Source organism: Sphingobium sp. (assembly GCF_032153725.1).
Lineage (GTDB): Bacteria > Pseudomonadota > Alphaproteobacteria > Sphingomonadales > Sphingomonadaceae > Sphingobium.
In genome coordinates, this window is sequence record NZ_JALDYQ010000002.1 from 57672 (window position 1) to 115342 (window position 57671).

At 63.9% G+C, this 57671-nt stretch carries 52 protein-coding genes (2 of these 52 cut by a window edge); 19 read left to right on the forward strand and 33 right to left on the reverse strand.

Annotation, left to right across the window (positions count from 1 at the left end; genetic code table 11):
* Positions 1-1011, reverse strand: the 5' portion of a protein-coding gene (locus RUH75_RS01220; protein ID WP_313801354.1) for a S8 family serine peptidase. The gene continues 285 nt to the left of window position 1, outside the view; the window shows 1011 of its 1296 coding nt (coding positions 1-1011); the start codon lies at positions 1009-1011; the stop codon falls past the left edge of the window.
* A gap of 92 nt (positions 1012-1103) precedes the next feature.
* Here RUH75_RS01220 and RUH75_RS01225 point away from each other — a divergent pair, with 92 nt between their 5' ends.
* Positions 1104-1592 carry an RNA polymerase sigma factor gene (locus tag RUH75_RS01225; protein WP_313801356.1) on the forward strand — a complete coding sequence of 163 codons (489 nt, stop codon included), beginning with the start codon at positions 1104-1106 and terminating at the stop codon, positions 1590-1592.
* Positions 1589-2284 (forward strand): anti-sigma factor, encoded by a 696-nt coding sequence (locus tag RUH75_RS01230; RefSeq protein WP_313801358.1) that lies wholly within the window; start codon positions 1589-1591, stop codon positions 2282-2284. The genes RUH75_RS01225 and RUH75_RS01230 overlap by 4 nt, the downstream gene beginning before the upstream one ends.
* A 42-nt stretch (positions 2285-2326) precedes the next feature.
* Here RUH75_RS01230 and RUH75_RS01235 read toward each other — a convergent pair whose 3' ends face one another.
* From RUH75_RS01235 to RUH75_RS01275, 9 genes are all read right to left on the reverse strand, one after another.
* Positions 2327-3562, reverse strand: coding sequence for an SGNH/GDSL hydrolase family protein (locus RUH75_RS01235; RefSeq protein WP_313801360.1), 1236 nt, complete (start codon positions 3560-3562; stop codon positions 2327-2329).
* 72 nt (positions 3563-3634) lie between these two features.
* Positions 3635-6541, reverse strand: coding sequence for a TonB-dependent receptor (locus tag RUH75_RS01240; protein WP_313801362.1), 2907 nt, complete (start codon positions 6539-6541; stop codon positions 3635-3637).
* A gap of 114 nt (positions 6542-6655) precedes the next feature.
* Positions 6656-8290, reverse strand: coding sequence for a DUF5597 domain-containing protein (locus RUH75_RS01245; protein WP_313801364.1), 1635 nt, complete (start codon positions 8288-8290; stop codon positions 6656-6658).
* Positions 8290-9777, reverse strand: a complete 1488-nt coding sequence (locus tag RUH75_RS01250) for a mannitol dehydrogenase family protein (protein ID WP_313801365.1) — start codon at positions 9775-9777, stop codon at positions 8290-8292. Before RUH75_RS01250 ends, RUH75_RS01245 begins: the two co-directional genes overlap by 1 nt.
* Positions 9774-11189, reverse strand: a complete 1416-nt coding sequence (gene uxaC / locus RUH75_RS01255) for a glucuronate isomerase (protein WP_313801367.1) — start codon at positions 11187-11189, stop codon at positions 9774-9776. Before uxaC ends, RUH75_RS01250 begins: the two co-directional genes overlap by 4 nt.
* Positions 11186-12484 (reverse strand): MFS transporter, encoded by a 1299-nt coding sequence (locus tag RUH75_RS01260; protein WP_313801369.1) that lies wholly within the window; start codon positions 12482-12484, stop codon positions 11186-11188. Before RUH75_RS01260 ends, uxaC begins: the two co-directional genes overlap by 4 nt.
* A gap of 146 nt (positions 12485-12630) precedes the next feature.
* On the reverse strand, positions 12631-13842 hold the full coding sequence (gene manD / locus RUH75_RS01265) for a D-mannonate dehydratase ManD (protein WP_313801371.1): 1212 nt from the start codon (positions 13840-13842) through the stop codon (positions 12631-12633).
* 14 nt (positions 13843-13856) lie between these two features.
* On the reverse strand, positions 13857-16229 hold the full coding sequence (locus RUH75_RS01270; protein WP_313801373.1) for a glycoside hydrolase family 3 N-terminal domain-containing protein: 2373 nt from the start codon (positions 16227-16229) through the stop codon (positions 13857-13859).
* The gene (locus tag RUH75_RS01275; protein ID WP_313801375.1) at positions 16226-18601 is read right to left on the reverse strand and encodes a glycoside hydrolase family 3 N-terminal domain-containing protein; all 2376 of its coding nucleotides are present in this window, start codon (positions 18599-18601) and stop codon (positions 16226-16228) included. Before RUH75_RS01275 ends, RUH75_RS01270 begins: the two co-directional genes overlap by 4 nt.
* Before the next feature lie 142 nt (positions 18602-18743).
* On the opposite strand from RUH75_RS01275, the gene RUH75_RS01280 reads away from it, so the two are divergent.
* Positions 18744-20879, forward strand: a complete 2136-nt coding sequence (locus RUH75_RS01280; protein WP_313801377.1) for an alpha-glucuronidase family glycosyl hydrolase — start codon at positions 18744-18746, stop codon at positions 20877-20879.
* A gap of 40 nt (positions 20880-20919) precedes the next feature.
* On the forward strand, positions 20920-21963 hold the full coding sequence (locus RUH75_RS01285) for a LacI family DNA-binding transcriptional regulator (protein WP_313801379.1): 1044 nt from the start codon (positions 20920-20922) through the stop codon (positions 21961-21963).
* 140 nt (positions 21964-22103) lie between these two features.
* Here RUH75_RS01285 and RUH75_RS01290 read toward each other — a convergent pair whose 3' ends face one another.
* On the reverse strand, positions 22104-22517 hold the full coding sequence (locus tag RUH75_RS01290) for a MarR family transcriptional regulator (RefSeq protein WP_313801381.1): 414 nt from the start codon (positions 22515-22517) through the stop codon (positions 22104-22106).
* 72 nt (positions 22518-22589) lie between these two features.
* Here RUH75_RS01290 and RUH75_RS01295 point away from each other — a divergent pair, with 72 nt between their 5' ends.
* A complete protein-coding gene (locus RUH75_RS01295) occupies positions 22590-24377 on the forward strand; it encodes a chloride channel protein (RefSeq protein WP_313801383.1) in 1788 nt (595 codons plus the stop codon).
* A 24-nt stretch (positions 24378-24401) separates the two neighbouring features.
* On the opposite strand, the gene RUH75_RS01300 is transcribed toward RUH75_RS01295, so the two are convergent.
* The 6 genes from RUH75_RS01300 to RUH75_RS01325 are packed head-to-tail and all read right to left on the reverse strand — an operon-like array spanning position 24402 to position 29682.
* Positions 24402-25526: a ThuA domain-containing protein gene (locus RUH75_RS01300; protein WP_313801385.1), complete on the reverse strand. Its 1125-nt coding sequence runs from the start codon at positions 25524-25526 to the stop codon at positions 24402-24404.
* A complete protein-coding gene (locus RUH75_RS01305) occupies positions 25523-26572 on the reverse strand; it encodes a methyltransferase domain-containing protein (protein WP_313801387.1) in 1050 nt (349 codons plus the stop codon). Before RUH75_RS01305 ends, RUH75_RS01300 begins: the two co-directional genes overlap by 4 nt.
* Positions 26573-26574: 2 nt before the next feature.
* A complete protein-coding gene (locus RUH75_RS01310; RefSeq protein ID WP_313801389.1) occupies positions 26575-26787 on the reverse strand; it encodes a DUF5989 family protein in 213 nt (70 codons plus the stop codon).
* Entirely contained in the window at positions 26784-28550 is a 1767-nt protein-coding gene (locus RUH75_RS01315) for a carbamoyltransferase (RefSeq protein ID WP_313801566.1), read from the reverse strand. The genes RUH75_RS01310 and RUH75_RS01315 overlap by 4 nt, the downstream gene beginning before the upstream one ends.
* Positions 28550-29278: a ferritin-like domain-containing protein gene (locus RUH75_RS01320; RefSeq protein WP_313801391.1), complete on the reverse strand. Its 729-nt coding sequence runs from the start codon at positions 29276-29278 to the stop codon at positions 28550-28552. The genes RUH75_RS01315 and RUH75_RS01320 overlap by 1 nt, the downstream gene beginning before the upstream one ends.
* A complete protein-coding gene (locus RUH75_RS01325) occupies positions 29275-29682 on the reverse strand; it encodes a cupredoxin domain-containing protein (protein ID WP_313801393.1) in 408 nt (135 codons plus the stop codon). Before RUH75_RS01325 ends, RUH75_RS01320 begins: the two co-directional genes overlap by 4 nt.
* A 133-nt stretch (positions 29683-29815) precedes the next feature.
* Here RUH75_RS01325 and RUH75_RS01330 point away from each other — a divergent pair, with 133 nt between their 5' ends.
* The 5 genes from RUH75_RS01330 (at position 29816) to RUH75_RS01350 (ending at position 34274) form a co-directional block, all read left to right on the forward strand.
* Positions 29816-30412 carry an RNA polymerase sigma factor gene (locus RUH75_RS01330; RefSeq protein WP_313801395.1) on the forward strand — a complete coding sequence of 199 codons (597 nt, stop codon included), beginning with the start codon at positions 29816-29818 and terminating at the stop codon, positions 30410-30412.
* Positions 30413-30419: 7 nt separating this feature from the next.
* On the forward strand, positions 30420-31028 hold the full coding sequence (locus RUH75_RS01335) for an anti-sigma factor family protein (RefSeq protein WP_313801397.1): 609 nt from the start codon (positions 30420-30422) through the stop codon (positions 31026-31028).
* Positions 31025-32260, forward strand: coding sequence for a S8 family peptidase (locus tag RUH75_RS01340; protein ID WP_313801399.1), 1236 nt, complete (start codon positions 31025-31027; stop codon positions 32258-32260). Before RUH75_RS01335 ends, RUH75_RS01340 begins: the two co-directional genes overlap by 4 nt.
* A 76-nt stretch (positions 32261-32336) precedes the next feature.
* A complete protein-coding gene (locus RUH75_RS01345; RefSeq protein ID WP_313801401.1) occupies positions 32337-33059 on the forward strand; it encodes a TorF family putative porin in 723 nt (240 codons plus the stop codon).
* Positions 33060-33116: 57 nt separating this feature from the next.
* Positions 33117-34274, forward strand: coding sequence for a hypothetical protein (locus RUH75_RS01350; protein ID WP_313801403.1), 1158 nt, complete (start codon positions 33117-33119; stop codon positions 34272-34274).
* Positions 34275-34281: 7 nt separating this feature from the next.
* Here the strand turns inward: RUH75_RS01350 and RUH75_RS01355 are convergent, their stop codons facing one another.
* From RUH75_RS01355 to RUH75_RS01380, 6 genes are all read right to left on the reverse strand, one after another.
* Positions 34282-35781, reverse strand: coding sequence for an NAD(P)/FAD-dependent oxidoreductase (locus tag RUH75_RS01355; protein WP_313801405.1), 1500 nt, complete (start codon positions 35779-35781; stop codon positions 34282-34284).
* A 127-nt stretch (positions 35782-35908) separates the two neighbouring features.
* Positions 35909-37372, reverse strand: a complete 1464-nt coding sequence (locus RUH75_RS01360) for an FAD-dependent oxidoreductase (protein ID WP_313801407.1) — start codon at positions 37370-37372, stop codon at positions 35909-35911.
* A gap of 211 nt (positions 37373-37583) precedes the next feature.
* Positions 37584-38381 carry an SDR family oxidoreductase gene (locus RUH75_RS01365; protein ID WP_313801409.1) on the reverse strand — a complete coding sequence of 266 codons (798 nt, stop codon included), beginning with the start codon at positions 38379-38381 and terminating at the stop codon, positions 37584-37586.
* Between the two features lie 5 nt (positions 38382-38386).
* Complete coding sequence (locus tag RUH75_RS01370) at positions 38387-39178, reverse strand: SDR family oxidoreductase (RefSeq protein ID WP_313801411.1); 792 nt, start codon at positions 39176-39178, stop codon at positions 38387-38389.
* A gap of 32 nt (positions 39179-39210) precedes the next feature.
* Positions 39211-40284, reverse strand: coding sequence for an alkene reductase (locus tag RUH75_RS01375; RefSeq protein WP_313801413.1), 1074 nt, complete (start codon positions 40282-40284; stop codon positions 39211-39213).
* Positions 40285-40291: 7 nt separating this feature from the next.
* The gene (locus RUH75_RS01380; protein ID WP_313801415.1) at positions 40292-40924 is read right to left on the reverse strand and encodes a nuclear transport factor 2 family protein; all 633 of its coding nucleotides are present in this window, start codon (positions 40922-40924) and stop codon (positions 40292-40294) included.
* Positions 40925-41002: 78 nt separating this feature from the next.
* Between RUH75_RS01380 and RUH75_RS01385 the strand changes: the two genes are divergently transcribed.
* Entirely contained in the window at positions 41003-42079 is a 1077-nt protein-coding gene (locus RUH75_RS01385) for an AraC family transcriptional regulator ligand-binding domain-containing protein (RefSeq protein ID WP_313801417.1), read from the forward strand.
* 184 nt (positions 42080-42263) lie between these two features.
* Positions 42264-43034, forward strand: coding sequence for an SDR family NAD(P)-dependent oxidoreductase (locus RUH75_RS01390; RefSeq protein WP_313801419.1), 771 nt, complete (start codon positions 42264-42266; stop codon positions 43032-43034).
* A 108-nt stretch (positions 43035-43142) separates the two neighbouring features.
* Here RUH75_RS01390 and RUH75_RS01395 read toward each other — a convergent pair whose 3' ends face one another.
* Complete coding sequence (locus tag RUH75_RS01395) at positions 43143-43631, reverse strand: Lrp/AsnC family transcriptional regulator (RefSeq protein WP_313801421.1); 489 nt, start codon at positions 43629-43631, stop codon at positions 43143-43145.
* Positions 43628-44110 (reverse strand): Lrp/AsnC family transcriptional regulator, encoded by a 483-nt coding sequence (locus tag RUH75_RS01400; RefSeq protein ID WP_313801423.1) that lies wholly within the window; start codon positions 44108-44110, stop codon positions 43628-43630. The genes RUH75_RS01395 and RUH75_RS01400 overlap by 4 nt, the downstream gene beginning before the upstream one ends.
* A 255-nt stretch (positions 44111-44365) precedes the next feature.
* Between RUH75_RS01400 and RUH75_RS01405 the strand changes: the two genes are divergently transcribed.
* Positions 44366-45334 (forward strand): aldo/keto reductase, encoded by a 969-nt coding sequence (locus RUH75_RS01405; RefSeq protein ID WP_313801425.1) that lies wholly within the window; start codon positions 44366-44368, stop codon positions 45332-45334.
* Between the two features lie 43 nt (positions 45335-45377).
* On the opposite strand, the gene RUH75_RS01410 is transcribed toward RUH75_RS01405, so the two are convergent.
* From RUH75_RS01410 to RUH75_RS01445, 8 genes are all read right to left on the reverse strand, one after another.
* A complete protein-coding gene (locus tag RUH75_RS01410) occupies positions 45378-46331 on the reverse strand; it encodes an alpha/beta hydrolase (RefSeq protein WP_313801426.1) in 954 nt (317 codons plus the stop codon).
* Between the two features lie 32 nt (positions 46332-46363).
* On the reverse strand, positions 46364-47194 hold the full coding sequence (locus RUH75_RS01415; RefSeq protein ID WP_313801427.1) for a sugar phosphate isomerase/epimerase: 831 nt from the start codon (positions 47192-47194) through the stop codon (positions 46364-46366).
* A gap of 10 nt (positions 47195-47204) precedes the next feature.
* Positions 47205-48254 (reverse strand): 4-hydroxy-2-oxovalerate aldolase, encoded by a 1050-nt coding sequence (gene dmpG, locus RUH75_RS01420; RefSeq protein WP_313801430.1) that lies wholly within the window; start codon positions 48252-48254, stop codon positions 47205-47207.
* Complete coding sequence (locus RUH75_RS01425) at positions 48251-49198, reverse strand: acetaldehyde dehydrogenase (acetylating) (protein WP_313801432.1); 948 nt, start codon at positions 49196-49198, stop codon at positions 48251-48253. The genes dmpG and RUH75_RS01425 overlap by 4 nt, the downstream gene beginning before the upstream one ends.
* A gap of 43 nt (positions 49199-49241) precedes the next feature.
* Positions 49242-49946, reverse strand: coding sequence for a fumarylacetoacetate hydrolase family protein (locus tag RUH75_RS01430; RefSeq protein WP_409592306.1), 705 nt, complete (start codon positions 49944-49946; stop codon positions 49242-49244).
* A 65-nt stretch (positions 49947-50011) separates the two neighbouring features.
* Positions 50012-50512 (reverse strand): flavin reductase family protein, encoded by a 501-nt coding sequence (locus RUH75_RS01435; protein WP_313801436.1) that lies wholly within the window; start codon positions 50510-50512, stop codon positions 50012-50014.
* Positions 50505-51320: an alpha/beta fold hydrolase gene (locus RUH75_RS01440; protein WP_313801438.1), complete on the reverse strand. Its 816-nt coding sequence runs from the start codon at positions 51318-51320 to the stop codon at positions 50505-50507. Before RUH75_RS01440 ends, RUH75_RS01435 begins: the two co-directional genes overlap by 8 nt.
* Positions 51321-51331: 11 nt before the next feature.
* A complete protein-coding gene (locus RUH75_RS01445; RefSeq protein ID WP_313801440.1) occupies positions 51332-52549 on the reverse strand; it encodes an acyl-CoA dehydrogenase family protein in 1218 nt (405 codons plus the stop codon).
* A 288-nt stretch (positions 52550-52837) separates the two neighbouring features.
* On the opposite strand from RUH75_RS01445, the gene RUH75_RS01450 reads away from it, so the two are divergent.
* The 6 genes in view from RUH75_RS01450 to RUH75_RS01475 are tightly spaced (at most 28 nt apart) and all read left to right on the forward strand, a layout consistent with a single transcriptional unit that may run on beyond the window.
* Complete coding sequence (locus RUH75_RS01450; RefSeq protein WP_313801442.1) at positions 52838-53752, forward strand: VOC family protein; 915 nt, start codon at positions 52838-52840, stop codon at positions 53750-53752.
* A gap of 28 nt (positions 53753-53780) precedes the next feature.
* Positions 53781-54644 carry a CoA transferase subunit A gene (locus RUH75_RS01455; RefSeq protein WP_313801444.1) on the forward strand — a complete coding sequence of 288 codons (864 nt, stop codon included), beginning with the start codon at positions 53781-53783 and terminating at the stop codon, positions 54642-54644.
* Complete coding sequence (locus tag RUH75_RS01460) at positions 54644-55432, forward strand: ketoacid CoA transferase (protein ID WP_313801446.1); 789 nt, start codon at positions 54644-54646, stop codon at positions 55430-55432. Before RUH75_RS01455 ends, RUH75_RS01460 begins: the two co-directional genes overlap by 1 nt.
* Positions 55432-56337 (forward strand): enoyl-CoA hydratase, encoded by a 906-nt coding sequence (locus RUH75_RS01465; RefSeq protein WP_313801448.1) that lies wholly within the window; start codon positions 55432-55434, stop codon positions 56335-56337. The genes RUH75_RS01460 and RUH75_RS01465 overlap by 1 nt, the downstream gene beginning before the upstream one ends.
* A complete protein-coding gene (locus RUH75_RS01470) occupies positions 56337-57425 on the forward strand; it encodes a nitronate monooxygenase (RefSeq protein ID WP_313801450.1) in 1089 nt (362 codons plus the stop codon). The genes RUH75_RS01465 and RUH75_RS01470 overlap by 1 nt, the downstream gene beginning before the upstream one ends.
* A 13-nt stretch (positions 57426-57438) precedes the next feature.
* Positions 57439-57671: the beginning of an enoyl-CoA hydratase family protein gene (locus tag RUH75_RS01475; RefSeq protein WP_313801452.1), read on the forward strand. The gene runs 517 nt beyond the window's last position; the window shows 233 of its 750 coding nt (coding positions 1-233); the start codon lies at positions 57439-57441; its stop codon lies off the right edge, out of view.

A 57671-nucleotide genomic window follows, 5' to 3' on the forward strand; every position in this document is an offset into this window, starting at 1 on the left:
ATAGGCGGGAGGGGCCGCCGGACCATCATTGCCAACCGCTGCTACCAGCGTCACGCCCTTTTCCCGCGCCAGCCGGATCGCGCCCGCCAGCAGGGGATTGTCCGGCCCCACCAGGCTGACCGTCACCACGCTCGCCCCCCGCGCCGCCATCCAGCCCAGGGCGCGCGCGATCGCAAAGGCGCCGCCACCTGCCGGATCGTCGCCATAGACATCGGCGGCCAGCAATGGCGCGCCCGGCGCTGCTCCCCGAACGCTACCCGATCCGCTGATAAGCGATGCCACCGCCGTCCCGTGCGCGCTGGCCAGCGGCGCCCCTCGCGCAAAGCCCTGTTGCTCCACCGGACCACTAAACGCCGGGTGCCGGGCAACGCCGCCATCGATCAGCCCCACGGCCTTGCCCCGCACCGGGCCGGTTTCCGCGAGCGCGGTTGCCATCGTCCCAATCGAAGGGCCGCTGGGGAAATAGAGATTGTCGGCGCTTGCCTGCGCTTCGGGCGCGATCGACCGCACCTGCTTCAGCGCGCGTGACAGGCTGCGCCCCTGCGGCACGGTCAGCCGGGTGATGCTGAGGTCCAGCCCCTCGACCGCCGCATTTTCCACGGCGTAACCGGCTGAACGCAGCGCCTCGATGCTCTTGCCCCTGGCGCCCGTCAACAGGATGATCCCGCGCCGCGCCGGTTCCCGCCGATCGTCCAGCTCGACCGAGTCCCCGTGACGCCGCAGCATATCCCCGATCCGGGCCGCCCGCGCCGCGACCAGCCGATCGGCCAGTCGCACGGGGGACAGTTGCTCCAGCCCCGCCTGATCCAGCGTTCCTTCCACCCGGTCCAGCACATTGGGCACGACGCCGCCCACCTGCCCCAACCCACTGCCGGGAGAGGAAAGCAGTTGCGCCTGCGCGCCCGGTGCGGTCAGCAACAGGCCGGCGACGATCCATGGGCGTGCGAATTTCATCTCGACCTCTTTGCTGACGGCGTGCCTTCCGGTCCTTTCGCCCTCAAAATGATTCATTGCGAAAAAATTTCCAATATAGGTTCGTGTTCAGGGATGAAACGTGTGGCAGTGGTCGTTTCATCCCTGGCAAGAGCTGAACTGGAGACGGGATGTCGTTCGAAAGCGATCTGTTGGCGATCCTGCCCCGGCTGCGGCGCTTTGCCGCCAGCCTGTCGCGGGACCGTGCCGACGGGGACGATCTTTGTCAGGCGACGCTGGAAAAGGCGCTGCGGGCCCGCGATCAATGGCAACCGGGGACAAGACTGGATAGCTGGATGTACAGGATCATGCGCAATCTCTGGATCGACGAGGGCCGCTCGCGGCAGCGCGCCGCCCGGACCTTTGCGCCGGAAGAAGCGGGCGAGCATGTCGGCCACGCCGGCGACCGCGATGTGGAGGCGCATGTCATGCTGTCCGACGTAGACCGCGCGATGCACAGCCTGCCCGATGAACAGCGCGAGGCCATTGCGCTCGTGCTGGTGGAGGGGTTGTCCTACAAGGAAGCGGCACAGGTGCTGGGCGTTCCCATGGGGACGCTGACTTCGCGGCTGGTGCGCGGGCGCGGGGCGCTGATCCAATTGCTGGGGGAAGCGGCATGACCGATATCGACGAAGCCATGTTGATCGCCTGGGTCGACGGCGAACTGGACGAAGTGACGCGGCGGCGCGTGGATCGCGCCGTGGCGGAGGACCCGGCGCTGGCCGAGCGACTGGAGATGCACCGCCGCGTGCGCGAACGTCTGTCGGGCCATTATGCCCCGATCGAGGCGGAGCCGGTACCTGCCGGGATGCGCGCCTTGCTGGAAGAAAGCGGGAAGATTGTGCCGCTGGCCCGGCCTTCGGCGTCGCATTGGCGGGGCTGGGGCATTGGTGGCGCAATCGCCGCAAGCCTGTTGCTGGGGTTGGGCATCGGACATCTTTCTGGCGGTCCCGCAGGGCCCATTGCGGTGGGAAATGGCACAATGGTGGCGCAGGGAGAACTCGCCTCGACCCTCGATACGCAGCTGGCCTCCGCGCAGGAAGGGGCATCCATTCGCATCGGCCTTAGCTTCCAGCGCAAGGGCGGCGGTTGGTGCCGCAGTTTCGAGGGGCAGGCGATGTCAGGGATTGCCTGTCGCGAAGGGAAAGACTGGCAGGTGCAGCAACTGGTGCCGGGCATGGGCAAGGCGACGGATTATCGTCAGGCTTCTTCCGGAGATGCGCGCATCATGGCCACGGTGGACGCTCTGATGGAGGGCCAGCCTGCCGATGCGGTTCAGGAGAAGGCGGCAGCTGAGACGGCTTGGCGCTGAAAGCGTCGCTTGATATGACCGATCATCAGAGGATATTCGGAATCACCGAAACAGATCGAGGGGAACAGCCTCCGCCATGGCGCGATAGCCCGCAGGCGAGGGATGCAGGGCGTCCCCGACATCATAGCGCGGCAGAAGATGATCGGGGCGAGCAGGATCTCGCATGATCCGGTCGAAGTCGATCACGCCGTCGAAATTCCCCGGCTCGCTTATCCATCGGTTCACGGCCTGACGATCCGCCTCATTCCGGGCATCGGGATGATAATAGCTATTGCCCTGGAAGGGCAGGATCGTTGCACCGATCACCTTGATCCCTTTGGCCCGGGCGCGCGCGATGATCTGGCGATAGGCGCCAATGATGCGTGACACCAGCCGGGCGTGTTCCGCATCGCTCGCCGTCGCGTCGCGCGTCAGGGTGCCGATGTCGTTGATGCCTTCCAGCAGGATCAGATAACGCACGCCCGGTTGCGCGAGCACGTCGCGGTCGAGCCGGGACAGCGCATTGGGTCCCAACCCGTCGTCCAGCAGGCGGTTGCCGCCTATGCCCTGATTGACCACGGCCAGATGACGCCTTTTCGGATCGGCCTGAAGGCGCCGGGCAAGATTGTCCGTCCAGCGGTCGTTTCCGTTCGTGGTGGCCCCTCGCCCGTCCGTGATGGAATCGCCCAGGGCAACGATGACGCCAGTTGGACCGCATGTTTCCGTCTCCAGCGCGGCAAGCGAAAACCAATGTTCGATCGCGTCGGCGCCGGCCATGCCGGGGTCGGCGAGATGATCGCCCTTTAACAGCCAGGAAGTGGCCCGTGATCCGGGATGGGAGGTTTGTTCCGCGGGGGCCTGGGCGAAGTGAATGCTCACCGCCAGATCATCAAACGGCGTGACAGGCAACGCCACGGGGTCCGAAAGATAATCCGCTCCGGCAGGAATCACGACATCCGCGCGCCCATCGAAGCGGAGCGGAATGAAGCTCTTCGGATCGACTGTCGCCGCATCGGGGCGCAGGGCGCGGGCGATGCTGGCGCCATTGATCCACAGCGGCTTCGTGCCCGCCAGGTTCGACAGGCGCACGCGAAGCCGGTTCCCGGCGATCGACGGGCGGATGATCTGCCGCAGGCTGCTGTCGGCCAGCTTGATCGGGTCCAGCATATTATCCCCGGTCGGCGCCATTTGCGCCGATGTCCATGCCGCCACCCACTGGCCTGCGCAGGATGCGGCCTGCGCAGGCCAAGCCACGCAAGTGGCAAGGAGAAGGAGGAAATGGGCCAGTCCCGTACGCATGAACGACGATCCCTTGTCTGAAAGAAAAAAGGGCCGGCCTTGCGACCGGCCCTCAGGTTCCTGGGGGGAGGATCAGAAATTCGCCCGAATGCCCGCCATGACCGTGCGGCCCGGATAATAGACCGAATAGGCGGCATTATCATATTCGAAGGTGGTGCGGATCGGCTCGTTGGTGATGTTCAGCACATCAAGCGTCAGGCGCATCGCCTTGTTGAGGAAAGGCAGTTGATAGCCCGCCGACATGTCGAGCTGGCCGCGGGCGTCGGAACGCAGATTGGCGCCGTTAATGCCGTTCTGCGGACCGTTGAGGGCTATCGACTTGTCGTTCCAGACATAATTCAGGCTGACCGACAGGCCGTTATTTTCATAGAAGCCCTGAAGATTGTACGACCATTTGGAAACACCGGTCGCCACCAGCCCCGAAGAAGAGGACTGTTTCAGATAGGTGCCATTGGCCGAAAAGCCCAGCCCCTTGACCAGGAAGTCCAGCGGCTGGACCCAGGTGGCCTCGATCCCCTTGATCTTCAGGTCCTTCAGGTTGATCGGGCGATTGACCGTGATCGGCAGATCATTGACGGCAACCCCGGTCTGAAGCGAACGGTCGTTGAGGGCGTTCTGCTGGGTCGAAATCAGGCTGTCGAACGGAATATTGAGCGATCCGAAGCTCACCTGCTGCGACTGGGTGACGGTGAAGCCCTGAATATTCTTCATGAACAGGGCCAGACCGATATAGCCGATACCCCCAGTGTAGATTTCGCCGCCCAGATCATAATTGTCAGAGGTATAGGGCTTGAGGTCCGGATTGCCTGCGGTCGCGGTCAGCGCCGAAGGATCGGAAAAGGTAATGCCGGGCAGGATCTGCCCCGCATCAGGGCGGGTCATCGTCCGCGATGCCGAAGCACGCAGCTTGACATTGTTGGCGACATCATAGGTCAGGTTGATCGACGGCAGGAAATTTTCATATTTCGAGCTGGAGGTGATGTCGACGATCGCCGTGCCGACCTGGCTCGGTCCAATCACCAACTGGTCGGTATGGGCATAGCGCATGCCGGCATTGATGTGCAGGTCACGCCCGGCAATGGTGGTGACGCCGTTCAGTTCGAAATAGGCGCCCAGAACCTTTTCATCCATGTCGCCGGTCGCGCCGCCCGTGACGGCCCCGCGCGTTTCCGGTGCGCTGTCGCGATAGCTGGCATAGTTGGTCGCCTGCATCAACCCGGCGAAATCCGGAACGACAAAGGCATTATAGCCAATGTTGCCACTTGCCAGATGGCCGAAATTGCTGACCGGGAAGGCTTTCAGATATTGCGCGATCGCACTGGTCGGCACCGATCCGGTAGCCCCGGTGCAGCCGGTGCCGCAGACCGACAGCTGATAGGCCGGGCTGTTGTCATAGGCGCGGATCGTCCGCTGCGCCCGGTCATAGGCGGCGCCAACCTTCACATTGAACATCTCGTCGCCATAGGTGACGTCGAGATGCGCGCCGCGGGTTTCCGTTGTCCGGCGCACCAGCGCGATATTCTGGCGATACCATTGCCAGGTGCCGCTATTGGGATCGTTCAGGTCGATATTGGTCGTGATGGACGGATAATCGCCCCCCGTATTGTCATAATAGACGTCGACACCCGATTGCGGCGTGGTCTGGAAAGCGAAAGTCGGCTGTTCGCGGAAGAAGCGGCTCTTGGACCAGTTGGCGCTCAGGTCGATCTTCAGGTCTTCCGACGGCTGCCAGCTGACGCTGGGGTTGATGTTCCAGAATTTGGTCGTCTGCTTGAACAGGCTGGCTTCGAGGAAGAAGGAGGAGTTGGCGAAGGTACCGCTGGTCACGACACCATTATCGTCGACCGTCAGTCCGATCGGGATCATGCCGCCGGTCGATTGCGCACTGGTGCCCGGCCCCGAATTGCGGACCTGCCAGTTCATGTTGACCTTGGTATAGTCGCGCTTCGACTTGGCCCAGATGCCGTCGAGTGCGAAATGCAGTTCATCGCTGGGCCGCCATTCGAGCGAGGCCAGCGCCGAAATGCGCGAGCGGTCGCCCTGCGTCAGGCTGTTGCGGCCAAGGCGCGGGATCAGCGCCGTGCTGAGCTGACTGCGGGTCAGGCCCGAAGTGGCGACCACGTCGACCGGCTGTCCGGCGATCAGACCATGGCCGGTATTCGCCGGAACCGCCGAAGCCCAGGAGAAATTGTTGCCGCCCGGATCGCCCGCGCCCAGATTGCCGTCAGTCCAACCGACCGATTCAAACCCGTCCACGCGGGTCTTGGTCTTGACGCCCGCAACGCCGACCAGAATGCCGAAGGTGTCGGTGGTGTGGCTGGCAACGATCGCGCCGCGCGGGGAAATCTTGTCATTGCTGTCTGTATATTGGCCCTGCGCGACGACGGTGACATGGGTGCCCGGCTTGTCGAACGGGCGGGCGTTGCGCAGGTTGACCGTACCGGCAATACCGCCTTCCAGCGTGGAGGGCGACGGGCTCTTGGCCAGGTCAAGGCGGGTGAACAGTTCCGACGGGAAGAAGTCGAGGTCGACTTCGCGGTTGGCGCTGCCGCCATTGGTGCCGCCGTCCGATGCGACCTGCAATTGCGATCCATTGAGCAGGACACGGGTGAAGCTGGGACCAAGGCCACGGATCGCGACCTGCGTGCCCTCACCATTGACGTCGCGGTTGAGGCGCACGCCGGGCATGCGGTTCAGCGTTTCGGCAAGATTGGTGGCGGGCAGCTTGCCGATATCTTCCGCGAAGATCGAGTCGCCGAAGGCAACAGCACCCTTCTTGGCATTGGTGGCGCTCTGCAAGCTGCCGCGGATACCGGTTACAACGATGTCGGCAACTTCGTCCTGCTGTGCAACGGGCTGGGCGGCGGCGGGCTGGGCCGCGCTGTCCTGGGCGGAAGCTGCCTGCGCCAGCGTCAGCGCACCGAAGGCGGACGCTGCACAAAGCGCGATGCGAAAAGACTGGATACGAGAATCGGCCATCTTCAAAATCCCCTCCTGAGCGCGGCTTCCGACTATCCGGTAAGCATGATTGGTAGCGCTATCAGTTTGACGTTGATAAACCCTGAGTAATTTTTGTCAAGTCCGGTGACAGCTTTATTGGTAACGGTACAAACGGACTTTCTGGATCTGGAAATCCCCGGCAGGCAGGCGGATATGGCGCCCCTGATGGGTCTGATCGCCATTCAGCAGCCGACCGGGCACCCAATTGCCCCGCGCATCGAAATGCCCCTCCCAGGCGCTGTCGATTCCCGCGAGACTCGGCCCGACTCCGACGGGTGCGAAGGTCACGGTGATGCCCTGCCCGGCGATCAGATAATCCTCTGGACCGGTCTGGATGATGATGCCACCGGCGTTACCGGTATCAGGGGTGGAAACAGGTTTCTGGATATCGGCAAAGGCGACGGTGAAGCGGTAATTGCCGATCTTTTCCGTCACCGGCTCGTAGACCAGCGTTTCGTCATAGAGCGCCTTGGGCCGGAAGGCCGACATGCGCCCCAGCCCCTGCGCGGCGAGAATATGCGGGCTGAGTTGCTCCAGCAGGCCATAAGCCTCGCCCAGCGCGCCCGGTTTCTCATCGATCGACTCGATGGAGAAGGGGCCAAAACCGACCGCATCCAGCTTTCCGATCGCGTAAAAGGCATTTCCCGGAACCTGCGGATGATCGGCATTATTGGCTTCGGGAATGAACAACGGATTGTCCACCCGCTTATAGATGTTCACAATATCCACGAAGTTCGGGAAATAGATGTCAGGCGCCAGGAAATCGATCGCGGGCGCTCCGGCCTTCCACACGTCGATCAGATGGGGCAACGGCCCGCCGCTCGGATATTCGCCGGGCAGCCGGCCGGGGCGGTTCAATGCCACATTGACATACATGGGCATGGCATAGGCCGCCTTGCCCGCGCGGGTCAGCGCATCGGCAAAACGCGCATAGGTCCAGGCGGTGAAGATCTCCTCGGCCTGATGACCGGGACCGAACACCTCCGCCCACGTGCCGCTGGTCCTGGCTCCCTGCTCCTCCCAGAGCTGCTTCATCTGCGGCACCAGACTGTCCCGGTGCTGCTGGAGATAGGCCAATAGTTCGGCGGGCACCGGCCCCTTGAACGCGGCGTCGGCCAGCGGGCCATAATCGCGCGCCACCGGCAGCATCCCGATCTCATTTTCCACCTGCGTCATCAGCACGGTGTTCTGCCTGTCGTCCACTGCCTTGATATGCGCCATCAGCGCGGCAAAGGCCTTCTGGTCCGCCTCCAGCGTCGCGGGCGCCATGGAGGAGAGGATGTCAACGCCCTGCCCATTGGGCAGCTGCGCACGGGGGAACCGGGCCTGATCGCGCTTGACCCAGGCGGGCACATAGGTCGACATGCTGTTCTTCCACGCGCCGAACCAGAGGAAGACCAGCTTCAGACCGTTGGCCCGCGCATCGCGGATCAGCGCATCGACCGGGGAAAAGTCGAACCTGCCCTCGACCGGCTCTATCAGCTCCCAGGACACCGGAACCAGCACGGTGTTGAGGTGCATCGCCTTCAACCGCTTCCAGTGCGGCGCCATATAGGTGGCGCTGGATGCGCTGCTATTGCCCAGCTCGCCTGCGATCAGCAGCATCGGCTTGCCCTGAACGCTAAGCTGGGTGGCGCTGCCCTGCTTCACCAGCCTTGGCGGCTCGGCCTGCGCAGTGGCGGCCAGGGCGAGCGCAGAGACGGCAGCGCCGATCTTCGCGAGATGCATCATTTCTCTCCGTGGAAGGTGGCGAGCGCGACGCGCGCGCCCTGGGTTTCGAGGATGGCGAGCCAGTGGATGAGCGAGGCGCGGAAGTCCCCGTTCGTCGCCAGCGCGGGTGGAACGACGGCATCAAAGCCGAGGATGGCATCGACGCGCTCGCCCACCGTGCTGGCGTCGGCAAGGCAAGCGGCAATGGCGCCGGCCAGCGGATCGTCCACCTTATGACTCTCGCCCAGATCATCCTGCCCCGCCTGCCAGCGGACCCAGGCCGCGACGCCTAGCGACAGCGCCTCGATCCCCTGCCCCGCCGCCAGCCGCGCGGCGATGGTGGCGAGCAGGCGCTGGGGCAGCTTCTGCGACCCATCCATGGCGATCTGGCGCGTGCGATGGCGCAGCGTCGGATTGTCGAAGCGCGCCATCAATTCCTTGCGATAGGCGGCCACATCCAGTTCCGGCGGTGGGGATAGCGTCGTCTGCGCCTCATCCCAGAGCGTTTCGACAAACATCCGTGCCTCCGGCAAAGCCAGCACTTCATGGACATGCTCGATCCCGGCAAGGGCGCCCAGATAGGCGATGCCGCTATGCGATCCGTTGAGCAGGCGCAGCTTGGCTTCCTCCCAGGGGGCGACCGCAGCCGTAACCTGCACGCCCGCAGCAAAATCAGGGCGCGGGCCACAGAACCGGTCCTCGATCACCCACTGGATGAAGGGTTCGGTCTTGACCATTGCCCTATCTTCAATGGGAACGCCCCTCACGCCGAGGCGGGTGGAGAGCGCGGCGATATCCTCTTCCGTGGTCGCGGGGACGATGCGGTCGACCATGGTTTCAGAAAAGGCCCCCTCCTCAGCGATCCAGTCCGCCAGAGCCGGGTCATGGCGGCGCGCCAGCGCCAGCACGGCGTTGCGCAGCCGGGTGCCGTTGTGCGGCAGATTATCGCAGCTGATGGCGGTGAAGGGCAGCCGGCCGGCCGCTTTGCGCATCGCCAGCGCCGCCACCAGATAGCCGGGCGCTGTCTGCGGGCTTTCCAGCGAGACGAGATCGGCGGCGAGCTGGGCATCCTCCTCGATCAGCGCGCCGGTCGCGGGGTCGAGCTTATAGCCCTTCTCCGTGATGGTCAGCGTGACGATATGCGTTTCGGGCGAGGCCAGCGCGGCCAGCAGCGCCCGCGGCTCTTCCGGCGCGACGATGACGCGCTGGACTGCGCCGATGACCCGCGCCTGCTCCGAAGAGCCGTCACGGACCAGCATGGTATAGAGGCCATGCTGCGGCGCCATCTGCTCCCGCACGGCGGGCGAGCGCAGCGAAGCGGCGACGATGCCCCAGCGCAGATCGCCCGCATTCAGGACATCATCGAACAGCACCGCCTGATGCGCGCGGTGGAACGCGCCGATGCCAAGATGGACGACGCCCGCCTTGACCGCCGCGCGATCATAAGTCGGGCGGATCACATCGGCCGGCAGAGCGTCGAGCGTCGCGGACGACAGGCGGATCACAGCTTGTAAGCCTTCTTCACAAGGTCATAGGCAAGGGCGTGGGCCAGTTCGAAGGCTTCGTCCTCCTCCAGCCTGTGCTCGGCGATGAGCTGGGCGAGCCAGCCGCAATCCATCCGGCGGGCGACGTCATGCCGGGCCGGGATCGACAGAAAGGCGCGGGTGTCGTCGTTGAAGCCCACTGTATTGTAGAAGCCCGCCGTCTCCGTCGCGCGCTCGCGGAAACGCCGCATCCCTTCCGGGCTATCGTGGAACCACCAGGGCGGGCCCAGTTTGAGCGCAGGATAATGGCCCGCCAGTGGCGCCAGTTCGCGGGAATAGACATCCTCATCCAGGGTGAAGAGGATCAGCGTCAGGCGCGGATCATTGCCATAGAGGTCGAGCAGGGGTTTCAACGCCCGCACGAATTCACCGGCTGTCGGGATGTCGCCGCCCTTATCCCTGCCGAAGCGGGCCAGCACGGCGGCATTGTGGCTGCGATGGACGCCGGGGTGGAGTTGCATCACCATACCGTCCTCGATCGACATGCGCGCCATTTCCACCAGCATATGGCCGCGGAACAGTTCGGCTTCCCGCGCGCTGACGGGACCGCTCGTCACCTTGGCGTATAGCGCCTCGATCTCGGCGGGGGGGAGATGCGCGGTGAAGGCCGAGGGATGGCCGTGATCGGTCGAAGTGGCGCCCGCTTCGCGGAAATCCGCCCGGCGCTTCTCATGGGCGCGCAGATAACCGGCGAAGCTGCCCGCATCCTCCCCCGCCATGGCGCAGAAACGACGGACATTGTCGATGAAGCGCGGATCGTCGGGGTCCATCACCGGATCGGGGCGATAGGCCGTGACGACCCTGCCGCTCCAACCCGATTCCCGGATCGCGCGATGATGATCGAGCGGGTCGAGCGGACCTTCGGTGGTGGCGATGACCTCGATATTATAGCGTTGGAACAGGGCGCGGGGGCGGAAGGCGTCGGTCTTCAGCGCGGCGTCGATAATGTCGTAGACATGATCGGCCGTCTCCGGCTCCAGCCGCACGTCGATGCCGAAGGCCTCTGCAAAGACCCAGTCCAGCCACATGCGCGAAGGCGTGCCACGGAACAGGTGGTAATGCGCGGCAAAGCGGTGCCAGATGGTACGCGGATCGTTTTCCGTTCGGCTGCCGTCGACGGTGGGGACGCCAAGTTCCTCCAGCTTCACGCCCTGACTCATCAGCATGCGGAACACATAATGGTCCGGCACGATCAGCAGGTCGGAAGGATTGGCGAAGGGCTGGTCATAGGCGAACCAGCGCGGGTCGGTATGCCCGTGCGGGCTGACGATCGGCAGTTCCTTGACGGTAGCATGGAGCGCGCGAGCGATGTCGCGCGTGCGCGGGTCGGACGGGAACAGCCGATCAGGGTGGAGATGAAGGGGTTTGGTCACGAAATTACTCCTGTCGCACCGGTTGTGCCACCGGTGGCAACGCCCTGATAGCGCGGCACGATGCAATGAACAGTGAAAAGTGCGATCAGATAAGCGCAGGAAGCGACGATGAAGATAGGCTGGAAGCTGCCGACGGTTTCCAGGATGACGCCCGCGAACTTGGCCATCAGCATCCCGCCCATCGCTCCTGCGAGGCCACCAAGTCCCACCACGGACCCCGCCATCCAGCGCGGAAAGAGATCGCCCGGCAGCGCATAGACATTGGCGGAAAAGCCCTGATGCCCGGCGCAGGCAAGGCCGATCAGCCCGACCGCGACCCACATGCTGGACGCCTGTGCGGCGAAGGCGATGGGCAGGGCGCACATGGCGGCGCAGAACATGGCGGTCTTGCGCGCGCGATTGATGCTCATGCCCCGGCCGATGAGGCGAGAGGACAGCCAACCGCCCGCGACCGAACCCACATCCGCCATCAGATAGACGGCGATCAGCGGCGGGCCGAAGTCCAGCATCTTCACGCCATATTGTTTGTTGAAGAAGTCGGGCAGCCAGAAGAGAAAGGTCCACCACACCGGATCGATCAGGAAACGGGCGGTCATATAGGCCCATGTCTGGCGATGGCGGAACAGGGTAGCCCATTTGACCGGGCGCCGGGGTTCCTGGGGATCAGCCTCGATCCAGTTCAGTTCTTGCGTGGACAGCCCCTTCTTCTCGCGCGGGAGCCGATAGAAGCCGAGCCACGCAGCCAGCCAGATCACCGTCAGCAGTCCGGTCAGGATGAAGGCCCAGCGCCAGCCCATGGTAACGGCGATGACCGGCACGATCAGCGGCGTCAGGATCGCGCCGACATTCGACCCGGCGTTGAAGATGCCGATGGCAAAGGCGCGCTCCTTCTTGGGGAACCATTCATTGGTCGCGGCGATGGCGGCGGGGAAAGTCCCTGCCTCCCCGATCGCCAGCGGCACCCGGGCCAGCAGCATTCCCGCCGTAGAGGTGAAGAAGATGTGCATGACGTGGCCAACCGTCCACAAGGCGACGGCCAGCGCATAGCCCGTCCGCGCGCCGATCCGGTCGATCAACCGGCCGAAGAAGACATAGGCTATGCCGTAGCCCGCCTGGAACCAGATGGCGAGGTCGGCATAGCCGCTCTCGCTCCAGCCATAGCGGGCCTGGAGGTCGGGCTTGAGCGTCGGCAGGACAAGGCGGTCGATATAGCTCAGCACCACGGCCGCGAAGAGCAATGCGCAGACGATCCAGCGGATCTTGCCGGAGGGTTTGGGGATAGGGGGGCTGGTCATGACCCTCTCCAAAAGAACTTCGTCATTCCCGCGAAGGCGGGAATCCATCTCCGTACGTGAAGACTGGGGATGGCGTGGGAGATGTCGAAGAGAGTCACGCGCCTCTCTTCCGACCCGCCTGCGCAGGAATGACGTGAACACTGCCATCACCAATTGAACATCGTGCCGTCTTCCAACCGGTTCACCGGCAGGAAAGCGCGCTTATATTCGTACTTCGCGGCCAGTTCCTCATCGATGTCGACGCCCAGCCCCGGCGCGTCGCCCGGATGCATCATGCCGTCGGCAAAGGTATAGCCATGAGGGAATACCGCATCGGTTTCCTCCGTGTGGCGCATATATTCCTGAATGCCGAAGTTGGGCACCGAAAGATCGAAATGCAGCGCCGCCGCCATGCACACTGGCGAGAGGTCAGTCGCGCCATGGCAGCCGGTACGGACCTGATAGAGATCGGCCAGCGCTGCAATACGGCGCAGATGAGTGATCCCACCCGCATGCACCACGGTCGCGCGGATATAGTCAATCAGCTGGTTCTGGATCAGGTCCTTCGCGTCCCAGATCGAGTTGAAGATTTCCCCCACGGCCAAGGGCGCGGTCGTATGCTGGCGGATCAGCCGGAAGGCTTCCTGATTTTCCGCCGGCGTCGCATCCTCCAGCCAGAACGGGCGATAAGGTTCCAGATCCTTGCCCAGACGCCCCGCCTCGATCGGGGTCAGCCGGTGGTGGATGTCGTGCAACAGATGCACGTCCCAGCCCATAGCCTCCCGCGCCGCCTGGAACAGTTCCGGCACCACGCGCAGATATTTGCTGGTGTTCCAGACATTCTCCGTCGGCAGGTCCGCATCGGCGGGCTCGTAGAAATATTTGTCCTTCGACACGCCATAGGTCGACGCCATGCCCGGCACGCCGCATTGCAGGCGGATCGCCTTATAGCCCTGCGCCTGATAGTCCAGCGCTACCTTGACCGTATCCTCGATCGTCGTGCCATTGGCATGGCCATAGACCATCACCCCTTCGCGGCTCGCGCCACCCAGCAACTGATAGACCGGCAGCCCGGCAATCTTGCCCTTGATGTCCCACAGCGCCATGTCGACCGCCGCGATGGCTGTCATGGTGACGGGGCCGCGCCGCCAATAGGCGCCCTTGTAGAGATATTGCCAGATATCCTCGATCCGGTGCGCGTCCCGTCCGATCAGGCAGGGGATCACATGGTCGGTGAGGTAGCTGGCGACCGACATTTCCCGGCCGTTGAGCGTCGCATCGCCCAGACCGTAAACACCTTCATCCGTAATGATCTTGAGGGTGACGAAATTGCGGCCGGGGCAGGTGACGATGACCTTGGCGTCGATGATCTTGGGCATAAGCATGGTCCTGTTCAGATGATTTCGAGCGTGGCTTTCTGGAGATTTTTGCTGTCCGGGCCGGTCATGATGTCGAAGAGGCCCGGTTCGACCACTTCTTCCATGTCGAGATTCCACAGCGTGAAGGCGGCGCGCGTCAGCGTCAGGCGGACCGTGCGGCTCTCGCCGGGGGCAAGCGTGATGCGTTCGAAGCCCTTCAATTCCTTGATCGGCCGGGTGACGCTGGCGGTCTGGTCGCGGACATAGAGCTGGACGACTTCGTCCCCCGCCCTTTGCCCGATATTGCGGACGTCGACCTCTACCGTCACATCGCCGCCGACGCCGATGCGCCCGGCGGAAAGTCGCGGCTTGCCAAATTCAAAGCGGGTGTAGCTGAGGCCGAAACCGAAGGGGAAAAGCGGACGGATATCCTCGAACACATAGCCGCGCCGGGCGGAGGGCTTGCGATTGTAGAAGATCGGGATCTGCCCCGCGTCGCGCGCCACGGTGACGGGCAGCTTCGCGCCCGGATTGGCGTCCCCGAACAGGATGTCGGCCATGGCGGCGCCGCCCTCCTGCCCCGGATACCAGCACTCCAGCAGTGCATTGGCGCCATCCACCACCGCCGGATAGCTGGGCGGACGGCCATTGATCGCGCAGACCACCACGGGCTTGCCGGTCGCTCTGATCGCCGCGAACAGTGCATTCTGCTCGCCCACAAGATCCAGGCTGGTGCGGTCGCCCAGATGGTTGACGGCGAAACCCTCCCGGCTGGTCTGCTCGGTATCGCCAAGGGCGAGCAGGATGATATCGGCGGACTTCGCGACCTCTATAGCCTGCGCGATCAGTTCGCGGTTTTTTGCGGGGTCCGCCAACAGTACCTCGTCCGCCGACCGATCTTCGCTCTGGGTGATGAACACACCCTGTGCGTGGACGATCTCCGCCTTGCCTTTGAGTTTCGCCTGCACGCCTTCCAGCAGCGAGACGGTCTGGCGCGGCACGCTGCTATAGCCACCCAGCCGCGCTATGGCGGCATTGGGACCGATCACCGCGACCCGCTTGTGCGCGCCGGGGGTGAGCGGCAGCGTGCCGTCATTCTTGAGCAGCGCGATCGAACGGTGCGCCGCCTTCAGCGCCAGCGCGCGGGCTTCGGCATTGCCGGTCAGCCGGTCATGATCCTTGCGTGGCCAGGGATTTTCGAACAGGCCCGCGCGGAACTTGAGCGTCAGCATCCGGGTGCAGGCCAGATCGACGGCTTCAAGAGGCACTTTTCCAGCGCGGACCTGTTCCACGAGCGTCCGATAGGTCTGGCCATCGGGCAGCTCGCAATCGACGCCTGCCCGAAGCGCAGCGCGGGCGGCGGCTTCAGGATCAGGCTGGACATGGTGGATGGTGTCGAGTTCGTGGACCGCGCCATAGTCGCTGACCACCGCGCCGTCGAAATGCCATTCGCCGCGCAGGATGTCGTTCAACAGCCAGCGATTCTGGTGCGATGGCACGCCGTCAATCTCATTGTAACTGGGCATGACAGCGGCGATGCCGGTGCGCTTCACCACCTCTCGGAAGGGCGGGAAGAAATTCTCGCGCAGTTCCCGCTCCGATATCGGCGCGGGGGCGATATTCTCACCGCTTTGGGGCTGGCCGTGGCCGGTCATGTGCTTGAGCGTCGCCATGACCTTGTCCGGGCCGATCTGACTACCCTCTCCTTGCAGGCCGCGTACGGCGGCCACGCCCATCTCACCGCAGAGATAGGGGTCTTCGCCAAAGGTTTCCTCGATCCGGCCCCAGCGCGGGTCGCGGGCGATGTCGACCACCGGGGACAAAGCAAGATGGACGCCGCGCGCCCGAACCTCGCGGGCGATCACGGACTGGACATCCTCCATCAACTGACGGTCGAAGCTACCCGCAAGACCGATCGCCATCGGGAACATCGTCGCGTCCGTCGCCATGTAACCGTGCAGCGATTCCTCATGGAACAGCACCGGGATGCCAAGCCGGGTTTCGTTAATCGCCCATTTCTGGACGGCGGTGACGAAGGCGACCGTATCGGCGGGCGTGCGCCAGCGCGCGCCCACGCCCCCCGCCTGCGTCGAGCCATTGGGCGCGCCGCGCCGGTCGGAGGGGCGGGTGATCTGGCCGAAGCTATGGGGATAGGCCTTGCTCGCCTTGGCGGGCGAGAAGGTCAGGTCATCCATGATGTCGGCCTTGGTCGCCCAGAGCGCGATGATCTGGCCAACCTTCTCCTCCAGCGTCATGCGCGACAGCAAATCACGCACGCGCAGGTCGATAGGCGCGGACGCATCCTTGTAAAGCGGACCGCCCTTCCCCTTCGCCAAGCCGGGCGCCGCCGCGAACAGGGAGGTGGAGGCCAGCAGCCCCAATGCCTGACGGCGGGCAAAACGGCTCACGGCGTCACCGTCAGCGTCGCGGATTTCAGCGCGACCGAGCTGTTGCCGGTCATGATCTCGAAATCGCCCGGCTCGACCACGCGCTGCATATGGTCGTTCCACATTTGCAGGCTTTCCGGCCCGACCGTGAAGGTCACGGTGCGTGTTTCGCCGGGCTTCAGGGTCACGCGCTGAAAGCCCTTTAATTCCTTGATCGGCCGCGTGACGGAACTGACCTTGTCGCGGATATAGAGCTGGACGACCTCATCGCCCGCGCGCTGGCCGCTGTTACGCACGTCCACCGAAACGCTGGCCGAGCCGCCCACGCCGATCTTCGTCGCGGACAGGCGCGGCGCCGACAGGTCGAAACTGGTGTAGCTCAGGCCAAAGCCAAAAGGATAAAGCGGATCGGTGGTGTCGAACAGATAACCGCGCCGCGCACTGGGCTTGGCATTGTAAAACATCGGCAGTTGCCCGACCGAGCGCGGCACGGTGACAGGCAGCTTGCCACCCGGATTGACGTCGCCGAACAGTATATCCGCCACGGCATTGCCACCCTGCTCGCCCAGATACCAGCCTTCGAGGATGGCGTTCGCCTGTTCCGATATCTTGACCGTCGAGGCCGGGCGGCCATTGATCAGGACCACGGTGATCGGCTTGCCCAATGCCTTCAGCGCGTCGAACAACTCCTGCTGTTCACCCACCAGATCGAGGCTCGGCCGGTCGCCCAGATGATTGTCGGCCCAACCCTCACGGCTCGACTGTTCGGTATCGCCCAGCGTCAGGACGATACGGTCGACATTGCGCGCGGCCTCCAGCGCCTGCGCGATCAGCCTGCGGTTCTCGGCGGGGTCGGATTTGGTGACCTTATCCTCCCACCAGTCGTCATTTTCGGTGATCTTCACGCCCTGCGCGAAAACAATCTTCGCCCTCGCGCCGACCTTGGCCTTGATGCCGTCAAGGATCGAAACCGTGTGCGGCGGCTGACCATAATAGCCGCCCAGCCGCGCCACGGCGGCGCTCGGCCCGATGACGGCAATGGTGCCTTCGGGCTTCAGCGGCAACATGCCGTCATTCTTGAGCAGGGTGATCGACCGCTGCGCCGCCTTCAGCGCGAGGGCGCGGGCCTCCGCATTATTGGTGATCCTTTCCGAGGCAGCAGCATCGGCATAGGGATTTTCGAACAGCCCGGCGCGGAACTTCAGCTCCAGCATATGCCGCACCGCCTGATCGACCTGCGCTTCGCTGACCTTGCCCTCGCGCACTTGGCGGGCGAGCGTGGCATAGGACAGACCATCGGGCAGGTCCGCATCCACGCCCGCATCCAGAGCACGACCCGCCGCCTGCTCCAGATTGCCGGCTATATGGTGAATGCTCATCAGCTGGTCGACCGCCGAATAGTCACTGACGACCGCGCCCTTGAAGCCCCATTCGCCGCGCAGCACGTCGTGCAGCAGCCAGCGATTGGCGTGCGATGGCACGCCATCGATTTCATTGTAGCTGGCCATCACCGCCTCGATTCCGGTGCGCTTCACCACCTGTTCGAAGGGCGGGAAGAAATTCTCGCGCAATTCTCGTTCCGATACGGGCGCCGGACCGACATTGGTGCCGCTTTCGGGCTGGCCATGGCCGGTCAGATGCTTCAGCGTGGCAAAGACCTTGCCGGGCGGCAGCAGGCGCGAGCGGCCCTTGCCCTGCAAGCCTTCGACGGCAGCGACGCCCATTTCCCCAACCAGATAGGGGTCTTCGCCATAGGTTTCCTCGATCCGTCCCCAGCGCGGATCGCGGGCGATGTCGACCACGGGCGAGAGAACCAAACTGACGCCACGGACACGGATTTCGCGGGCAATGACCGCGTTCACCTCCCGCAGCATGTCCGGGTCCCAGGATGAGGCCATGGCGATCGATTGCGGGAAGCTGGTAGCGCCAACAGCCGCATAGCCGTGCAGCCCTTCCTCATGGAACAGGATGGGGATGCCAAGCCGCGTCCGGGTTGTGGCCCAACGTTGCAGCGCGTTGACCAGCGCCACCGTCTGGCGCGGATCGCGGCCGGGGACTTCGCGGGGGGAGAAGGCGCCCTTGGCATCGGAAGGACGGGTGAACTGGCCGATGCCGTTCGGATAGACCTGCCCCAGTTTCGATGGATCGAGTTGCAGCCGGTCATCAAAGACCTTGACCTTATCGGTCCAGACGGCGGTAATCTGGGCAATTTTCTCGTCCAGCGTCATCCGCGACAGCAGGTCGTCCACACGCGATTCGATGGGGGCGCCGGCATCTTTGTAGAGCGGCTTGGCGCTTGTCGCCGCAGGCGCGGCCATAACGGGCGCAAAGGGCGTCGCAACCATCAGGGTCAGCGCGGAAACCGCGCACAACAGCTTGCAGGACCGGATCACGAAACAGCCTCTCCCTTTTTGCGGCGGCTTTAAGCTTTTTGCTTGCCCCACCATAACTGATAGCGTTAACATTGCTCAGACAATAGCAGCCTGTCAATGCCCTTCCATCCGGGTCATGGCAGGAAGGAGAGGAAGGGGACCCATGTTCGCGCGCCTGTTTTGCTGGACCATCGCCGCCGCCATGACCGCCGCCGCACCCGCCATGGCCGAAGACGGCTATGATCTGTGGCTGCGCCATGAAAAGGTGGAGGATGGCGGAAAGCTTGCGCGTCATGCCACGGCGATCGTTGCGCCCGGCACCGGCGCGACGGCCCTTGCCGCCCGTGATGAGCTGCTACGCGGCCTGTCCAAGGCGAGCGGCCTCGCCCCCGCCCTGACCGACAGGCCCCGAAATGGCGCGATCTGGCTGGCGACTCCGGCCTCTGCGCCTGATCTTCCCGCGAAGCTCGATGGGCTGGGCGAGGAAGGCTATGCGATCCGTTCGATCACCCTGAGCGGCCAGCCTGTGACCCTTATCGCCGCGAACAGCGATATCGGCCTGCTTTACGGCGCCTATGCCTATTTGCGGCTGGCGGAGACGGGCGCCTCGCTCGACCGGCTCGACATACGCAGCACTCCCCGGATCAAGCTGCGGCTGCTCAACCATTGGGACAATCTGGATGGCACGGTGGAACGGGGCTATGCCGGGCAATCCATCTGGGACTGGTGGCGCCTGCCCGACTGGAAGGGGCCGCGCTATACCGACTATGCCCGTGCCAATGCCTCGATCGGCATCAATGGCACCGTCCTCAACAATGTGAATGCCAAATCCGACAGCCTGACCGCGCCCTATATCGCCAAGGCAGCGGCGCTTGCCGATGTTTTCCGGCCCTATGGCATCAAAGTCTATCTGTCGGTCAAATGGACCGCGCCGATGGAACTGTCCGGCCTCAAGACCGCCGATCCGCTCGACGCGCAGGTCGCCGCCTGGTGGAAGGCGAAGGCGGATGAAATCTACAAGGTCATCCCCGATTTCGGCGGCTTCCTGGTGAAAGCGAACAGCGAAGGCCAGCCGGGACCGCAGGATTACAGGCGCACCCATGCCGACGGCGCGAACATGCTGGCCGCCGCGCTGAAGCCCCATGGCGGCATCGTGATGTGGCGCGCCTTCGTCTACGCCCATGACAATCCCGACGATCGCGCCAAACAGGCCTATAGCGACTTCAAGCCGTTGGATGGCCAGTTCGCGGACAATGTGCTGGTGCAGGTGAAGAATGGCGCGATCGACTTCCAGCCGCGCGAGCCTTTCCACCCCTTGTTCGGCGCGATGCCCAAAACACCGCTGATGATGGAATTCCAGATCACCAAGGAATATCTGGGCCAGTCCACCCATTTGACCTATCTCGGCCCCTTGTTCGAGGAGACGCTGAAGAGCGACACCTTCGCGAAAGGCAAGGGCTCGACCGTCGCCAAGGTGATCGACGGATCGCTCGAAGGACACAAACTCTCCGGCATCGCCGGGGTCGCCAATATCGGCATGGATCGCGACTGGGCCGGGTCGATCTTCAATCAGGCCGACTGGTATGCCTTTGGTCGCCTAGCCTGGAATCCCGACCTCTCGGCGGAAGCGATTGCCCGCGAATGGGCAGCGCAGACCTTCTCGCCCGGTCCCGGGATAGTCGATCCGGTCGTCGCCATGATGATGGGATCGCGCGAAGCGGCGGTCGATTACATGACCCCGCTCGGCCTTGCCCATGTCATGGGCACCGGCCATCATTATGGCCCAGCACCATGGATAGCCGACCTTGCCCGCCCGGAATGGAACCCGGTCTATTATCACAAGGCCGACGCGCAGGGCATCGGCTTCGACCGGACGAAGACGGGCAGCAACGCCATCGCGCAATATGCCCCGGCGGTCGCGAATATGCTTGGCAACCCGAAGACCACGCCGGAACGCGACCTCCTCTGGTTCCACCATGTCGCCTGGGACGCGAAACTGAAATCGGGCGATACGCTGTGGAACGGCCTTGTCCACCATTATGATGCCGGCGTCGCTTATGTCGCGAACATGCAAAAGGCATGGGAGAGCCTGCGTCCTTCCATCGACGCCGAACGCTTTGCCCAGACGCAGGCCTTCCTTGGCATCCAGTATCGCGAGGCGAAATGGTGGCGCGATGCCAGCATCGCCTATTTCCAGTCGATCTCGAAGCGTCCCCTGCCCGCTGGCTCGGCCGCGCCCGAACATGATCTGAACTGGTACGAAACCCTCCAGTTCCCCTATGCGCCGGGGCATCCATGACTGGCTTTCAATTCCCGCAGGCGCTAGGGCCTCAGCCGCTATGAACGACCGAAAATTGCCGACAATCCGGGATGTTGCCGCACGGGCAGGCGTGTCCGTGATGACCGTATCGCGCGTCGTCAACAAGCAGAGCTGGGTCAGCCCCCAGACCCGCGCCAAGGTCGAAAAGGCGATCGGGGATCTGAATTACGCCCCCAACGCCACGGCACGCGCGCTTGCGGGGGGTGACGACCGGCGGGTCGCCCTGCTCTACCGCAACACCACGACATCGGCCTATCTGGGCGAATTGCTGCTGGGCGGGCTGGACGAGGCGGCGAAGCATCATCTCCATTTGGTGGTCGAGCAATGCGAGGCCGGAGCGACCGCAGAAGAGATTGTCGCGCAGATTCAGCAAGCGCGCGTATCCGGCGTGATCGTGCCACCGCCCTTGTGCGACTGGGACGAGCTGGCCGAGGCATTGGCACGGCATGATATAATGAGGGTCGCGATCGCGCCGGACGAGAGCCACGGCATGATGGTCGTGGCGATCGATGACCGTCAGGCGGCAAGCGAGATGACCCGGCATCTGATCGATCTGGGCCATCGCCGCATTGCCTTCATCCAGGGCAATGCCCAGCACCGCTCCAGCGCCCGACGGCTGGAGGGGTTTCGCACGTCGATGGCGGCTCAGGGCCTGACGGTGGATGAAGACTATGTGGTCGAAGGCGATTTCAGCTATCGTTCCGGCCTGGAAGCAGCCGAACGGCTGCTGAGCCTGACCATCCGACCCACAGCGATTTTCGCATGCAATGACGATATGGCGGCGGCCGCCATCACCATTGCGCACCAACGGCAGATCAATGTGCCCGCGGATCTGACGGTCTGCGGTTTTGACGATACGCCCCTGGCGGCGGCGATCTGGCCGACCCTGACCACCATTCGCCAGCCGATCCGGGACATGAGCCGGGCGGCTATGACCCTGCTTGCAAGCGCGATAAGGGGCGGAGGCGAGAAGGATGGGCAAGACATGACCCGACTGGATTACAGTCTGATCCGGCGCCAATCCGATGCCGTGCCGCGCCTGCACCAGCGCGGGGAACGGTAAGCCGGAACAGGGTGGAGAGCGGACATTATAGCTTCGTCATCCCGGACTTGATCCGGGATCCCGCTTTCTTCTTGAGCGTAGATCAAGTCCGGGGTGACGAGGGTGGGAATGTCCACAAATGGCCAAAAGCAGCCAATCCCTTAAGCAAAACGCGCCAGCAACTGGTTCAGCAGCGGACGCAGCCGCCGGATTTCGTCCCGATGCGTCGCCGACAGGCTCGCCAGCAGATCCAGCGCGCTCGGCGTGAGTTGCAGTTGCGCCCGGCGCCGATCCGTCGCGCTGGCATGACGCGTCACCAGACCCAGCTTCTCCAGCCGATCCACCAGGCCCGTGGCGCTGTGCGGTTTCAGAAGCAGGCGTCGGGCGATATAGCCCACCGTCGCATCCTCCTCCGGCGCAGCGCGCAGGGCCAGCAGCGCCTGATGCTGCTGCGGCGTCAACCCCATCTGCGCTGCCCGCTCGCTGCTGAAAGCCTGAAACTGCCGCAGCGCGAAGCGGAATTCCGCCAGAGCCGCATAATCCTCATCATTCAATATGGCGCCGTCTGCTTCCATGGGACCTTCATCTTGAAATATATCGTGATACGACATAATTGCGCAGCACCATAGCAACAAAGAGGGATTTACATGATTCGGGAAGCCTCCGCTTCGACCGAGCCTGTCACACTCGGCGATCACAGCGCGGATCGGCGGATGCTGATGTTGGCGGCGATGGCGTTGATCGTGGGAACCGGCGGCGTGGCGGGGGCATGGATTTTGCTCCAGCTCATCGCGCTGGCGACCAACATCTTCTGGTTCGGGCGCTTCTCGATGGACGATATCGACATGGCCGATGGCGCGGTCGGGGTCGCCGTCCTGCTCCTGCCGCTGACCGGCAGCCTCATCGTCGGCCTGATGGCCCGCTACGGATCGGAGAAAATTCGCGGCCACGGCATACCCGAAGCCATCGAGACGATCCTCTTCGGCGAAAGCCGCCTGTCATTGAAGGTCGCCATATTGAAGCCGGTTTCCTCCGCCATCTCCATCGGCAGCGGCGGCCCGTTCGGCGCGGAAGGGCCCATTATCATGACCGGCGGGGCGATCGGGTCGCTGTTCGCCCAGTGTTTTCACCTGAGCGCCGCCGAGCGCAAGACGCTGCTTGTCGCGGGCGCGGCGGCAGGCATGACCGGGATATTCGGAACGCCGCTCGCCGCCATATTGCTGGCGATCGAGGTGCTGCTGTTCGAATGGAAGCCACGCAGCTTCGTGCCCGTGGTGCTGGCGGCTCTCGTCGCCTTCGCATGGCGTCCCTTGCTGATCGGCAGCGGCCCAATGTTCGCGGTCGCCCTGCAAGTGCCCGGCGGGGCATGGCCGCTGGCCGCTGCGGTCGGGCTGGGCCTGTTGCTGGGACTGGAAGCGTCGCTCCTGTCCATGGCGCTCTACCGGATCGAGGATGGCTTCCACAAACTCCCCGTTCACTGGATGTGGTGGCCGGCGCTGGGGTCGATCGTCGTCGGGTTGGGCGGCTGGATCGATCCTCATGTGCTGGGCGCGGGCTATGCCAATATCCATGCCCTGCTCGGCAATAGCCTGGAAGTGCGGGCGATCGCGACGCTGCTGGCGGTCAAGGCCGTGGTATGGCTGGTTGCCCTGGGATCGGGGACATCGGGCGGCGTTCTGGCGCCGCTGCTGATCCTGGGCGGAGCGCTGGGCTGTCTGGCGGGACAATATCTGCCGGGCGACGCCGGTTTCTGGGCAATGATCGGCATGGCAGGCATCATGAGCGGAGCGATGCGCGCGCCGATGACAGGCGCCCTGTTCGCCGCCGAACTGACCGGCCATTTCGACGCGCTGCCGCTTTGCATTGCCGGATCAGTCGGCGCCTATGCGGTCAGCGTCCTCTTCATGCGCCGCTCCATCCTGACAGAGAAGATCGCCCGGCGCGGACGGCATATTTTTCAGGAATATAGCGTCGACGCGCTGGATTTCCTACAGGTCCGGGAATTGATGACGCCCGATCCGGAAACGCTGTCCGGCGCCATGACGGTGGGCGATGCCATCGCCTTTTTCGCCGACGAAGCCAGGCATCGCAGCTATCCGGTGGTCGACCGGGCGGGCAGCCTGCTGGGCCTCGCATCGCGCAGCGACGCGCTGCGCTGGCAGGTCGAGGATGTCGATCGGGCCACATCCCTTGAGGAAAGCCTGTCGGATGCCTCCCATCCCTCTGCCTTTCCCGACAGCCCGAGCGCTATGGTGGCCGACCTGATCGTCCAATCCGGCATCGGCCGGATACCGATCATCGAACGCGACAGCCGCAAGGTGGTGGGCATGATATCACGGCAGGACCTGCTCAAGGCCCGCCACAAGGTCAGAAGGGACGAAACGGAGCGGACGCGGCATCTGGGCTGGCCGGCGGCAAGGCGGGATGGCAGTTGAAACTGGCCGCATGACGATTCGATATCATCGGTCGGCCCGCGCCGGACACTCTTCCGCTCTCCTGTTGCTGGCCCACCGAACCGCATTTTCCAGCATGGCGGCATAATGAGCGTCGCCGTAGGTTTCCGGCCGATGGCCGATCGCGGCGTAAAACATCCGTCCCTTGCCGACGCAGCGCGTCCAGGCGATCGGATGGTCCCCCATGCGCAGTTTCTGCCCAGCCATGCCCTCTGGAGAATAGCTTGCTTCATCCAGGGTCGCGATGATCCTGGCCCCCGCAGCGCGCGGGCTGGTCTTGAACGAATACCATTCGTCGTTCATCACCCATTCGCGCGGCAAGCCGCTGGCCACGGGATGCGCCGTGCCTTCCACGACGATCCTCGCATTCTGGAACTGCGGCTTCATGGGATGCCCGGCAAAGCGCGCGCCGATCAGCTCATCCACATACCAGTCCCAGAAAGTGGCCGGATCACCCGCCGACCCATGCACGCCGATAAAGCCCCCGCCCTGTTCCATATAGGCTTTCAGCGCGGCCCGCTGCGACAGGGTCAGCACGTCTCCGCTGATATTGTTCCAGATCACTGCATCGAACCGGCGCAGGATGGACGGCGTGAATGCCCCGCCCCTGTCGGTCACCACCATCGCCCAGCCCTTGCGCCGCGCCATTGCCAGAAAGGCCGCATGGGCGGCATCCACGGAAGGGCCATCGCGGAAGCCGTTGATCTTCTCGAACAGCAACAGGCGGGGCTTTCCCTTGGGCAAGACAAAGGCCGGGCGGTCATTATCGTATCGCGCGCAACGCGCTGAGCGGTCAGCCGGGCTCACCGCCACTCGCCGCAGCGCCGCATCGACATGCGACACCATGTCAGGCGCCATCGCCTTCATGGCGGCCAGTTCCCGGATCGTCAGGATCGCGGCGAAGGTCGGCGCCCTGGTCGAGAAGAAGCGCGCTGGCAACACTTCCAATATCGTCGGCGCCTCAGCCTGAAGCACGGCCTTGGCGGCGGGGCTCAACAAAATGTCGACCATGGGGGATTCCACCGAAAAGGGCGCGTCACGCAGGGGACAGTCCATCACCGGACGGGCCAGGGCAGGCGCGCAACCATAAGCCAGTCCCCACGCCGCCATCATCATCCTTGCCCACTTCATGCCGCACTCCCCGATGATCTTGCCAAGGGGACGCTAGAGGGGGAATGCGCCATTGGGAAGCCATCGCCTCTTGCGCGTCCAACGGTCACGAACAGTCCTCCTTCCGGCCCCAGCCGCCCTATCCAGCCCAGTTGCGCCAGCATATCCTCCAGCCACCAGCCGCCCTCTTCGGCATCGGTCAAGGCCTTGTCCTCATCACCGCCGCCGATCAGCGCGCCGGGAACGGCGCGGACATAATCGATGCCGCTCGCGGCGAACCATCCGCGTACCTCGCTCAGGCGATGCCTGTGTTCTTCGGGATGGCGATATTGATCGCGCAGCCAGGCCTCGCGTCGCTCCGGCTGCGCCTGCCGTTCGGCAAGCACCCGGTCGCCCGGCATCCAGCGCCAGCCGCTGAGCCTTGCCACCAGCCTGCGCATCCTGTGCGGCAGGCGCGCATAGCTGTTGTAAAGACCGACGATCACCAGTCCCCCGGGCCGCGCCAACCGCGCCACCTGCGCAAAGGCCGCGCCGGGATCGGGCGTATGATGCAGCACGCCCGAACAATAGACGATGTCGAACGCCCCGGCGCGCAGTCCCGGATGGTGCGCATCGGTTTCCACGAACTGCACGCCGCCGATCCCCAGCCGCCGCGCCGCCGCCGCGCCAAGCGCCAGCGACGCCCGGCACAGATCGGCCGCGACCACGATCCGATCCGCGCGGGCGAGATACAGGCTCATCTGGCCCGTGCCGCAGCCCACCTCCACGATCCGCGCATCCGGCGCGATGGCCGTGTCGAGCAGGCGGGCAAAAGGACTGCGCTCGGCACGGGCGCGCAACCAGTCGATGCTGTCATGCGGCGGATAACCGGGGAAAGGCGCCTGCCCGTAAAAATGACGCACCCGCTCCGTGCGCGCATCGCCGGGCAGGCGCAGGTCGATGATCCCGCCGTCCTCCGCATAGCTTGCCGCGCAGACCTCGCAGCCCAGACTGTTCGCAAGCACCACACCACCCAGAATCCCGCCGCAACGGGGACAGGCGAGCAGCGACACAGCCCGGCGGTCCATTTTCAGAATATCGAATAGATGAACGGCGCCAGCGCCTCGACCCCGGCGGCCAGCGTCAGGATGACCCCCACGGAGCAAAGAAACACCACCAGCGGAATCATCCAGCGCCGTCCGCCGGGCGAATGCCACATGCCGCGCACCAGATCACTGATGGTGCGGGGCGCGCTGCCGACGATGACGAGTTGACGCCGCAGGCGTCCCTTCCGGCGGATCATGCGACATCCTCCAACCTCTGTTCCTGCCGTGCCCCTTGGCGGCGCACCACCACATTATCGGCCACCAGCATGTCCATCGCCGCGCGACGGAACGTCGAATAGCCCTCCGCCACGCTGGTCACGATGGGATCTCCGGCCAGGTTGAACGACGTGTTGAGCAGCACCGGCACGCCGCTGCGTCGTCCATAAGCGGTCAGCAGCGCATGCAGGCGCGGCGCCATGTCCCGCTCCAGCACCTGGACGCGGGCCGTGCCGTCGACATGGGTGACGGCGCGCAGCCGCTCCCGCCATTCAGGGCGGACCGGAAACACTCCCGACATGAACCGTCCCAGCCGCGCGCCGCCCGGGGGCAAGGCAAAATACCTATCCGCCTGCTCCGCCGGAACGACCGGCGCGAAGGGACGGAAGGATTCCCGGAATTTGATGTCGCGGTTGATCCGGTCGCGCATCGACGCATCGCCCGGATCGGCCAGGATGCTGCGATGGCCCAGCGCGCGGGGACCAAATTCGGCGGCGCCCTCCATCCAGCCGACAATCGCCCCCTGTCCGATCGCCTCGACAACCCTGTCGATCAGTTCGCTTTCGCCGGTTCTGGCGAACGGCAGCCCGTCCTCCTCCGCGAGCCGCGCAAGATCGTCGGGATCAATCGCCGGACCCCAGAAAGGATGATCCGGACAGTCCCGATGCGGCTGGCCGAAAAGAATGCGGTCGGCATAGAGCGCCGCGCCCAGCGCGCAGCCGGCGTCGCCCGGCGCGCTGGGCACGAACAGCCGCTCGAACCCTGCCTCCTTCAATATGCGCGCATTGGCAACGCCGTTGAGAGCGACACCGCCGCCCAGGCACAGATCGGGAAGGCCGCTTTCCCTGCGCAGCGACGCGGCGATGTCGACCATCACCTCTTCCAGCACCAACTGCGCGCTGGCGGCGACATCGGCATAATGCCGGCCTTGCGCACTATCGAGGTCGATCGGTTCGAACCGATCGCGCGCCGGGCCGAACAATTCGACGAAGCGGCGCGAATAAGCGGAATCCACCGCCCGATGATAATCGAAATAAGCCAGATCGAGGGCAAAGGCCCCGTCTTCCGTCCGGTGCAATATCTGCCGCACCTCCTGCGCCCAGCGCGGCGTGCCATAGGCGGCAAGGCCCATGACCTTATATTCGCCCTCATTGACCTTGAAGCCCAGCCACGCCGTGAAAGCCGAATAGAAGAGCCCCAGCGAATGGGGGAAGCGCACCTCGCGCAGCAGGTCGATCCGCGCCTGCCCGCCGATCCTGCTGCCCCGCCCGACGGTGAAGGTCGCCCATTCCCCCACCCCATCCGCCGTCAGGATCGCGGCGCTGTCCGTCGGCGCCGTCAGGAAAGCCGCGGCGGCATGGGATAGATGATGGTCGGTGAAATGGACGATCCGGGCCGGGATTCCCAGCTGGGCGGCGATGATCCCACGCACCCATAATTTTTCCCCAAGCAGGTTCTTCATCGCCTTGGGGAAAATCCGCCAGCTGTGCGGAAAACTCCGCAGCAGCGTCATCAGCACCCGATCGAACTTCAGCGCAGGACGCTCATAGAAGATCACGGCGTCCAACTGCTCCGGCTCCAGACCCGCCCGGTCGAGGCACCATTCAACCGCGCCCATGGGAAAGGCCGCGTCATTCTTGCGCCGCGACAGACGCTCCTCCTGCACAGCGGCAACCGGCAACCCATCGATCAGCAGAGCCGCCGCCGCATCATGGTAGAAAGCGGAAATGCCCAGGATCTTCATCAATATTGCCCTCCTCCCCGTCCCTGCGGCCGGGCCGGGCAATCCCGCCAGCCCGGCGCCTCCTTCCGCGCGGCCCGCTTCGCCACCCAGGCGAAGGGCGGAAGCAGCAGGAAATAGAGGATCGTCAGGATCAGCCGCGAGATCAGGTCCGCGACGATCAACGCAAGGCGAAGATAGGCCCGCCAGAGCCGCCGCAGCCGCGCCGCCCACAAGGCCCGGCCCGCGCGCTCCGGCGCGAGTCGGCTGAGTTCCGCACGGGAATAGCGCATATGCCCCTCCTCATCGCGCGCGATCTGCTCGATCACCGCGCGGGTTTCCGGATCATGGCCCAGCACCGCGCCATAAGTGGCGAAGGCGCGCGCCGCCGCGCTTTCCGACAGATGGATGAAGGCAAGCAGCGATGCAGCGCTTTCCCTGTCCACCTCCAGATCGTCGAACCCTCGCTCGCCGGGGATCAGGCCGTCGCCCAGCGCCCGATCAGGCCCCGGCTCGGCAAGAGTCCGCCTCAGCGCCAGCCCGCGTGCCCGGAACAGCCCGGCATGGCGCACCTCGTCCTTCGCATGGGCGAAGAAACGGCGGCGCAGCATCGGGTCCCGCGCCCTCTCCGCCGCCCGAAACAGGTCGCGCGCGCCTTCGGCCTCGACCTCGGCAAATTGCAGCAGCTTGCGCGCGCGGCGGCGCGGATCGGCCCAGACCAGCCGATGAACCGGATGCCGCCAGCCGTTCATTGCACGACGATCCGTCCCGTCATGCCGAACGCGCTGTGCATGAAATGGGTGCAACGCACTTTGTAGCTGCCCGGCGATGGCGCGATCAGATGCACATCGACGCTTTCGCCGCCGCCCACCTCCACCCGGCCTTTATTGATCTTCGCCCTGTCCTCCGGCCTGATCTGCGCCTGGGCGAAAAATTCCTTGCCCGCGAAATCATGCCCGTGGGAGGAAGTGTTCACGAAATGCAGATCATAGGGAACGCCATGTTCCAGCCTGATGTCGGACGGCTCGAATTTGAAGCTCGACAGCTGGAGCGTCAGGGAGCGGGCGTTGGCCCACGCATCCGATCCGGGCTGCGCGCCCGCCGATGACATGAAGATAAGGGCGACCAACGCGGCGAAGGGCCGCAAATGAGACATTTGTCCGTCTCCTCCATCGCTGTGGATGCGGATGAGTGGCCCCGACCGCCCACTTGGTTCACAAGCCGTCCGAAAAAATTTTGAACCGTCCGCCGATGCGCGCACACTCATGAGGCGGTGCGAGGAGTCGCTGTTGGAGAGGATCGAACAGGCAGGCCGCGGGGAAACCAGAACGCGATCGGGCGCGGAGGGGGATTTGCGCCTCGCGGCCCGGATACGCCTTCGCGACCGCAAGGCTTTTGATGCCCTGTACCGCGCCTATCGACCCCGCCTGGCACGGTTCCTGATGAACATCCTGCGCCGTCGGCATCTGGTCGAGGAAGTGCTGGACGACACGCTGATGGTGCTGTGGGATCGTCCCGACAGCTTTTCGGGCAGGAGCCGGCTGTCGACCTGGCTGTTCGCCATTGCCTATCGCAAGGCGATGAAGGCGCTGCGGAAACAGGACGACCCGATAGAGGACTGTTTTGCAGAAGGACGGATCAGCGCGGATCGCTCGCCAGAACAGGATGCCGGAGACAGCCGGGCGAGGCAGGCGCTGCTCGACGCGCTCGCCCGGCTCTCGCCCGAACAGCGGGCCGTGGTCGACCTCACCTATTTCCACGAGATCGGCTATCGCGAGATCGCGGCGATCATGGATTGCCCGGTCGATACCGTGAAAACACGCATGTTCCACGCCCGCCGCCATTTGCGGCGCGAGCTGGCCGGCGAACTCAGCGACTGGATCTGAAAACGCCATGGGCGACATTCTCTCTTTTCGCGACGATCCGCACCGGAGCACGGAAATGCTGCTGCCCTGGTATGCGAGCGGTCAGCTTGAGCAAGCGGATGCCGCCGCCGTGGAAGCGCATCTCGGCATCTGCGGCCAGTGCCGCGCGGCGCTTGAGCAGGAACGGCGGCTGAAGGCGGAAATCGGGCGGTTGCCGCTTCAGGCCGATCTCGATTGGCGGGAACCGCAACGCCGAACCGCGCCGGGCGTCTGGCGCCCTTGGGCAAGGATGGCGCGGCCTGCCACGCTCGCGGCCTTCATCTGCGCGCAGGCCCTGCTGCTGGGCGGGGCGGCGCTGCTGTTCCGGCCCGGCCCGCCGCGATCCGATTATCACACGCTCGGCGCGCCAACGGCACGGGCGGGCAATCTCATCGTGATATTCCGGCCCGATGCCAGCGAACAGAGCCTGCGCGCCGCGCTCGACCGGGCGGGGGCGAAGCTGGTCGATGGCCCGACCGCCGCCGGAGCCTATGTCCTGGCCGTCGAGCCCGCGCGACGCGACGCCGCGCTGGCAGACCTGCGAACGCGGCCCAGCATCGTGCTGGCACAGCCGGTCGAAATGGAGCGTCCGCGATGATCCGGGCCTTCTTCCTCTGCCTTGCCACGGCGATGGCGCTGGCCATGCCCGCTGCCCGGAGCGCGGAGAAGGCCGACGGCGACCGGATTCTCGTCATGCTGCGCCTTCCGCCCCGGCACTTCCGGGCGGGCGGCAGCTATGATGGCGGCTATGGCGACCGGATGGGCCGCAGCCAGGCGATGCGCCAGGCGCGGCGGATCGCGCGCGACCATCATCTGACGCTGATCACGGACTGGATGATGCCGGTCATCAATCTCGACTGTTTCGTGATGCGCCTTCCTCCTGACAGGTCGGCGGAAAAAATGGCGGAGGAACTGTCGCAAGACCCGGATGTGGCATGGTCGCAGCCGATGCACGACTATCGGACGCTGAGCGGCGGATCGACGCATGATGATCCGCTCTATCCCGCCCAGCCGGCCAAAACCCTTTGGCATCTCGACGCCTTGCATCGGCTGGCCACCGGGCACGGCGTTTCGGTAGCCGTGATCGACAGCGGCATCGACGCGCGCCACCCCGATCTCGCAGGACAGGTCAAGGTCAATCTGAACTTCGTCGCCGACAAAGCGATGGTTCCGGAAAGGCACGGAACGGCAGTGGCGGGCATCATCGCCGCGCGCGCCGACAACCGGGCCGGAATAGCCGGGATCGCGCCGGCGGCTCGCCTGCTCGGCCTGCGGGCCTGCTGGCAGGCGGGCGCCGCGATGGCCGCCGCCACGTGCGACAGCCTGAGCCTGGCAAAAGCACTTCATTACGCGATCGACCATCGGGCCGCCATCATCAACCTCAGCCTTGGCGGTCCGCCAGACCGCTTGCTGGCAACGCTGCTGGACGCGGGCATGGCGCGCGGAGCCTCCGTCGTCGCCGCTTATGATCCCCGTCAGCCGGACGGCGGCTTTCCCGCTTCCCACGCGGGCGTCATCGCCGTGTCGGCCAGCCCGGTATCGGACCCGGCATCGGCAAGACGGCGCCCCGTCTATGTCGCCCCGGCGCGGGATATTCCGGCGCCTCAACCGGGTGGAGGATGGACGCTGGTCGACGGAACATCCTATGCTGCGGCCCATGTCAGCGGCCTCATCGCATTGACCGAAGAGGCGCAAGGCCGCAGACATGGACGACCGACGCTCATCCTGTCGGGAGGAGGGTATATCGATGCGCTCGCCACGGTCCGGGGCAAGGGGGCAGGATGTGATGGCGCGTGCCCGGCTCCTCTGGCAACCGCCCGGCGCGACTAGGGCATCATGCGCAAAACCGGGTTTTGCGCAGAAACAATGCGGCAACAGAGCAGCGGAGCATGCGATCCGCGTCGGATTGAACGCAGCGCGCTCCAGCGCTTGCCGCGCCGCTTTCGCCGCCATGTTCCTTGCCGCCGGACTGACGGCCTTTCCCGCCGCCGCGCAATGGGGTGGCAGCCTCACCCTCTCCAGCCAGGCGCGGCTTCGCGGACAACCGGTCAGCGATCACCGGCCCGTGGTCGCGCTGGAACTGGTCCATGACGATCCCGGCGGCTTTTATCTCGGCGGGTCGGCGTCGGTGGTCGCAAGCGGGGACTCCGGCCTCCAGCCCCTCGCTTTCATCCAATATGCGGGGTTCGCCCGGCGCCTGCCGCACGGCCTGGTGATGGACATGGGCATCGTGCATGGCGGCTATACCGAATATTCCGAAATCGCCGAGGGCGGCAGCTATACCGAAGCCTATGTCGGCCTGATCGGCCCGCATCTTTCCGGCCATCTCTTCCTGTCGCCGGCCTATTTCCACCATGATCGACCGACCCTTTACGCGGAGCTGGAGGGCCATGTCGACATCGCCCGAAACACGTCCCTGTTCGCCCATGCCGGCCTGTTGGCGCAGCTGCGGGGCGGGGCGGATCCTACCCGCGGCAATGTGGTGGACTGGCGCATCGGGATGCGGCGGCGTTTCGGCCGGATCGATGCCGAAGCGGCCTGGACGGGATTTACCGAGGACAAGGGCGGTTACGCACGGAGGGACCGCAAGAACGGCGCGCTGGTCCTCGCCATCGCTTACGCCTTTTGAACCAGGCGCCACCCCTGCGCCACCAAAGCCTGTTCCCGCTTGATCCGGTGCCGCTTCATGCCGATTCCCTCATCACCCGTCCTGCGCTGGACCGTGCAGATCACGGTGGGTGGCATGGGCCTGTTGCTGTTGCTGCTGGCTTTCAGCATGGACCAGAGCTGGGCCGACCGTCACATGCTGCCCGACATATTGGTCGCGAGCGGCTGGCTGACGGCGATCCTGTGGATCGAGCGGATCATTCTCGCGCTCATCGGCGCGCTTCTGCTGCTCCTCTCTCCGCGCCTCGGCCGGATGATCAAGGCGGGGCGCGGCAATGTGGCGATGCGCTGGATGGCCATCGGCCTGGCGATCCTGCTGGCGGTGCCTGCAAGCGAAGGCGCGATCCGGCTCGCCAGCGGACGGGCGGGCCAGTCGTGGAGCCGCGTCAATGAACCCTTGCGTCGGGCCGATCCCGTCATCGGCTGGACCAATATTCCCGCGCGCCGGGCGATCGATCCCGATTATCCGTCCCGGCCCGTCTATGTCATCGACTCCCATGGCTATCGCGTTGCCGCCGAAAGCCGGGCGCTCGACACTGCGGCGCCCTCGATATTGTTCGTGGGGGAATCGGTCATGTTCGGCAAGGGACTGAACTGGCGCGACAGCGTGGCCGGGCAGGTCGAGGCACTGAGCGGCTTGCAAAGCGTCAACCTCGCCGTCCCTGCCTTTTCCGCCGGCCAGGGCTTCCTCCATCTGCGGCGCGAACTGCCCCGGTTCAAGCATCCCCGGGCCGTGATCATCCTGTTCGGGCCCGATCTGCTGGTGCGCGATCTCGACAGAAGCCGGCCCTGGATCGATCAGGCGGGGCAATGGCATGCGGCGGCATGGTCATGGCATCTCGGCCATGTGGGGCGGGTCCTTTTCCCCTATCACCGCGCCTCCACGATCGATGCCGTGGTGGCCTCGGACCGGCGAATCCTGGCGATGGACGTGGCGCTGGCCCGCAGGCACGGCGCCGATCCGCTGGTCGTGGTCCCCGTCTTTCAGCCCGAGCGGCGACAGGAACGGGCGCTGCGGCAAGCGATTTTCGGGAACACGGCAATTCCCCATGTGCTGGTTCCGCTCGATCCGGATTGGCGGCTCTTTCCGGATTTCCACCCGGACGCGCGCGCCCATGCCGCAATGGCCCGCGCCATCTGGGGCCGTCTGAAGGGCCGATCCGGTTCGGATCAATAAGCCGCCATCAGGACAGGGCGACCGGCTCCGCCACCGATGTCAGGATATAATCCTGCATGACGGGTTGGGCCATCGCCTCGGCAAAGGCCTCATAACTCCAGGGCCAGCTCGACGGTATGCCGGTGGCATCAAGATACCAGCTGGAACAGCCCGAACCGAAGATGGTGGTGCGCGCCGCCGCGACGCGACGCTCCTCATAGGCCGCATGAGCCTCCGCCTTCGGCTCCACGCTGCGGACCTCTCCTTCACGCAAAGGCGCGAGAAGCTGCTCGATATAGCCCCATTGCCGCTCGGCAATGTCGATCAGCGAGAAATTGCCGACAGGGCCCGTGGGTCCATTGAGCATGAAGAAATTGGGAAAATGCGGGATCGTCACGGCATAATAGGCCGTCGGCCGCATCGACCAGACATCGTCCAGCGACACGCCGTTCCGCCCCAGCACCTCGGTCGGGCGGATGAAGCGATCCGCCTGGAATCCGGTGGCCAGCACCAACGTATCCAGCGCATGCAGCCGCCCATCCTTCAGGCGGACACCTTCCGGTTCGATCCGGGCTATCCCCTCCCGCTCGACCGTCACATTGGGTTGCTGGACGGCGTCATAATAGCACCAGGAATAGATAAGGCGCTTGCAGGCCGCCCGATAGTCGGGCCGCAACTTTTCCCGCAGCAGCGGATCGCGCACGCTGTTTTCCAGATTGTCGAGACAGACTTTCTCGATCATCGCAATTTCAGGCCCGTCAATATCGGTGATCGCCTGCGTGAAGCGATGGATATTGGCCCAATAATCCTTGTCATGGCGGATCGCGTCGATCAGCCCCCGGTCGCGGCGAAACGCATCGCGCTCCTCCTCGCTGTAGCGGAAATAGGGCACGGGCATGATCCATTGCGGCGAACGCTGAAAATGCACGAGGCTTTCGGCGCGCTCATGCAGCGCGGTGATGATCTGCACGCCGGTGGACCCATTGCCGATCACGCCGACGCGGGCGCCTTCGATGCCGGCATCGTCCTGCCAGCGGGCACTATGGAATATGTCCCCCGCGAAGCGATCCAGCCCTTCGATCTCCGGCAGTCGGGGATGATGCAGCACGCCCGATGCCGCGATGACGACGTCGGCCTCCACCATTTCGCCGGTCGAAAGGCCCAATGCCCAGCACGCCTGATCGTCGCGCCAGATGCAGGATATCACCTCGCAACCGAAGCGGATGCGCGGCATGACCCCGTATTTGGCGGCCGTCAGTTCGAAATAGGTCCGGATCTCATCACCCTTGGCATAATAGGCTTCCCATTCCGCATAGGGTTCGAAGCTATAGGTATAGGCATGCGCCGGGACGTCGCAGGTAAGGCCGGGATAGCGATTGTCCCGCCAGGTTCCGCCCAGCCGGTCCGCCTTTTCATAAAGGGTGAAATCTTCCCCGGCTTCCCCAAGCTTGATGCCTGCCAGCAGGCCGGCCATGCCGGCGCCGATAATGGCGTAGCGCAGACCGGCGCGATTATGGTGGGTGGACAAGATGCTCTCCGTGATCTCCATCATGATTCGTATTTAATCGGACCATTCGGATACGCATCATCCAATTGGATTAGCGGTGCGTCCGCTATTTCACCCCCCATTCATGCGGCCAACATCGCTTTGCCTTTCAGTTCAAGGCCGCCTTCCGCCCGGCCTGACGGCCGAAAAAGGTGCAGTCGGCCAGGCTAAGACCGGAACTGTAGCCATGGCCCCAGGCCGGCAGCCCCGATGTGCAACGTCCTGCGGCGAACAGGCCGGGAACCGGCGCGCCGGAACGATCCAGCACTTCGCCGTCGGTGGAGGTTCTAAGGCCGCCCAGCGTGAAGAAACTGAAATAGCTGGTCGCGAAATTCAGCTCCAGCGCGACGAACGGTCCCTGATCCAACGGCGTCAGGATCGGCGCCCGCTTGTGGAACAGCGGATCGCGTCCTTCCGCCGCATGGGCGTTGTAAAAGGCCATGGTCGTGCTCAGCGTACCGGGCGCCATCTCCAGTTCGGCCTCGACCTCCTCCCAGCTGTCTCCGGTCCCCGCGATGGTCATGCCCGCCATTTCCAATGGCTGATCGAAATGGACGATGTCCAGCAGCAGATAGACCCTGTCACCGATCTGGTCGACCGCATGGCGGCTCACCCGGCCATGATAGCAATCCTCGTTGATGAAACGCTGCCCCGCCTGGTTGACGAACACGCCATGGGCCTGCGGCTCGGGCATGGTCCAGGGGCAGGTGGTGAAGAATTGTTCCATATGCACGGCGTCACCGCCTGCGCCCATGCCCAGTTCGATACCCGACCCATCGTCCTGATCGCCGATCGGGCTATTGATCCGGAAGGTTTCGGGGCAATAGCGGCGGCGCATATCCTCGTTGAAGACAAAACCGCCGGTGCACAGGATGACGCCCTTCGCCGCCCGGATGAAACGGTTCCGATTGTCGATGCGGACGATGACGCCGACCACGCGAGAGCCCTCATCCTGCACCAGAGCGACCGCGCGCGCATCCGTCACCACCTGAACCCCCAGGTCCCGGGCGCGGTTTTCCAGAATGTCGACCAGCGGACGTCCACCGCCCCAACCACTGTGCGCGATCACATGCCCGCGCGGCGCGGGCTTCGCCATCCCGCAAAAGGGCCACGCCGCCTCGCTGCCAGACCAGATCAGCGTCGAATCATCGACCGGCTCGATATGCTTTCCAGGCAGATAATTGCCGCGATAGGGAATGCCCTGCGCCTTGAGCCAGGCATAATGGGCCAGCGCCTCGCGCGCATAAAGATCGCATTTGGCCTCGTCGGCGCAGGGACCGCCGGCCGCCTTCAGATAAGCGGCGAAATCCTCGCTGCTGTCCTCGAAACCGGCAGCGCGCTGGGCATCGGTGCCCCCGCCGCCGCCGATGTAGATTTCCCCACCAGACAGGGCAGACGCGCCGCCGCTCCCCGATCCTCGTTCGAACAGCATGACGCGCGCCCCGCCGCCGGCCGCCTCGATCGCCGCGCAGGCCCCCGCCGCGCCGAAGCCGACGACGGCGATGTCGGTTTCATCATCCCACGCCTTCACGGCCGATGCGGGGAAAGGTCGATGCAGCGATATGTCGGCCAACTCAGATTCCTCATCACTCCAGGGGCACGAGGTCAGAGCGCCCTGGCCTGCCCGCCGTCCACCATCCATGTCCGGCCGTGATATAGACAATGGCGTCATCCGCCAATAATCAAGCGGTCATTTCCGAAATATTTTTCGCATTATGGCATTAAAATATGGAATATACATATATTTGCGTATCAATTTCCGACTCCTGCCGAATACCCATCATTCAGATGAAATAGGCGCCGCCGTTCACCGTGATCGTGCTGCCCGTTGCAAAGCTGGCGTCCTCGCTCGCCAGGAACGCCGCAGCGCCGCCGATCTCATCGGGCTGCGCCAGCCGTTTCAACAGGCTTTCATTGGCCAGAGACTGTTTCAGCTCGTCCGGAAGCCCCGCATAGATCGGCGTTTCGACCGCGCCCGGATTGATGGCATTCACGCGAATCCCGCGATCGGCCAGTTCGCGCGCCATCGCCCTTGTCATGCCGATCACGGCAGCCTTGGCCGTGCAATAGGGGACCGGCCCCACGCCGTTCGCCGCAGAGGTCGACGCGATGTTGATGATCGATCCGCCCACGCCCTCCGCCGCCATCAGCCGCACGGCGGCGCGGGTACAGCGGAACACGCCATTCAGGGTGATGTTCAGGACCCCATCCCAGCCCTCATCCTCGCAATACAGGGTCTGGTCGGCAAAGACCTTCCCGCCCGCCGCCTGTTCGGCCTGCGCGGCATAATATCTGTCCATGCCGTCCCCAGGCGCCGATCCGCGCCCGGCATTGTTCACCAATATATCGATGCCGCCCATTGCCGCACGGATATCGGCAAACGCCCGGTCCACCGATACGCTGTCCGCGACATCGCAGGCCAGCCCGATATGCGGCGCGGGCAGCAGGGCCGCCGCACCCTCGCCGTTGAGGTCGAGTACCGCAACCCTCGCGCCTTCGCTCGCCAGCCGCCGCGCGATGGCCGCGCCGATCCCCTGCGCGCCGCCGGTGACAACGGCGCGCTTTCCCTTCAGCCTTTCCATGACGATCAGTCCTCCACTTCAGGTCGCCAGGCGACGCCGTTCACATGTGCGCCGCCATCGGCAAAAAGGCTGTTGCCATTCATATAGCCGCCGCCCTCGCTCGCCAGGAACACGGCGATCGGACCGATATCCTTTTCAGCATCCCCGAAACGCCCCGCCGGCACCTGACTCAGGATCGCCTCCGTCATTGCCGGATTGGCCGCGAAATAATCCTTCGCCTGCGGACTTGCGGCGGAAGGGCAGATGACGTTGCAGGTGATGCCGAACGGCCCCCATTCGACCGCCGCCGTGCGGGTCAGCGCGCGCATGGCTTCCTTGCTGGCATTATAGGCGACGGTGAACATATGCGCGTTGACGCCGTTCAACGACCCCAGATTGATGACACGGCCATAGCCCTGCGCCTTCATCATGGGAAAGGCAGCCTTCATCGCCCAGAACACGGCGTAATAGTTGAGCGCGAAGGAACCCGCCATTTCCTCGTCGCTATGTTTCTCGATCCGCTTGGGAAAGCTGGCCCCGGCGTTATTGACCAATATGTCGAGCCGCCCGAACCGGTCATGCGCGGTTTCAACCATCATCTCCACCTCCGCGCGATTGGTCACGTCGGCGCGGAGGAAGCAGGCGTCGATGCCATAAGCGTCGCGCAGATATCGCGCCTCTTCCTCGCCCTGATCGGCATTGCGCTGGGCGATGGCGACATGGGCGCCCGCCTCGGCAAGCGCGCGACCGATGCCCTGCCCCACGCCCTGCCCGCCCCCGGTCACGAGCGCGGCGCGCCCTTCCAGCAGCTTGCCCATTTCCCTCTCCTCTTTCTGCGTGCCGGCCGGGTTCAGTTGCCCAGAGCCGGATAGTCGGTATATCCCCTGCGATCGTCGCCATCGCCGGTGTAGAAATGGGTGCGATTGCCCTTGGCGAGCGGCGCCCCGGCGCGAAAACGCGCGACCAGATCAGGATTGGCGATGTAGGGCGTGCCGAAGGACACGGCCTCCGCCCTGCCCTCCGCAAGCACGGCTCGCGCATTGTCGAGCGTCAGCCCATTATTCTCGATCACCGCGCCGCTCCAGTTTTCCCGGACGAGATCCAGCGCATCCAGCCCGTCGAGCGGAATGTGGATCAGATGACAATAGGCGAGCCCCATGCCATCCACCGCCTTGAGCAATTCCGCATGGGTTTCATGCGGATCGGCATCGTCCATGCCGTTGAATTTGACGCCGGGACAGATGCGAAAACCCACGCGCCCCGATCCCACGGCGGCTGCCAGTGCCTCCAGCAGTTCCACGACGAAGCGGATGCGGTTCTGGACCGAACCGCCATAGCGGTCCGTGCGCCGATTGCTGTTGGAGGAGAGGAACTGCATCGGCAGATAGCCGCTGGCACAGTGCAATTCCACGCCGTCCATGCCGGCCGCCATAGCATTGCGCGCGGCCGCTACATATTCCGCGACGATGCCTGCAATCTCATCCGTTTCCAGCGCGCGCGGCATGATCGTCTCGACCGGCACGCCATCGGGACCGGGGATTTTGTCGGGACAGGGGATTGCCGAAGGCGCCACCGTGTCGGCGCCGGCATCCTTGTTCGCCCGCACGGCGGCGCGGCCAACATGCATGAGCTGCATGACGATCCGCCCGCCTTCGCCGTGCACGGCCTGGCTGACCTTGCGCCAGCCTTCCACCTGCGCTTCGCTATGGATGCCGGGCGTGCGCCAATAACCCTTGCCTGCCGGCGAAGGCTGCGTGCCTTCCGTCACGATCAGGCCCGCGCCGGCGCGTTGGCGGTAATAATCGACCATGATGTCGGTCGGCACGTCGCCGGGGCCCGACCGGTCCCGGGTCATCGGCGCCATGACGATCCGATTGGCAAGAACGATGTCGCCCAATGCCACGGGCGAGAATATGTCGCTCATTGGGGCGTCAGCTCCGCACGCGCGGCTTGGGCAACGGAGTACCGCGCCGCATCGTCTCGATGAATTTCTCCAGCGGCGCAGGCGGTTCCACCGGCCCATCATGGGGTTGCCCCTGCCGCGCCCAATAGCTTTTCCAGCTGGGAAACAGGTCGTGGAAGCTGCCATGATAAGGCGGCACGCCAGGCCAGCGCATCTTCCGGTCGCCGATCGGGGGCTTGTTGAGATCGGTCGCATACCAATAGAGCGGCAGGCGGCGGCGGAAATACCAGCGCCCCGCGATCCGCTCATATTGGTCGAAATACATCATCTGCATGATGACCCATTCGGCGCCCGCCTCATGTTCGTTCTTCGAATAGACGACACCCTGCGCATGGTCGGGATCGTCGAAATCGATGACATGCCCGCCAATATGGTGCGATGTGCCGTCGAACTGCATCGAATGGGTTTCATCGAACCAGTCGCGCAGCGCCTTGCGCCCGCTCTTGCCGCCGCCCACGCGCACGTCTTCAGGGAACAGGTTCACCCAGGCATCGGAATCGCGCATATCCAGCGCCAGCGAATATTTTGCCGGAAGCTGGCGGATCGCATCCAGTGATTCCAGCCGATCGATCCGCGCCAGCAAAGCTTCCGTATCGCTCATCCTAGCCATCCCTCGTGATTGCCGCTTCTCTATTCCCCATTGCCCCATCCGCGGAAATGCCCGATTAGCTCAAAGGCAATGACAAAAGGGCTCACCACACCCAAACAGCTTTCCCGCCCGGTGCCCGGCGCCGTGTCGGCCGCCATCGCGCGCGACCTGCTGCGGCTGGTGGAGGCTTTTGGCGATGATCCCCAGGCGCTGATGCAACGGGCCGGGCTGACGCACCTCGCTCCCTCCCTGCTGGCATCCGGCAAAGCCGGGCGCCCGTTGCTCCATGATGATTTCACGCGCCTCTACGCGCATTGCACATGGGCGCTCGACGACCATGCGGCACGGCAGGAGGGACGCGAGCCGCTGACCAAGGCGGGACTCGACATGCTGTGCCATTGCATCATCACCTGCCGGACGCTGGGCGATGCGATCGGCCGGACGGATCAATTCTCCGCGCTGATCGGACCCCGCCTGGCCCGGCTGGTGCTGAAGCGGGAGGATGGCATCGCCCTGCTGGCCATGCCGACGCTTCGCCGCGTCCGCAACGCCTGCGCCTATCTGTCCGACCTGACCGGTTTGTCGACCTATCACCGGCTGTTCGGCTGGCTGATCGGAGAGGATATTCCGCTGCTGGGCGCTGCCATGCGCTATCCGCCGCTGCTGGACGAACGGACCATTTCCTATCTGATGCCCTGCCCGGTACGCCATGGCGCGCCGGAAAACAGCCTGCGCTTCGCGGCCTCCTATCTGGATCGCCCGGTGATCCGCAATTCCTTCGAACTGGAACATCTGCTGGAACATTTTCCCTTCGACCTGGAACTGGCCCAGTCGAAGGATACGCCGCTTTCGGAACGTATCTCCCATCTGTTCAGCACCATGCTGGCCAGCGGCGAAACCCCTGCGACCGCCACCCGGCTGGCGCATCAGTTCGGCATGAGCACGGCCACGCTCAAACGGCGGCTATCGGCGGAGGGAACCTCGCTCGCCCGGATCAAGGCGAATGCGCGAATGGCGCTGGCTTGCCAGTTGCTGGCGGACCCGCGGCTGTCGGTCACGGAGGTCGGACGCCGCACCCGCTTCAGCGATACGGGCGCATTCCGCCGCGCCTTTCATCAATGGGTAGGACAATCTCCTTCCGAATGGCGGCATAGTCGTGGCGGCTGAAAAGATAATGCGTAGCATATATACTATATATTCACGCATTTTTGCGATCCATATTGAATCTACCTGCAAGTTATGCAAACCATCCGGCCTATGGAGCGCGAAAATGATGCCGCATCCTACGGGCAAATCAGTTGCGCTCTCATCGGTTGAGGAAAAATCCGACTCCGTGGGAGGATGAAAGAAAATGGACAGGACATTTCCTGAAGGCGCGGCCGCGATCTTCGGCGGCAGCGGCGGCATAGGCAAAGGCGTCGCGCTGGAATTCGCCAGAGCGGGAACGGATGTCGCGATCTTCTATCATTCCAAACAGGCCGCCGCGGAAACGACCGCCGCAGAGATTCGCGCCCTGGGACGAAAGGCAAGCATCCACGGAGCCGACGCGCGCGATTATGGACAATTGGAAACGGCCCTCACCGACGCCATGACGACGCATGGCCGGATTCACAGCATCGTGTGGGGGGCCGGCCCGATCGTGGCGCAGGTCGGCATTGCCGATTGGACATTGGAACAGTTCCGCGCATCCATGGAAATCGAAGCGTTCGGCTTTTACCATGCCGCGCGCATCGCCATCCCGCATTTCCGTGCCAGCGGCGGGGGTGCCTTCGTCCATCTGGGCTCGGGAGGCCATGACTGGTGGCCGCATCTCGACGGCCTGTCCGTCGCGCCCAAGGCCTGCAACGAATCCTTGATCAAGGGCATCGCCAAGGAAGAAGGGGTGCACGAAATCCGGGCCAACTCCGTCCTGGTCGGCGTGATCGACGCGGGCCAGTTCAAGATCGGCCAGCAGCAAGGCTATTTCGACGAAAATTGGGAACGTGAAGTCAAGAAATTGCTGCCGATCAAACGCTGGGGCAAGGCAGAGGACATCGGCAAGGCCGCGGTGTTCCTGGCATCGAACGATGCCAATTATGTGACCGGCCAAACGCTGTCCGTGGCCGGAGGTTTCGGGGTCTGAAATCGCATGTGAATGCGGCGGACCTGCGGATCATCTTTCAGGACACGACGCGCGGCGGGTTCTTCTGAAAGGATGGCGATGAATCCCCGCCACCCACGCCGAACCCGATCAATCCGCCGCCAGGGCGGGCGTGATCTTTGCCACGCCGGCCTCATATTTCAGATTATGGACCGAAATCGCCGTTTCCACCCGCTGCACGCCCGGAAGGCTGCGAATCTGTTCGGTGATCAGTATGTTCAGCTGCTCGATATTGGTGAAAAGCCCCATCGCGAGCAGATTGAAACGGCCCAGCATCAGAACGACGCAGCTGATTTCAGGAAGCTGCTTCAGCCGTTCGGCCAGCTCGGTCACGCGGGACGGGTCGGCATCGATGCCCATCATGCAAAGGTTGGGCGAACCCGCCATACGGAAATCGGTCACCACGGTGAACTGGATCAGCCCTTCATTTTGCAGACGCTTGATCCGCGTGCGGATCGTCCCCTCCGTCACGCCCAGTTCCGCCGCTATGGCGCGGTTGGAAATCCGCGCGTCCCGCGCCAGCTTGTCGACGATCTTGTGATCCAGCGCGTCGAGCCGTTGCCAGTTGTTGTCGGTCATAGCGGCACCACGTTGAATTCATATTTCGCAATGTCGACGGCGATGCCGGATTCGATCTGCGCCACCCCCGCTATGCCGGCGACATGATCGTAGAGGAACTCCTGAACCTCCGAAAAATCATGGAGCGCGACCATCAGTTCCAGGTCGTGCTTGCCGTTCATGACGTTGACGCTCAGCACTTCGGGAAATTTGGCAAGGTCGCGGCCGACATCATGAATGCCGCGCCCATGCACCTTCACGCCCACGGCGATGATGACATTATAGCCCCGCGCGGCAAAATCCGTAACCGCGACGACGCGCATCGCGCGCGCGTCCTCCATCTTCTGCAAACGGGCGGAAACAGTTGCCGCCGTTACCGACAACTGCTTGGCGATGTCCTGATTGGTCGCCCTGCCATTGGTACGGAGAATTTCAATGATGCTGGTATCGAGAGCATCCAACGTGGGCGGTGTCGTCGCCCGCCCGCTTCTTATTTGCATTCCGTACAGCCTCCCATTCGCCGCCGGAACATAGCGCGCGGAAAAGCGGAGCGCCAGACATCATGGCGCACAAGTCACCGCCTTTCATTGATCAAGCCACGATAATCTATTATCGTAGAATAATGCCATATATTTTACATGAATTGACAATAAATTCCTATTATTATCTAGTAATGCGTAGTATTTTCCCTACGAAAAATATATGAACAAATCCAGTCCCGCCTCCGCGCCGCGCCTACCTCTCAGGAGACAGCCATGCTTTCGAAAGTGACGATTGCCCATACCGATCTGATGGTTAGCCGCCTGTGCTATGGCACCAACATGCTCGGCTGGTCGATCGATCAACAGCGCTCCGACGCCATTCTCGATAAATTTGCGGAGTTGGGCGGCAATTTCATCGATACGGCACGTTCCTACGGCGACTGGGTGCCGGACGCGCCCAAAGGAGCCAGCGAGCGCGCGATAGGCGCCTGGCTCAAGGGCCAGAACCGCGAGGATTTCGTCATCGCCACCAAGGGCGGTCATTTCGACATGCGCGCGGGCGATTACCGCAATCGCGTCAACGCCACGGACATCGCCAGCGATCTTGACGAGAGTTTGAACCATCTGGGCGTCGACACGATCGACCTCTACTGGCTGCACATGGATAATCCGGACACCCCTGTCAGCGAACTGATCGAGTTACTGAACGACGCCAGGACGGCCGGCAAGATCCGCTGGTTCGGCGCATCCAACTGGACCGATGCCCGCGTGCTTGAAGCCAATGATCATGCCAGAGCCACCGGCAAGACTGGTTTCGTCGCCGTCGAACCCTTTTGGGGGCTGGCCAAGCCCCATGAACAAAATGCGATCCAGCAGGGGTATCAACTCTATTTCGAAGACCATGGCGGCGCGCTCAAGGATGCGGATCTTGCCATCATTCCCTATTGCTCGCAGAGCCGGGGCTATTTCGGCATGCTGGAACAGGGGGAGGACGCCCTTCCCGACGCCCTCAGGGCATTTTACGACAATCCGGTCAACCAGGCTCGTTTCAAGGCGGCGAAAACCATTGCGCAGCGTCATGGCGCGACGGTGCCGGAAATCGCCCTGGCCTATCTGCTGAACCAGCCGCAGCAGGTGATCCCGATCTTTGGCGCATCCAGCCCCACACGGATCGAGGAAAGCGTGAAAGCGGCCGCCATCACGCTGTCGGCGGAAGAAGTGGCCGAACTTCGGGCCGAATAGGGCGCCGCGCGGCGGGATCGCCGGGCGGCCTGCCCCGCCGCGCTTACCCCTCCGGGTAGAGCGCGCGGCGCAGCGCCACGACGGCGTCCTGCCTCATCCGCACCGATGCCGGCGCATCGGGCAATATGTCGAAACCATGATAGGCGCCGGGATAGACATGCAATTCCGTCGCCACGCCGGCCTCTATCAGGCGGCGGGCATAATCCATGTCTTCCGCCAGGAAGAGGTCAAGCGCACCGACCGCGATGAAGGCCTGCGGCAGCCCGCCCAGATCGGCCGCGCGCGCCGGCACGGCATAGGGCGGCACCTCGGCCGCACCCGGCGCCCGTCCCAGCAGCGATCGCCAACCGAAAGCGTTCGCTTCCGGCGTCCAGACGAAAGCGCCCAGATGATCTGCCTGCCGGGCGATGCAGGTGCGGTCGTCCAGCATCGGATAAATGAGATTCTGGTGGACGATGGCCGGACCGCCACGGTCACGGACGAGCAACGTCAGCGCCGCGGCAAGACCACCGCCCGCGCTTTCGCCGCGCACCGCGATGCGCGCAGGGTCGACGCCGAGCAGCGCAGCCTGGTCATGCAGCCAGCAAAGCGCGGCATGGCAATCTTCGACCGAACCCGGCGCGGGCGTTTCCGGAGCCAGCCTGTAGTCGACCGAAACCACCACCGCCTCCACCGCCGCCGCCATCACCATGTTGGAGGCATGGTTGGTGGCCACCGATCCCATGACATAGCCGCCACCATGGATATGGAGAATGGCAGGCAGCGGGGCAGAGGCCGCAGCGGGCGCATAGACACGCACGTGCACCGGTCCGTGCATGCTTTCGACGCGCTCCTCCCGCCAGGTCACGCCGGTCCCTTCGGGTTCGGGCGCCATCGCGGTCATCTGTTCCATGCCCTCGCGGATGGCGGGCAGGCTCTGATTGTTGAGGTCCAGCGGCGGCATGATGTCCAACCCCGCAAGCAAGGCGGGATCGACCAGGTTCCGCATGAGTTCCATCCTTTGCATCATTCTCCCATCCTTGTTCACTGTCAAAAGCGCGGAAGGCAGGCGCGCGTCGCATCCACCGCCGCGCGGGCGCGGTCCAGCGCCGGGACGCCTGCATCCATAGCCGATTGCCGGGGCGCCTCGATGCTGAGGCGCACTTGCGGGTCCAGCACATTCAGGAAGGCCGCCATGTCGAACACTCCTTCGCCCGGCAACAGGCGCTGAATGCCTGCTTCCCATGCGATCCTGTCGGGGGGCATTTCCGCCGGTCCATCGGAAAGCTGGACGATCCGGATATTGGACCGGATATGGGGATCAGCCAGCAATGCCATGCTGTTTTCCACGTCCCCTCCCCGCATGAGGTGCAGCAGGTCGAGCGTCACGCCCATATTCGCGCGGCCGACCCGCTCGATCTCCGCCAGCGCTTCGGCAAATGTGCGGACCTGCGAAGGCGAGTAGAATTCCAGGGCAAGGCCTATACCGAACGCTGCGGCCAGCTCAGCCAGTTCGGCCAGCTTTTCAGTGCGGCGGACAGGATCGCGATCGTAACATAACACATTGGCGAGCGGTGCGCCGAGTTCCGCGCTCACCTCAAGCGCGGGCGCGAAATCGGCGACGACCGTGCGGCCCGCCATGGTGAAGGGATAGACGAGATCGACGGTGACGCCGGTTGAAGCCAGGGCATTGCGGGTCTTCCGCCTCTGGGACGGATCGCGCACCAGATCATAGTCCGGCATCGCCGGCAGCACCGCCATCGAATGGAGGAAGGGACAGATGCCCGAACAGCCCGTGGCCGCCGCCAGTTCGGCAAGCTGCCACGGGGTCGCATCGGTGATGCTGATATGGTCGAGCGACAGGCTTCTTCCGGCCGTCACGCCCCTCTCCTCAATTCACCGCCGCCTCTCGCGCCTTGAGCATGTCGAGCGCGACATCGACGATCATGTCCTCCTGACCGCCGACCATCTTGCGGCGGCCGAGTTCGACCAGGATCGTGCGGGTGTCGAGGCCATAGGTTTCCGCCGCCTTCTCCGCATGACGCAGGAAGCTCGAATAGACGCCCGCATAACCCAGTGCGAGGGTTTCGCGGTCGACGCGGACCGGGCGGTCCTGAAGCGGGCGGACAAGGTCCTCCGCCGCGTCCATCAACGCATTGACGTCGCAGCCATGGTTCCAGCCCTTGCGATCGGCCGCCGCGATGAACACCTCCAGCGGCGCATTGCCCGCGCCCGCGCCCATGCCGGTGAGCGAGGCATCGATCCGCACCGCGCCGCCCTGCGCCGCGACGATCGAGTTGGCAACGCCCAGCGAGAGATTATGGTGGGCGTGCATGCCGCGCTGCGTCTCAGGCTTCAGCACGCGGTCATAAGCGTCCAGCCGGGCCTTCACCCCATCCATGTCGAGCGCGCCGCCGCTGTCGGTCACATAGACGCACTGCGCGCCATAGCTTTCCATCAGCAGCGCCTGCCCCGCAAGCTGTTCCGGCTCGATCATGTGGCTCATCATGAGGAAGCCCGAGACGTCCATGCCAAGGTCGCGGGCAATGCCGATATGCTGCTTGCTGACATCCGCCTCGGTGCAATGGGTCGCCACGCGGACCGAGCGCACGCCGATCTCATAGGCGCGCTTCAGTTCCTCGACCGTGCCCACGCCGGGAAGGATGAGCGTGGTGAGCACCGATTTGGTCAGAACCGAAGCCACCGCCTCCAGCCATTCCCAGTCGGTATGCGCGCCGAAACCATAGTTGAAACTGGCGCCATTGAGGCCATCGCCATGAGCGACCTCGATCGCGTCGACCCCTGCGTCGTCCAGCGCCCTGGCGATCGCCTTCACATGATGGATGCCGTACATGTGACGGATGGCGTGCATGCCATCGCGCAGTGTGACGTCCTGAATGTAGAGCTTGTCGCCCGCTTCCACGTTGAACTGGGCACTCATGCGGCCACCTTCTTTCCTGCGCTGATACGCTGCGCCAGCAATTCGCCGGTCGCCTTGGCGGCGGCGGTCATGATGTCGAGATTGCCCGAATAGCTGGGGAGATAGTCGCCAGCCCCTTCGACTTCGAGCAGGATCATCGTCTTGACGCCAGTGAACTCGCCCCGGCCGGGAATCTTCAGCTTGTTATTGTCGCCGAAGCGTTCGAACTGCACTTCCTGCTTCAGCCGATAGCCGGGCACATAGGCCTGTACCTTCTTCACCATCGCCTCGACCGAAGCGCGGATGGTTTCCTCGTCGGCGCCTTCGGAGAGGGTGAAGACGGTGTCGCGCATGATCATCGGCGGTTCGGCGGGGTTGAGGATGATGATCGCCTTGCCCTGCGCCGCGCCGCCGACCTTCTCGATCGCGCCCGCCGTGGTGCGGGTGAACTCGTCGATATTGGCGCGGGTGCCGGGGCCCGCCGAACGCGAAGACACCGACGCCACGATCTCGGCATAATGCACGGTCGCCACCTGGCTCACCGCAGCCACCATCGGGATCGTCGCCTGACCGCCGCATGTCACCATGTTGACGTTGCCCGCATCCAGATTGGCTTCGCCGTTGACGGTCGGGATGGTGTAGGGGCCGATGGCGGCGGGGGTCAGGTCCACCACCTGCTTGCCGTCGGCGCGCAGCGCGGCGTCATGGACCTTGTGCGCATAGGCGCTGGTCGCGTCGAAGACGATGCCGATCTCAGGATAGACGTCCATCTTTTTAAGGCCGTCCAGCCCTTCATGGGTGGTGGCGACGCCCCGCTCGCGGGCCATGGCGAGGCCTTCGGAGGCTTCGTCGATCCCGACCACGGCCACCAGTTCCATATTCTGCGGATATTTGATCATCTTGATCATCAGGTCGGTGCCGATATTGCCCGATCCGATGATCGCTGCCTTGACCTTGCCAGTCATTGACTACTCCCTCAGCATCGCCTTGGCGACGCGACAACAAAAGCTATATGAAGCGCGCGGTGCAGGCGCCGACACCATGCAACTGCATTTCAAACACATCGCCCGCCTTGGCAGGCTCCAGCGGCACCAGACTGCCCGACAGGATCACATCCCCCGCCTCCAGCGTGACGCCATAGGCGCCCAACGTGTTGGCGAGCCACGCCACCGCTTCCGCCGGCGAACCCTGCACCGCATGGCCATAGCCTTCGGAAAGCGGCTGGCCGTTCTTGGTCACGGTGACGTGGAGATTGGGCAGATCATGGGCCTGTGGATCGGCGCGGGCCTCGCCCAGCACATAGACCCCACAGGAAGCATTGTCCGCGACCGTATCGACGATGCCGATCTTCCAGTCCTGAATACGGCTGTCGACAATCTCGAAACAGGGCACAATGGCTTCGGTCGCGGCGATCACCTGCTGCGCCGTGACGCCGGGACCTTGGAGGCTGTCCTTCAGGATGAAGCCGATTTCGGCCTCGGCGCGCGGCTGTATCAGGCCGTTGGCGGCAATGTCGATATCGCCTTCCACGAACATGCGGTCGGTCAGGAAACCGAAGTCGGGCTGGTGCACGCCCAGCATGTCCTGCACCGCCTTCGACGTGACGCCGATCTTCTTGCCGACGACGCGTTCGCCATCGGCCTTGCGCCGTTCGAGCGCCCCCAGCGAAATCGCATAGGCGTCATCGATCGTGAGGTCAGGATAGCGCCCCATCAAGGGCGGCACCGTCCGCTCTTCCCGCAAGGCGCGATAGAGTTCATCCGCCAGTAGTTCGTTGCTCACAAATAGCCTCCATCCTGAAAGATGAGGGGCTCAACCCTCTCGCTGAGCCGCACTGCATCGACGCGGGCGACAACGATGCTGTGCGTCCCGAACGGCGTCATGCTGAAGACGGTGCAGGTGAGATTGGCCTGCGCCTCGTCCAGCATCGGCAGCTCGTGACGATCGGGCACCCACTGCCCGACCTCGAACCGTTTTTCCCGCGCCACGGCACCCCCGAAAGCCGCCGACACATCCCGCTGATGGCGGGAAAGAATGTTGACGCCGATCGGGCAACCGGGCGCCAGACAGGAGTGGATGCCGGCCGACTGATTGATGCAGACCAGCACCGCCGGCGGCTCCATCGTCAAAGAGGTGATGGATGTCGCGGCCATGCCGACCGGCCCATCATCCCCCTTCGTCGTGATGATCGCGACCCCCGACGCCAGCCGCCGCATCGCGCCCCTGAACCCGGCGGCGGCATCGGCCTCCGCAGGCACCCTCACCGCCGCGCTAGCCATGGAGAAATTCGAGCGCATGGCGGTTGAACTCATCGGCCCGCTCCACCTGCACCCAATGGCCGACCTTGTTGAAGGTCACGCAACGGACATCGTCACAGGCTTCGAAAAAGAGGTTGATGCCCTCCAGCGGCATGAAGCGCTCATTATAGCCCCAGAACAGCAGGATCGGCATGCTGAGTTCGTTGAGGCGCGGGGCGAGATTGGGCGTGCGCATCCGCACGATCACATCCTTGGGCTGGGTGCTGGCGACGGCGAAGCGTTCCTTGACCAGCGCGTCGGTGACATGGACCGGATCATATACCAGATTGGTTATGAGACGGCGCTGTTCCTCTTCGTTGAAGTCGGGTCCGCCAAAGGAACTGACCATGCCGGCAATGCCCGGCATCCGGAAATATTCCTCCTGGCTATGGATGCAACCCGGCGCCATCAGGATCAGCCGGTCGATGAATTCGGGATGATCGAGCGCCATCTGGATCGCGATGCCGCCGCCCAGCGAATTGCCGACCAACGTGGCCCTTTCAACGCCATGGGCCTTCAAAGCCTCGTACAGCGTGTCGGTGAACAGCTGGAGGGTATAATCGATGCCCTCCGGCTTCGACGACTGACCATAGCCGATGAGGTCGGGCAGGACGACGCGATAGCCGCGCTGGATGAAAGCATCGACATTCTGCCGGAAATTGGAAGCGCCCGATGCCCCCGGACCGCTGCCGTGAATGAAGACGACGGCGGGACCGCTGCCCGCCTCCGCAACGGAAATATCGTAGCCACCCGTAACGCCATGCATCGTGCGGGAGAGTTCGTTCGTCATGACGGCTCCTTTCAGATGAAGGTGAAGGCGGGCAATTCGCCGCGCATCGTGCCGATGACGTCGCCGGTACGGTTCGCCGGATCATTGGCGACATGCGCGCGCGCGGCTTGCAGGTCGAGCCAGGGCTGAATGACCGGGCTGGACATATAGATCGCGCGACCGCCCAGCAGCTTCACCATGTCGTCGGCCAGGTCCGCCATGCGGCGCACGACGCTGGCGGATTGATAGGCGAACAGGCCGCGCCGCTCCATCGGCACAGGCTCGCCTCGCTCGGCATAGCCCATCATCTCGTCGAACGCAGCCCGATGGGTGAGTTCCATTTCCTTCACCTCCGCGATCGACCGCGCGATCGCCGCATGGAGGAAGGGATCTGCCTTCGACGCCTTGCCGGTATTGGTCGACACGCGATTCTGCATGATCTCGATCGCCGCATCCGTCGCGGCGCGCACCCCGCCAAAAGCGGCGGTCGACACCGAACGCATGAACACCTGCGCCCAAGGCAGGCGATAGAGGGGAGCCGAATTTTCCTTCTGTCCAGGATTGGTGCAGGCGAAGCCGTCTGCCGCGCGATGCGTGCGATATTCCGGCACGAACACCCGCTCCACGACGATGTCGAAACTGCCGGTGCCCTGAAGGCCGAACGTATCCCAGCTTCCTTCGATCACCTGATAGTCGGAACGCGGCAGCAGGAAGGTCCGCATGTCGGGCGGGCCGTCTTCCGGGAAATAGAGCGCGCCCAGCAGGACCCAGCCGCAATGGCTGGACCCGGAGGAAAAGCCCCAGCGGCCCGACAGGTAGAAGCCGTCATCCGCCTTTTCCACCTTGCCCACCGGCTGATAGGTCGAGGATACCAGCATGTCGGCATCGCCGGCCCAGACATCCTTCTGCGCCTGATCGTGGAACAGGGCGAGTTCATAAGGGTGGCAACCCAGCACGCCATAGATCCAGCCCGTAGACATGCAGCCTTCGGCCAGCGCCTTCTGGATTTCGAAGAACACATTGGGGTGCATTTCATAACCGCCCCAACGCTTGGGCTGAAGCACCCGGAAGAAGCCCGCAGCCTTCATTTCAGCCACTGTTTCGACCGGCACGTCATGGTTCAGCGCGCAGGCCCGGGCGCGGTCGCGCAACACGGGAATCATGGCGCGCGCGCGCTCGATCAGGCTTTCGGGGGATGGCGAAGATGCCTCTTCCACACCTGCCTTTTGACTCGCCATCGCTCCCGTCATCCTCGTCTCCATTCAAGCCACTGTGCCGATATCGGCTAGATGCGTAGCATATATAAATGTTAATTACGCAAAACGTCAAGACAAACAGGACTTGCACATTCCACGCGATGCTTATAGGCGATTCACGAACGAATTACCATTGTCACGTTAATCGATGGCGATTCACTCGCGAATTTTGCGGTAAAAACCCGAATCATGATTAGATTTGCGTAGTCAAATTGACATTTTACCGATGTGAGAGACAATGGCCGGGCGGCGAAAAATGGACAACAGGGCGAGGCAGCAGGAATGGCAGTAAAATCGCTTGGTTATGTGATCATCGAGGCGCGCGACCTGTCCGCCTGGGGTGATTTCGCATGCAATGTCGCCGGCCTGATGCCTGCGCATTCCGATTGCGACGATGTCGCGCTGTTCCGCATGGACGATCGCCCCTTCCGTCTTTGGGTGCAGAAGGGCGATCGCGATGCATTCGTTGCGCCGGGTTGGGAATTCGCGACTCGGGAGGAATTCGACTCGGCGCTGGCCCGGCTGGAGGCGGCAGGGCGACCGGTCGAACGCGCCGATGTCATGGAGGCACGGGCGCGCAAGGTCTATGAACTCGCGCGGTCGTCGGACCCCGCCGGCAACGCCATGGAGCTGTTCTACGGCCGGTTCGTCGATTATGCCCCCTTCATATCACCCGCCGGCGTCAGCGGATTCGTGACGGGCGACAATGGCGATATGGGCCTGGGCCATATCGTCCTGACCGCGCCCAATTTCGAGGAAACGCACGTCTTTTACAAGGATGTGCTTGGTTTCGCAGACACCGATCTGGGCCGCTTCTACCTGATGGGCGGCGGACCGGACGATCCGGGCGTGGGCTTTGCCTTCCTCCATTGCAATAGCCGTCATCACAGTCTGGCGCTGGGGCAGTTGCCGGAAAGTCCCAATGGCGCCGTGCACATGATGCTGGAGGTCGGCACGCTGGAAGATGTCGGCCGTGCCTATGACCGCGTTCTCAAGAGCAAGGGCAAGGTTCCGCTGTCGGCAACGCTGGGACGCCATGTCAACGACAAGATGACGTCCTTCTACATGCAGACTCCCGGTGGATTCGACATTGAATATGGCTGGAACGGTCTGGTGATCGATCCCGCCACATGGATTCCCACAACCAGCCTGTCCGTGAGCGATTGGGGCCACAAATGGGCGCATGAAAGTGATTGAGATGACGACAGCGACTTTGGACAAGAGGATGTCGGCGCAAGATGTCGTCGCATCCCTGCGTGACGGGATGACGATTGGGATTGGCGGTTGGGGTCCGCGCCGCAAACCAATGGCTCTGGTGCGGGAAATCCTGCGCTCTGACCTCAAAGACCTCACCATCGTCGCCTATGGCGGCGCGGATGTGGGCATGCTCTGCGCGGCGGAGAAGGTGAAGAAGCTGGTCTTCGCTTTCGTCTCGCTCGACGCCATTCCGCTGGAACCCTGGTTCCGCATGGCGCGCGAAGCAGGCGGACTCGAAGTCCTCGAACTGGACGAAGGCATGTTCCAATGGGGCCTGAAGGCCGCCGCCTTCGGCCTGCCCTTCCTGCCGACCCGCGTGGGCCTGGGCACCGACCTTGCCCAGCTGGGCGGCCTCAAGACCGTGCAGTCGCCCTATGAGGACGCCGAAACGCTGGTCGCCATGCCTGCGCTGAAGCTGGACGTCGCGCTGATCCATGCCAATCGCAGCGACTGGCGCGGCAATGTCCATCTCTTCGGCGCCGACACCTATTATGACGAATGGTTCGCGAAAGCAGCCGCCAAGACTTATGTGTCCTGCGAGGAATTGATCGACCGCATGGAAGATCATTACCCCGACGACGCGCAGCTTAACGTGTTCGAGCGCTGCTTCGTCAGCGGCGTGGTCCACGCGCCCTGCGGCGCGCACCCCAGCTCCATGCCCCCGGCCTATGGCTGGGACATGAAGGCCTTCAAATCCTATGCCGACGCCGCCCGCGAACCGGGCGACTGGGCGGCGGTGGCGGATCGCTTCGTGGGGGCGAGCGAAGCCGAATATCTGGCAAGCATTGGCGGAAAGGAGGCGGTGGCGGCTCTCCCGCTCCCGATATTCTGATGACTGACGTAACTCTGGCAGAACTCTGCATTTTCGCCTGTTCGGAAGCATTCCGCAACAATGGCGAAATCATCGCCACCGGCGTCGGTCCCGTGCCGCGCCTCGCCGCGAGCCTTGCCAAGCTGACCCACGGCCCGGAACTGATGATGACCGATGGCGAAGCCTATCTGGTCGAGCAGCCGGTGCCGATCGGCCCGCGCGGCTATGATGAACGCAAGGCGGCGGGCTACCTTCCCTTCTCGCGCTTCTTCGACAGCGCGGTGTGGACCGGCCGCCGCCATGCCATGGTGACACCGACCCAGATCGATCGCTTCGGCCAGATCAATTTGAGCTATCTGGGCGGCACATACGACAGGCCCAGGACCCAGATGCTGGGCGTGCGCGGCTTTCCGGGCAACACCATCTATCACGCGAACAGCTTCTTCTTCCCGATGCACACGGCGCGGACGTTCGTGAGCGGCGAGGTCGATATGGTGTCGGGCGTCGGCTATAATCCGGCCAAGCGGGTGCCGGGCGGCAATTATTCGGGCGTCGACCTGCGCCGGATCGTCACCAACCTGTGCGTCATGGATTTCGGGGGCACAAACAACGCGATCCGCGTGATCTCGCTACATCCCGGCGTGACCTTCGAGGAGGTGCAGGAGGCGACCGGCTTCCCGCTGGAGAAGGGCGACATCGTCGAAACGACGCTGCCAGGCGCCGAAGCGCTGGCGATCATCGCCAGCCTCGACCCGCACAACATCCGCGCGTCCGTCATCAAGGACAATCCGCCTGCAAGGAGGGCATGATGAGCGACAGTGATCATCTGGTCGAACCGCAAAAGGTCGACATCGTCTACGAAACCGACCAGCCGGTCACCTATGAGGTGATCGACCATGTCGCATGGATCATGCTGAACCGTCCTGGCTTCAACAATGCCCAGAACGGCCAGATGACCTATGCGCTGGACGACGCTTTCATGGCCGCGACCAACGATGATGACGTCCGCTGCATCGTTCTGGGCGGCAATGGCAAGCATTTTTCCGCCGGGCACGACATCGGCACGCCGGGCCGCGACCTGCACAAGCAGTTCGAGAACCGGCTGATGGTGCCGGGCCATGTCAACAAGCCGGCGGCGGAACTGCTCTATACCCGCGAGAAGGAGCAATATGTCGGCATGTGCCGGCGCTGGCGCGACGTCGCCAAGCCCACCATCGCCATGGTGCAGGGCGCCTGCATCGCGGGCGGGCTGATGCTGGCGTGGGTTTGCGACCTGATCGTGGCGAGCGACGACGCTTTCTTCCAGGATCCGGTCAATCGCATGGGCATTCCGGGCGTCGAATATTTCGCCCATGCCTATGAGCTGCCGCCCCGCGTCGCCAAGGAGTTCCTGCTGCTGGGCGAGCGCATGAGCGCCCAACGCGCCGAACAGTTCGGCATGGTGAACAAGGTCGTGTCGCGCGAGCAGCTGCGCGAGACGGTGGCGGCCATGGCGGCAAAGCTGGTCGCGCAACCCCGCCTCGGCAACTGGCTGACCAAGCAGGCGGTCAACCATGTCGAGGAACTGATGGGCAAGCGCAACGCGATGGAGGCGGTCTATCATATGCACCACTTCGCCCATGCGCAGAACGACCTGACGCAGGGCAACTCCATCGCCGGCCTCGACGCCAAGGCAATGGCCGCCGCGAACAAGAAAGAAGCGGGCGAAGCATAATGAGCGACCCGCTGCATACCGTCCTGACCGAGCGGCTGGGCTGCCGCTGGCCGATCATCCAGACCGCCATGGGCTGGGTGGCGGAGCCTTCGCTGGTGATCGGCAGCTCCAACGCCGGGGCCTTCGGTTTCCTCGGCGCGGCGGTGATGACACCGGACGAAGCGCGCACGAAGATATTGGCCATCCGCAAGGGCACCGAACGCCCCTTCGGCGTCAACTTCCATATGTTCCAGCCCGGCGCCGACCAGATCGTCGACCTGATCCTCGCCAACAAGGATCAGGTGCGCGCCGTCAGCTTCGGACGCGGACCGAATGCGAAGATGATCGCCCGCTTCAAGGATGCAGGCATCCTCTGCGTGCCGACCGTGGGCGCGGTGAAGCACGCGCAGAAGATGGTCGAACTCGGCGTCGACATGGTGAATGTGCAGGGCGGCGAAGGCGGCGGCCATACCGGATCGGTCGCGACCACGGTGCTGCTGCCACAGGTGCTGGACGCGGTGAAGGTGCCGGTGATCGCCAGCGGCGGCTTTGCCGACGGACGTGGCCTCGCGGCGGCGCTCGCTTATGGCGCGGTCGGCATCGCCATGGGCACGCGCTTCCTGCTGACGAAGGAAAGCCCGGTCCCCGATGCGGCCAAGGCGGAATATCTGAAAGCCGGCACCGATCGCATCATCGTCACCACCAAGCTGGACGGCATCCCCCAGCGCATGATCGCCACGAAGCTGATGGACCGGATCGAGAAGTCCGGGAAACTCGGCATGTGGCTGCGCGCCATCGAGGCGAGCCGAACGATGAAGAAGCAGAGCGGCGCAAGCTGGTGGGGCCTCATCCAATCCGCACGGGGCATGACCGCCCATGGCGCGATGCCCTTACGCCAAGCGATGATGGCCGCGACCATGCCGATGCTGATCCAGAAAGCGGTGGTCGATGGCGATATCGAGCATGGCGTGATGGCGACCGGCGTGGTCGGCGGACGCATCAGCGAGATTCCAACCTGCCAGCAACTGGTCGACCGCATCGTGGACGAGGCGCACGACCGTCTGGCCGCACTCGCCGCGCTGGGCCGCGAAACCACGCCCGCGCTCTGAGGAGAAATTCAAGATGCCGATCACATGCACCATCCAGGACCGGATCGCGGAAATCGTCTTCGATCATGCGCCGGTCAACGCCTTCGACAGCGCAACCTGGAACAGCCTGCCGAAGATCATCAGCGAAGCGGCGCGCAACGAGCAGGTCCACTGCATCCTGATCCGGGCCGAAGGGCGCGGCTTCTGCGGCGGCGTCGATATCAAGGAGATGCAGGCCCATCCCGAGCGCATTCCCACTCTCAATCG

Coding starts and splice junctions, on each gene's coding strand:
- RUH75_RS01225 (WP_313801356.1), top strand. CDS start 1,104: ATGTCGTTCGAAAGCGATCTGTTGGCGATCCTGCCCCGGCTGCGGCGC.
- RUH75_RS01230 (WP_313801358.1), top strand. CDS start 1,589: ATGACCGATATCGACGAAGCCATGTTGATCGCCTGGGTCGACGGCGAA.
- RUH75_RS01235 (WP_313801360.1), bottom strand. CDS start 3,562: ATGCGTACGGGACTGGCCCATTTCCTCCTTCTCCTTGCCACTTGCGTG.
- RUH75_RS01240 (WP_313801362.1), bottom strand. CDS start 6,541: ATGGCCGATTCTCGTATCCAGTCTTTTCGCATCGCGCTTTGTGCAGCG.
- RUH75_RS01245 (WP_313801364.1), bottom strand. CDS start 8,290: ATGCATCTCGCGAAGATCGGCGCTGCCGTCTCTGCGCTCGCCCTGGCC.
- RUH75_RS01260 (WP_313801369.1), bottom strand. CDS start 12,484: ATGACCAGCCCCCCTATCCCCAAACCCTCCGGCAAGATCCGCTGGATC.
- manD (WP_313801371.1), bottom strand. CDS start 13,842: ATGCCCAAGATCATCGACGCCAAGGTCATCGTCACCTGCCCCGGCCGC.
- RUH75_RS01280 (WP_313801377.1), top strand. CDS start 18,744: ATGTTCGCGCGCCTGTTTTGCTGGACCATCGCCGCCGCCATGACCGCC.
- RUH75_RS01285 (WP_313801379.1), top strand. CDS start 20,920: ATGAACGACCGAAAATTGCCGACAATCCGGGATGTTGCCGCACGGGCA.
- RUH75_RS01290 (WP_313801381.1), bottom strand. CDS start 22,517: ATGGAAGCAGACGGCGCCATATTGAATGATGAGGATTATGCGGCTCTG.
- RUH75_RS01295 (WP_313801383.1), top strand. CDS start 22,590: ATGATTCGGGAAGCCTCCGCTTCGACCGAGCCTGTCACACTCGGCGAT.
- RUH75_RS01300 (WP_313801385.1), bottom strand. CDS start 25,526: ATGAAGTGGGCAAGGATGATGATGGCGGCGTGGGGACTGGCTTATGGT.
- RUH75_RS01305 (WP_313801387.1), bottom strand. CDS start 26,572: ATGGACCGCCGGGCTGTGTCGCTGCTCGCCTGTCCCCGTTGCGGCGGG.
- RUH75_RS01310 (WP_313801389.1), bottom strand. CDS start 26,787: ATGATCCGCCGGAAGGGACGCCTGCGGCGTCAACTCGTCATCGTCGGC.
- RUH75_RS01315 (WP_313801566.1), bottom strand. CDS start 28,550: ATGAAGATCCTGGGCATTTCCGCTTTCTACCATGATGCGGCGGCGGCT.
- RUH75_RS01320 (WP_313801391.1), bottom strand. CDS start 29,278: ATGAACGGCTGGCGGCATCCGGTTCATCGGCTGGTCTGGGCCGATCCG.
- RUH75_RS01325 (WP_313801393.1), bottom strand. CDS start 29,682: ATGTCTCATTTGCGGCCCTTCGCCGCGTTGGTCGCCCTTATCTTCATG.
- RUH75_RS01335 (WP_313801397.1), top strand. CDS start 30,420: ATGGGCGACATTCTCTCTTTTCGCGACGATCCGCACCGGAGCACGGAA.
- RUH75_RS01340 (WP_313801399.1), top strand. CDS start 31,025: ATGATCCGGGCCTTCTTCCTCTGCCTTGCCACGGCGATGGCGCTGGCC.
- RUH75_RS01350 (WP_313801403.1), top strand. CDS start 33,117: ATGCCGATTCCCTCATCACCCGTCCTGCGCTGGACCGTGCAGATCACG.
- RUH75_RS01365 (WP_313801409.1), bottom strand. CDS start 38,381: ATGGAAAGGCTGAAGGGAAAGCGCGCCGTTGTCACCGGCGGCGCGCAG.
- RUH75_RS01370 (WP_313801411.1), bottom strand. CDS start 39,178: ATGGGCAAGCTGCTGGAAGGGCGCGCCGCGCTCGTGACCGGGGGCGGG.
- RUH75_RS01375 (WP_313801413.1), bottom strand. CDS start 40,284: ATGAGCGACATATTCTCGCCCGTGGCATTGGGCGACATCGTTCTTGCC.
- RUH75_RS01380 (WP_313801415.1), bottom strand. CDS start 40,924: ATGAGCGATACGGAAGCTTTGCTGGCGCGGATCGATCGGCTGGAATCA.
- RUH75_RS01385 (WP_313801417.1), top strand. CDS start 41,003: ATGACAAAAGGGCTCACCACACCCAAACAGCTTTCCCGCCCGGTGCCC.
- RUH75_RS01390 (WP_313801419.1), top strand. CDS start 42,264: ATGGACAGGACATTTCCTGAAGGCGCGGCCGCGATCTTCGGCGGCAGC.
- RUH75_RS01395 (WP_313801421.1), bottom strand. CDS start 43,631: ATGACCGACAACAACTGGCAACGGCTCGACGCGCTGGATCACAAGATC.
- RUH75_RS01400 (WP_313801423.1), bottom strand. CDS start 44,110: ATGCAAATAAGAAGCGGGCGGGCGACGACACCGCCCACGTTGGATGCT.
- RUH75_RS01405 (WP_313801425.1), top strand. CDS start 44,366: ATGCTTTCGAAAGTGACGATTGCCCATACCGATCTGATGGTTAGCCGC.
- RUH75_RS01410 (WP_313801426.1), bottom strand. CDS start 46,331: ATGGAACTCATGCGGAACCTGGTCGATCCCGCCTTGCTTGCGGGGTTG.
- dmpG (WP_313801430.1), bottom strand. CDS start 48,254: ATGAGTGCCCAGTTCAACGTGGAAGCGGGCGACAAGCTCTACATTCAG.
- RUH75_RS01425 (WP_313801432.1), bottom strand. CDS start 49,198: ATGACTGGCAAGGTCAAGGCAGCGATCATCGGATCGGGCAATATCGGC.
- RUH75_RS01430 (WP_409592306.1), bottom strand. CDS start 49,946: ATGGGGCGCTATCCTGACCTCACGATCGATGACGCCTATGCGATTTCG.
- RUH75_RS01435 (WP_313801436.1), bottom strand. CDS start 50,512: ATGGCTAGCGCGGCGGTGAGGGTGCCTGCGGAGGCCGATGCCGCCGCC.
- RUH75_RS01440 (WP_313801438.1), bottom strand. CDS start 51,320: ATGACGAACGAACTCTCCCGCACGATGCATGGCGTTACGGGTGGCTAC.
- RUH75_RS01445 (WP_313801440.1), bottom strand. CDS start 52,549: ATGACGGGAGCGATGGCGAGTCAAAAGGCAGGTGTGGAAGAGGCATCT.
- RUH75_RS01450 (WP_313801442.1), top strand. CDS start 52,838: ATGGCAGTAAAATCGCTTGGTTATGTGATCATCGAGGCGCGCGACCTG.
- RUH75_RS01455 (WP_313801444.1), top strand. CDS start 53,781: ATGTCGGCGCAAGATGTCGTCGCATCCCTGCGTGACGGGATGACGATT.
- RUH75_RS01460 (WP_313801446.1), top strand. CDS start 54,644: ATGACTGACGTAACTCTGGCAGAACTCTGCATTTTCGCCTGTTCGGAA.
- RUH75_RS01465 (WP_313801448.1), top strand. CDS start 55,432: ATGAGCGACAGTGATCATCTGGTCGAACCGCAAAAGGTCGACATCGTC.
- RUH75_RS01470 (WP_313801450.1), top strand. CDS start 56,337: ATGAGCGACCCGCTGCATACCGTCCTGACCGAGCGGCTGGGCTGCCGC.